Origin of the sequence: Pseudonocardia petroleophila, from assembly GCF_014235185.1 — a bacterium.
GTDB classification, from domain to species: Bacteria; Actinomycetota; Actinomycetes; order Mycobacteriales; family Pseudonocardiaceae; genus Pseudonocardia; species Pseudonocardia petroleophila.
On the sequence record NZ_CP060131.1, the window covers coordinates 5418658 to 5473624 of the forward strand.

At 69.2% G+C, this 54967-nt stretch carries 71 protein-coding genes (2 of these 71 running past the window's edge); 54 read left to right on the top strand and 17 right to left on the bottom strand.

Annotated elements, in window-relative coordinates; genetic code table 11:
• The 4 genes from H6H00_RS26620 to H6H00_RS26635 all read left to right on the top strand — a co-directional run.
• Positions 1-125, top strand: partial view of a hypothetical protein gene (locus tag H6H00_RS26620; RefSeq protein ID WP_185718392.1) — the 3' end only. Its footprint begins 202 nt before the window's first position; 125 of the gene's 327 nt are visible here — the last part of the coding sequence; its start codon lies off the left edge, out of view; the stop codon is at positions 123-125.
• 300 nt (positions 126-425) lie between these two features.
• Positions 426-620, top strand: coding sequence for a hypothetical protein (locus H6H00_RS26625; RefSeq protein WP_185718393.1), 195 nt, complete (start codon positions 426-428; stop codon positions 618-620).
• Between the two features lie 306 nt (positions 621-926).
• Positions 927-1580 (top strand): hypothetical protein, encoded by a 654-nt coding sequence (locus H6H00_RS26630; protein ID WP_185718394.1) that lies wholly within the window; start codon positions 927-929, stop codon positions 1578-1580.
• Positions 1581-1614: 34 nt separating this feature from the next.
• Complete coding sequence (locus tag H6H00_RS26635) at positions 1615-1902, top strand: hypothetical protein (RefSeq protein WP_185718395.1); 288 nt, start codon at positions 1615-1617, stop codon at positions 1900-1902.
• Here H6H00_RS26635 and H6H00_RS26640 read toward each other — a convergent pair.
• Both H6H00_RS26640 and H6H00_RS26645 read right to left on the bottom strand, forming a co-directional pair.
• Complete coding sequence (locus H6H00_RS26640; RefSeq protein ID WP_185718396.1) at positions 1889-2077, bottom strand: hypothetical protein; 189 nt, start codon at positions 2075-2077, stop codon at positions 1889-1891. The genes H6H00_RS26635 and H6H00_RS26640 overlap by 14 nt on opposite strands.
• 59 nt (positions 2078-2136) lie before the next feature.
• Positions 2137-2427, bottom strand: a complete 291-nt coding sequence (locus H6H00_RS26645; RefSeq protein WP_185718397.1) for a hypothetical protein — start codon at positions 2425-2427, stop codon at positions 2137-2139.
• A gap of 334 nt (positions 2428-2761) precedes the next feature.
• Here H6H00_RS26645 and H6H00_RS26650 point away from each other — a divergent pair, with 334 nt between their 5' ends.
• The 37 genes from H6H00_RS26650 to H6H00_RS26830 all read left to right on the top strand — a co-directional run bounded on the left by H6H00_RS26650 (position 2762) and on the right by H6H00_RS26830 (position 29763).
• A complete protein-coding gene (locus tag H6H00_RS26650; protein WP_185718398.1) occupies positions 2762-3187 on the top strand; it encodes a GvpU-like protein in 426 nt (141 codons plus the stop codon).
• A complete protein-coding gene (locus H6H00_RS26655; protein ID WP_185718399.1) occupies positions 3184-3753 on the top strand; it encodes a hypothetical protein in 570 nt (189 codons plus the stop codon). Before H6H00_RS26650 ends, H6H00_RS26655 begins: the two co-directional genes overlap by 4 nt.
• A gap of 558 nt (positions 3754-4311) precedes the next feature.
• Positions 4312-4908 (top strand): hypothetical protein, encoded by a 597-nt coding sequence (locus tag H6H00_RS26660; protein WP_185718400.1) that lies wholly within the window; start codon positions 4312-4314, stop codon positions 4906-4908.
• A 234-nt stretch (positions 4909-5142) separates the two neighbouring features.
• Positions 5143-5985, top strand: a complete 843-nt coding sequence (locus tag H6H00_RS26665; RefSeq protein ID WP_185718401.1) for an HNH endonuclease — start codon at positions 5143-5145, stop codon at positions 5983-5985.
• Positions 5982-6182, top strand: coding sequence for a hypothetical protein (locus tag H6H00_RS26670; RefSeq protein ID WP_185718402.1), 201 nt, complete (start codon positions 5982-5984; stop codon positions 6180-6182). Before H6H00_RS26665 ends, H6H00_RS26670 begins: the two co-directional genes overlap by 4 nt.
• Before the next feature lie 362 nt (positions 6183-6544).
• Positions 6545-6988, top strand: a complete 444-nt coding sequence (locus H6H00_RS26675; RefSeq protein ID WP_185718403.1) for a hypothetical protein — start codon at positions 6545-6547, stop codon at positions 6986-6988.
• Positions 6989-7186: 198 nt separating this feature from the next.
• Positions 7187-7687, top strand: coding sequence for an endonuclease VII domain-containing protein (locus tag H6H00_RS26680; RefSeq protein ID WP_185718404.1), 501 nt, complete (start codon positions 7187-7189; stop codon positions 7685-7687).
• Complete coding sequence (locus H6H00_RS26685; RefSeq protein ID WP_185718405.1) at positions 7680-7910, top strand: hypothetical protein; 231 nt, start codon at positions 7680-7682, stop codon at positions 7908-7910. Before H6H00_RS26680 ends, H6H00_RS26685 begins: the two co-directional genes overlap by 8 nt.
• Before the next feature lie 8 nt (positions 7911-7918).
• Positions 7919-8122 carry a hypothetical protein gene (locus tag H6H00_RS26690; protein ID WP_185718406.1) on the top strand — a complete coding sequence of 68 codons (204 nt, stop codon included), beginning with the start codon at positions 7919-7921 and terminating at the stop codon, positions 8120-8122.
• A gap of 206 nt (positions 8123-8328) precedes the next feature.
• Positions 8329-8493, top strand: a complete 165-nt coding sequence (locus H6H00_RS26695; RefSeq protein ID WP_185718407.1) for a hypothetical protein — start codon at positions 8329-8331, stop codon at positions 8491-8493.
• A 131-nt stretch (positions 8494-8624) separates the two neighbouring features.
• On the top strand, positions 8625-10124 hold the full coding sequence (locus tag H6H00_RS26700) for a hypothetical protein (RefSeq protein WP_185718408.1): 1500 nt from the start codon (positions 8625-8627) through the stop codon (positions 10122-10124).
• Positions 10125-10170: 46 nt separating this feature from the next.
• The gene (locus tag H6H00_RS26705; protein ID WP_185718409.1) at positions 10171-11718 is read left to right on the top strand and encodes a phage portal protein; all 1548 of its coding nucleotides are present in this window, start codon (positions 10171-10173) and stop codon (positions 11716-11718) included.
• 2 nt (positions 11719-11720) lie between these two features.
• Entirely contained in the window at positions 11721-12089 is a 369-nt protein-coding gene (locus tag H6H00_RS26710) for a hypothetical protein (protein ID WP_185718410.1), read from the top strand.
• Positions 12086-12454, top strand: coding sequence for a hypothetical protein (locus tag H6H00_RS26715; protein ID WP_185718411.1), 369 nt, complete (start codon positions 12086-12088; stop codon positions 12452-12454). The genes H6H00_RS26710 and H6H00_RS26715 overlap by 4 nt, the downstream gene beginning before the upstream one ends.
• 90 nt (positions 12455-12544) lie before the next feature.
• Positions 12545-13576, top strand: a complete 1032-nt coding sequence (locus tag H6H00_RS26720) for a hypothetical protein (protein WP_185718412.1) — start codon at positions 12545-12547, stop codon at positions 13574-13576.
• 6 nt (positions 13577-13582) lie between these two features.
• The gene (locus H6H00_RS26725; protein ID WP_185718413.1) at positions 13583-14527 is read left to right on the top strand and encodes a hypothetical protein; all 945 of its coding nucleotides are present in this window, start codon (positions 13583-13585) and stop codon (positions 14525-14527) included.
• Between the two features lie 43 nt (positions 14528-14570).
• A complete protein-coding gene (locus H6H00_RS26730; RefSeq protein ID WP_185718414.1) occupies positions 14571-15116 on the top strand; it encodes a hypothetical protein in 546 nt (181 codons plus the stop codon).
• Between the two features lie 170 nt (positions 15117-15286).
• Positions 15287-16228 (top strand): phage major capsid protein, encoded by a 942-nt coding sequence (locus H6H00_RS26735; RefSeq protein ID WP_185718415.1) that lies wholly within the window; start codon positions 15287-15289, stop codon positions 16226-16228.
• 86 nt (positions 16229-16314) lie between these two features.
• On the top strand, positions 16315-16806 hold the full coding sequence (locus H6H00_RS26740; protein WP_185718416.1) for a hypothetical protein: 492 nt from the start codon (positions 16315-16317) through the stop codon (positions 16804-16806).
• A gap of 115 nt (positions 16807-16921) precedes the next feature.
• Positions 16922-17287 carry a hypothetical protein gene (locus H6H00_RS26745; protein WP_185718417.1) on the top strand — a complete coding sequence of 122 codons (366 nt, stop codon included), beginning with the start codon at positions 16922-16924 and terminating at the stop codon, positions 17285-17287.
• Complete coding sequence (locus H6H00_RS26750; RefSeq protein ID WP_185718418.1) at positions 17284-17652, top strand: hypothetical protein; 369 nt, start codon at positions 17284-17286, stop codon at positions 17650-17652. The genes H6H00_RS26745 and H6H00_RS26750 overlap by 4 nt, the downstream gene beginning before the upstream one ends.
• Positions 17653-17692: 40 nt before the next feature.
• Positions 17693-17974, top strand: coding sequence for an HK97-gp10 family putative phage morphogenesis protein (locus tag H6H00_RS26755; RefSeq protein WP_185718419.1), 282 nt, complete (start codon positions 17693-17695; stop codon positions 17972-17974).
• Positions 17974-18417: a hypothetical protein gene (locus tag H6H00_RS26760; RefSeq protein WP_185718420.1), complete on the top strand. Its 444-nt coding sequence runs from the start codon at positions 17974-17976 to the stop codon at positions 18415-18417. Before H6H00_RS26755 ends, H6H00_RS26760 begins: the two co-directional genes overlap by 1 nt.
• The gene (locus H6H00_RS26765; RefSeq protein WP_185718421.1) at positions 18414-18638 is read left to right on the top strand and encodes a hypothetical protein; all 225 of its coding nucleotides are present in this window, start codon (positions 18414-18416) and stop codon (positions 18636-18638) included. Before H6H00_RS26760 ends, H6H00_RS26765 begins: the two co-directional genes overlap by 4 nt.
• On the top strand, positions 18635-18817 hold the full coding sequence (locus tag H6H00_RS26770; protein WP_185718422.1) for a hypothetical protein: 183 nt from the start codon (positions 18635-18637) through the stop codon (positions 18815-18817). The genes H6H00_RS26765 and H6H00_RS26770 overlap by 4 nt, the downstream gene beginning before the upstream one ends.
• Before the next feature lie 59 nt (positions 18818-18876).
• Positions 18877-19437: a phage tail tube protein gene (locus H6H00_RS26775; protein ID WP_185718423.1), complete on the top strand. Its 561-nt coding sequence runs from the start codon at positions 18877-18879 to the stop codon at positions 19435-19437.
• Positions 19438-19468: 31 nt separating this feature from the next.
• On the top strand, positions 19469-19807 hold the full coding sequence (locus H6H00_RS26780) for a hypothetical protein (protein ID WP_185718424.1): 339 nt from the start codon (positions 19469-19471) through the stop codon (positions 19805-19807).
• Positions 19804-20097, top strand: coding sequence for a hypothetical protein (locus H6H00_RS26785; RefSeq protein ID WP_185718425.1), 294 nt, complete (start codon positions 19804-19806; stop codon positions 20095-20097). Before H6H00_RS26780 ends, H6H00_RS26785 begins: the two co-directional genes overlap by 4 nt.
• Positions 20098-20100: 3 nt before the next feature.
• Complete coding sequence (locus tag H6H00_RS26790; RefSeq protein WP_185718426.1) at positions 20101-23799, top strand: hypothetical protein; 3699 nt, start codon at positions 20101-20103, stop codon at positions 23797-23799.
• Positions 23799-24689, top strand: coding sequence for a phage distal tail protein (locus tag H6H00_RS26795; protein WP_185718427.1), 891 nt, complete (start codon positions 23799-23801; stop codon positions 24687-24689). Before H6H00_RS26790 ends, H6H00_RS26795 begins: the two co-directional genes overlap by 1 nt.
• Positions 24690-24804: 115 nt before the next feature.
• Positions 24805-25587 carry a hypothetical protein gene (locus tag H6H00_RS26800; protein WP_185718428.1) on the top strand — a complete coding sequence of 261 codons (783 nt, stop codon included), beginning with the start codon at positions 24805-24807 and terminating at the stop codon, positions 25585-25587.
• An 84-nt stretch (positions 25588-25671) separates the two neighbouring features.
• Positions 25672-26283, top strand: coding sequence for a hypothetical protein (locus tag H6H00_RS26805; RefSeq protein WP_185718429.1), 612 nt, complete (start codon positions 25672-25674; stop codon positions 26281-26283).
• Entirely contained in the window at positions 26283-27350 is a 1068-nt protein-coding gene (locus H6H00_RS26810; RefSeq protein ID WP_185718430.1) for a hypothetical protein, read from the top strand. Before H6H00_RS26805 ends, H6H00_RS26810 begins: the two co-directional genes overlap by 1 nt.
• A 248-nt stretch (positions 27351-27598) precedes the next feature.
• Positions 27599-28255 (top strand): hypothetical protein, encoded by a 657-nt coding sequence (locus tag H6H00_RS26815; protein WP_185718431.1) that lies wholly within the window; start codon positions 27599-27601, stop codon positions 28253-28255.
• 53 nt (positions 28256-28308) lie between these two features.
• Positions 28309-28662, top strand: coding sequence for a hypothetical protein (locus tag H6H00_RS26820; RefSeq protein WP_185718432.1), 354 nt, complete (start codon positions 28309-28311; stop codon positions 28660-28662).
• Between the two features lie 101 nt (positions 28663-28763).
• On the top strand, positions 28764-29555 hold the full coding sequence (locus H6H00_RS26825) for a hypothetical protein (protein ID WP_185718433.1): 792 nt from the start codon (positions 28764-28766) through the stop codon (positions 29553-29555).
• Positions 29556-29577: 22 nt separating this feature from the next.
• Positions 29578-29763 carry a hypothetical protein gene (locus tag H6H00_RS26830; protein WP_185718434.1) on the top strand — a complete coding sequence of 62 codons (186 nt, stop codon included), beginning with the start codon at positions 29578-29580 and terminating at the stop codon, positions 29761-29763.
• 78 nt (positions 29764-29841) lie between these two features.
• On the opposite strand, the gene H6H00_RS26835 is transcribed toward H6H00_RS26830, so the two are convergent.
• The gene (locus H6H00_RS26835; protein ID WP_185718435.1) at positions 29842-31737 is read right to left on the bottom strand and encodes a hypothetical protein; all 1896 of its coding nucleotides are present in this window, start codon (positions 31735-31737) and stop codon (positions 29842-29844) included.
• Entirely contained in the window at positions 31734-32573 is an 840-nt protein-coding gene (locus tag H6H00_RS26840) for a DUF2637 domain-containing protein (protein ID WP_369408072.1), read from the bottom strand. The genes H6H00_RS26835 and H6H00_RS26840 overlap by 4 nt, the downstream gene beginning before the upstream one ends.
• Positions 32574-32745: 172 nt before the next feature.
• Here H6H00_RS26840 and H6H00_RS26845 point away from each other — a divergent pair, with 172 nt between their 5' ends.
• A complete protein-coding gene (locus H6H00_RS26845; RefSeq protein ID WP_185718437.1) occupies positions 32746-33225 on the top strand; it encodes a low molecular weight protein-tyrosine-phosphatase in 480 nt (159 codons plus the stop codon).
• Positions 33226-33232: 7 nt separating this feature from the next.
• On the opposite strand, the gene H6H00_RS26850 is transcribed toward H6H00_RS26845, so the two are convergent.
• The 5 genes from H6H00_RS26850 to H6H00_RS26870 all read right to left on the bottom strand — a co-directional run bounded on the left by H6H00_RS26850 (position 33233) and on the right by H6H00_RS26870 (position 39441).
• Positions 33233-34630, bottom strand: a complete 1398-nt coding sequence (locus H6H00_RS26850; RefSeq protein WP_185718438.1) for a WS/DGAT/MGAT family O-acyltransferase — start codon at positions 34628-34630, stop codon at positions 33233-33235.
• A 24-nt stretch (positions 34631-34654) separates the two neighbouring features.
• Entirely contained in the window at positions 34655-35881 is a 1227-nt protein-coding gene (locus H6H00_RS26855) for an SAM-dependent methyltransferase (protein ID WP_185722805.1), read from the bottom strand.
• The gene (locus tag H6H00_RS26860) at positions 35881-37260 is read right to left on the bottom strand and encodes an FAD-binding oxidoreductase (protein ID WP_185718439.1); all 1380 of its coding nucleotides are present in this window, start codon (positions 37258-37260) and stop codon (positions 35881-35883) included. Before H6H00_RS26860 ends, H6H00_RS26855 begins: the two co-directional genes overlap by 1 nt.
• A 132-nt stretch (positions 37261-37392) precedes the next feature.
• A complete protein-coding gene (locus tag H6H00_RS26865) occupies positions 37393-38367 on the bottom strand; it encodes an aldo/keto reductase (RefSeq protein ID WP_185718440.1) in 975 nt (324 codons plus the stop codon).
• An 18-nt stretch (positions 38368-38385) separates the two neighbouring features.
• Positions 38386-39441 (bottom strand): alpha/beta hydrolase, encoded by a 1056-nt coding sequence (locus H6H00_RS26870; protein WP_185718441.1) that lies wholly within the window; start codon positions 39439-39441, stop codon positions 38386-38388.
• A 105-nt stretch (positions 39442-39546) separates the two neighbouring features.
• Here H6H00_RS26870 and H6H00_RS26875 point away from each other — a divergent pair, with 105 nt between their 5' ends.
• On the top strand, positions 39547-40692 hold the full coding sequence (locus H6H00_RS26875) for an acyl-CoA dehydrogenase family protein (RefSeq protein WP_185718442.1): 1146 nt from the start codon (positions 39547-39549) through the stop codon (positions 40690-40692).
• Positions 40693-40699: 7 nt separating this feature from the next.
• Here H6H00_RS26875 and H6H00_RS26880 read toward each other — a convergent pair whose 3' ends face one another.
• The 6 genes from H6H00_RS26880 to H6H00_RS26905 all read right to left on the bottom strand — a co-directional run bounded on the left by H6H00_RS26880 (position 40700) and on the right by H6H00_RS26905 (position 45805).
• Positions 40700-41167: a hypothetical protein gene (locus H6H00_RS26880; protein WP_185718443.1), complete on the bottom strand. Its 468-nt coding sequence runs from the start codon at positions 41165-41167 to the stop codon at positions 40700-40702.
• Entirely contained in the window at positions 41164-42009 is an 846-nt protein-coding gene (locus H6H00_RS26885) for a PPK2 family polyphosphate kinase (protein WP_185718444.1), read from the bottom strand. Before H6H00_RS26885 ends, H6H00_RS26880 begins: the two co-directional genes overlap by 4 nt.
• Before the next feature lie 56 nt (positions 42010-42065).
• A complete protein-coding gene (locus H6H00_RS26890; RefSeq protein ID WP_185718445.1) occupies positions 42066-42728 on the bottom strand; it encodes a Uma2 family endonuclease in 663 nt (220 codons plus the stop codon).
• A 118-nt stretch (positions 42729-42846) separates the two neighbouring features.
• Positions 42847-43668: an ABC transporter ATP-binding protein gene (locus H6H00_RS26895; RefSeq protein ID WP_185718446.1), complete on the bottom strand. Its 822-nt coding sequence runs from the start codon at positions 43666-43668 to the stop codon at positions 42847-42849.
• Entirely contained in the window at positions 43665-44762 is a 1098-nt protein-coding gene (locus H6H00_RS26900; protein ID WP_185718447.1) for a FecCD family ABC transporter permease, read from the bottom strand. The genes H6H00_RS26895 and H6H00_RS26900 overlap by 4 nt, the downstream gene beginning before the upstream one ends.
• On the bottom strand, positions 44762-45805 hold the full coding sequence (locus H6H00_RS26905) for a FecCD family ABC transporter permease (protein ID WP_255425389.1): 1044 nt from the start codon (positions 45803-45805) through the stop codon (positions 44762-44764). The genes H6H00_RS26900 and H6H00_RS26905 overlap by 1 nt, the downstream gene beginning before the upstream one ends.
• A 136-nt stretch (positions 45806-45941) precedes the next feature.
• Between H6H00_RS26905 and H6H00_RS26910 the strand changes: the two genes are divergently transcribed.
• The 9 genes from H6H00_RS26910 (at position 45942) to H6H00_RS26950 (ending at position 51340) form a co-directional block, all read left to right on the top strand.
• Positions 45942-46667 (top strand): pyrimidine reductase family protein, encoded by a 726-nt coding sequence (locus tag H6H00_RS26910; RefSeq protein WP_185718449.1) that lies wholly within the window; start codon positions 45942-45944, stop codon positions 46665-46667.
• An 88-nt stretch (positions 46668-46755) separates the two neighbouring features.
• Positions 46756-47232, top strand: coding sequence for an Asp23/Gls24 family envelope stress response protein (locus H6H00_RS26915; protein ID WP_185718450.1), 477 nt, complete (start codon positions 46756-46758; stop codon positions 47230-47232).
• A 14-nt stretch (positions 47233-47246) separates the two neighbouring features.
• On the top strand, positions 47247-47603 hold the full coding sequence (locus tag H6H00_RS26920) for a hypothetical protein (protein WP_185718451.1): 357 nt from the start codon (positions 47247-47249) through the stop codon (positions 47601-47603).
• Between the two features lie 40 nt (positions 47604-47643).
• On the top strand, positions 47644-47889 hold the full coding sequence (locus tag H6H00_RS26925) for a hypothetical protein (RefSeq protein ID WP_185718452.1): 246 nt from the start codon (positions 47644-47646) through the stop codon (positions 47887-47889).
• Positions 47890-47933: 44 nt separating this feature from the next.
• Complete coding sequence (locus tag H6H00_RS26930) at positions 47934-48113, top strand: hypothetical protein (protein ID WP_185718453.1); 180 nt, start codon at positions 47934-47936, stop codon at positions 48111-48113.
• Entirely contained in the window at positions 48110-48496 is a 387-nt protein-coding gene (locus H6H00_RS26935) for an Asp23/Gls24 family envelope stress response protein (protein ID WP_185718454.1), read from the top strand. Before H6H00_RS26930 ends, H6H00_RS26935 begins: the two co-directional genes overlap by 4 nt.
• A 9-nt stretch (positions 48497-48505) precedes the next feature.
• Positions 48506-49045 (top strand): DUF6286 domain-containing protein, encoded by a 540-nt coding sequence (locus H6H00_RS26940; RefSeq protein WP_185718455.1) that lies wholly within the window; start codon positions 48506-48508, stop codon positions 49043-49045.
• Positions 49042-49698 carry an alkaline shock response membrane anchor protein AmaP gene (locus tag H6H00_RS26945; RefSeq protein ID WP_185718456.1) on the top strand — a complete coding sequence of 219 codons (657 nt, stop codon included), beginning with the start codon at positions 49042-49044 and terminating at the stop codon, positions 49696-49698. Before H6H00_RS26940 ends, H6H00_RS26945 begins: the two co-directional genes overlap by 4 nt.
• Positions 49699-49768: 70 nt before the next feature.
• Complete coding sequence (locus H6H00_RS26950) at positions 49769-51340, top strand: alpha/beta hydrolase (protein WP_185718457.1); 1572 nt, start codon at positions 49769-49771, stop codon at positions 51338-51340.
• A 4-nt stretch (positions 51341-51344) separates the two neighbouring features.
• On the opposite strand, the gene H6H00_RS26955 is transcribed toward H6H00_RS26950, so the two are convergent.
• Both H6H00_RS26955 and ligD read right to left on the bottom strand, forming a co-directional pair.
• Positions 51345-52898 carry a DUF732 domain-containing protein gene (locus H6H00_RS26955; protein ID WP_185718458.1) on the bottom strand — a complete coding sequence of 518 codons (1554 nt, stop codon included), beginning with the start codon at positions 52896-52898 and terminating at the stop codon, positions 51345-51347.
• A 202-nt stretch (positions 52899-53100) separates the two neighbouring features.
• Positions 53101-54138 (bottom strand): non-homologous end-joining DNA ligase, encoded by a 1038-nt coding sequence (ligD, locus tag H6H00_RS26960; protein WP_185718459.1) that lies wholly within the window; start codon positions 54136-54138, stop codon positions 53101-53103.
• Positions 54139-54170: 32 nt separating this feature from the next.
• On the opposite strand from ligD, the gene H6H00_RS26965 reads away from it, so the two are divergent.
• Both H6H00_RS26965 and msrB read left to right on the top strand, forming a co-directional pair.
• Positions 54171-54464 carry a hypothetical protein gene (locus H6H00_RS26965; protein WP_185718460.1) on the top strand — a complete coding sequence of 98 codons (294 nt, stop codon included), beginning with the start codon at positions 54171-54173 and terminating at the stop codon, positions 54462-54464.
• Positions 54465-54577: 113 nt separating this feature from the next.
• Positions 54578-54967 carry the 5' portion of a peptide-methionine (R)-S-oxide reductase MsrB gene (gene msrB, locus H6H00_RS26970; RefSeq protein ID WP_185718461.1) on the top strand. It continues 39 nt past the right edge of the window, so 390 of the gene's 429 nt are visible here — the first part of the coding sequence; its start codon is at positions 54578-54580; its stop codon lies beyond the right edge, outside the window.

The following is a 54967-nucleotide window of genomic DNA, read 5'->3' on the forward strand; positions in this document are numbered from 1 at the left end:
GGGCCTGGCTCGCCGAGCGCTTCATCGCCCGGGTGGCCGACGCCGTCTCCGATCGACCCGAGCTGACACCCGAGCAGCTCACCCGAATCGAAGTCATTCTTCAAACTCACGGTTTCGGCCGTTAGCGTTAGCAACGACCGGCGCTCCGGACCGCACCACCGTCTTTCCCGGACCCGGGCACCCGTTCGCCGAAACACCAATCAGAAACACCAGTCAGGCAAGCAAAGTAAAGGTCACGGTTTCGTTTCAGCATTCCGGTACCCGAGTGCCAGGCCTTGAAGATCAAGGAAAAACCCTTTATGGTGGTCATGGCACGAACCATGTTCTTAGAACACCAGGTTTCCGTTCACACAAACACCAAGAGCTGTTACCGCGCGAGGGCGGGTAGGACTTCTCCGTACCGCAGCGACTCCGGGAGGACCACGATGCCCACCTCCGACGGCGACCTGACACAGCGCCAGCAGCAGGTTCTGCAGCACGTGACTGACGGTCTCGTCGACGACATCTACTTCGAGTTCGCCCAGGCCAGGGCGCGCGAGGAGTTCCTCGACCACCTAGTCGAGCGGCTCGACCCCGCCGAGGTGGACCGGGCGATCGAGATGATCTTCCAGGCTGCCTGAGCATCTCCCCCGACTCGGCCGCACACGCCGCTCTCCTGATCCCGGAGGGCGGCGTTCTGCGTGTCCGGGTGCCTTTACCCGAGGGCCGTCGTTCCGGACACACGGGCCCGCTCAGCCGGACACCATTCTGTTATCGGCGGAATCGCCGCGCAGAGGTAACGTGGAATCGCGTCGTAGGGACGTGGGACAAACCGAATCCCGGGTGAAACCACCGGAGTAGCTACCGGCAGGACACCCGGGAAGGTCCCACCAGCTAGGACGTCCACGCGGTTTCGTCCCTTTCCCCTACGAGCATCAGGATCACCTGTGTCTGATCTGCTGGATTTTGTTGGTTTGCCCGATAAGCCGTTCAATCGTTTCTGCAAGCGCTGCAGCCGGGCGCTCCGGGTCGACGTGGGTGTGTCCGTCGACGGGATGCCGAGCGCGTGGGCGCACTGCTCCGGGTGCGGCACCGACTACTGCGCGGTCGACCCGCGACATGTCCTCAAGGGCCGCGAGTGGTCGTGGTTCGACGGCGAGACCGAGGGCGGCGGCGTCCGGGTGCCCTGCTGCAACGAGGGCCTGTGCGGGCGGCTGCTGGGCGAGTACGAGCGCTTCCTCGTCGTGTTCTCCACCGGCGTGCACGGCGCCGAGGCGGGCGAGGCCGAGAAGGTGCTGCGTGCCCGGGCGTCGGGCGACGAGCGCAACTGGGCCACCCAGCAGGCGCGCTTCCTGCTCAAGGTCTGGGCCTGGTTCCACCACGAGCGGAAGGCCCAGCGGGACGCTGCGGCAGCTACCGCAGAGGCGGAGCGGGTTGCCGCGCGGCCGTTGTTGACGGCGGAGGAGATTCTCGAGTTGGCGAAGGCCGTCGATCTCCGCAACGCGAAGGTCAAGGCCTCGGCACCGGCGGACGCCGACTTCCTGAAGTTGCTCGCCGAGCTGGACACCGGCTCAAGCGTCAGGACGTTGCGGCGAGCGTGACCTGATGGCCGGGCCCGCCTGAGCCATCGACGCCGTGCGCGACGGGCTGCTCGACGGCGCCCAGCTCGGCCGCGAGGATGCCCGGGTGCCGATGGAACAGCGGGTTCAGCTCATGATCATCGACGACAGCACCGACGACCGCGTGCTGTTCGAGGGCTACGTGCCGGTGATGCCCCGGATCGGAGAGCAGATCGACCCAGGTCTGCTGACCGACAAGAAGACCGGCCTGCCCGTCGGGTACGACGGCACCTGGACGGTGGAGGGAGTGTGGTGGCACGGCTTGGTGATTCCGAGGGCGACGATCTACGTCAAGAAGACGTAGCTCCTCGTCGCGCGGCGGTGCGCTCCCCGGCCGGGTCGAGGATGTTGCGCAGCTCGGCGAGGACGTCGTCGGGGATCTCGTCCCCGGGCTGGCCGATCATCTGCTCGACGAGCACCACCAGGTCTTCGGGGTCCACGCCGAGCGAGTCACCGATCCTCGTCAGCTCCGGGTGCATCGTCCGACCGTATGCCCCTGTCAGTTTCCGAGGAAGACTCGATCGCCGGCTCGGCCTCGCTACCCGCCGCCGCCAGGATCGCCGTCATCAGCGCCGCTACCTCCCGGGCTAGCTCGGGGCTGATCCTGCGTCGACGGCGCGGCACGCTCCAACACGTTGCCCGCACGGCCCCTCACCGCGCTAGCGATGGTCGGGTTGTCCGGGCCCATCGCCTTGAGGATCGCGACCGCGTCCTTCGCTCCACCTCGCCGGTAGACCAGCCAGATGAAGACGAAGCGCATGAGCCGGTAGAGGAGCCAGCAGCTCGCGGTGATCACGGGCGAGACGACAAGGGCAGTGGCGAGGTCCACGGATAGCTCCAGCCGGGCCTGCTGCCCCGCGCCCGGGAACAGAGCCCGTTGGAACTAGTCCGGCTCTGCCAACCACTTCACAGCCAACGAGGTAAGGCGCGCCGATACCTACACATCGGCTACCCCGCGTACAGCTTCCTGTTCCTGCAGTGCATTGTCGGTGGACACCTCGCTCGGATGCCCGGCTCGCCAGAATGAATCTCGGCCGGGGCGTCTCGACATGCCCACGGCCAGGCTACACGGGGTGACCATGGGCGCTCAACGGACACCACCGCACACACCCGGCAGTGGGCCAGGGGCTGTTTTGTCGGACTTCGTCGATACGCTTCGCCCTGTGACAGAGAGCATCGAGTCAGACACGCCGAGCACCAGCAGCAACCTGGACGACAACGGACGCTTCGCGGTGCTGCGGTCGCTCCTGGCCGTGCTGGGAGAGAGCGACACCAGCTTGTCGGTGACCTTGTTCGTCGACGGGGCGGTCGTGACCGGCCGGGCTGTCCCTCGCACCGAGTGGCTCGAAGCGGTGGCCGGAGTGCCTTCCCCCGACGACGACCCGACAGCAGATGGCATCCGCACGCTCTTGCGCGGCGCAGCAGACGTGGACAGCGAGCCGCTGAGTTCGACGACGATCAACACCGTGAACCTCATCGACGTCACGATCTTTAGTGTTGGAGGGGCGCAGATGCTGATACCGACGCTGCAGATCGCTCTGGCCCGGGTGAGCGGATGGACGCTTGGCCGCGTGGAATTCCAGCGTTGACGGCCACGACCCCCCTCTGGTTCACCGCGCTGGTCGCCTTCATCGCACCGGCCATTGCCATCGTTGGCGTCTACTTCGGGCAGCGCATGGCCCGCACGACAGCCGAGCTGCAGGTGAAGGCGCAGGAGCGCCGGGACCAACTCGCGTGGGCCCGGGAAGATCAGCACCGCTTCACCGAGGACCGCCGCGACCTCTACGCAGACTTCCTCGCCACTGCGGAAGCGCTGATCGACAACTTGGAGGACCACGGCCCTCTTTTCTCCCGTGAGCATCGAATCGTCATCTCAGGGCTTAGCAGCAGCGGCGGGAGAACCAAGATGGTGCATCCGTTCGAGTGGCATCCACTCAATGTTCTGAGCGGCAAGATCGACTTGGTCTCGCCGCGAACAATCTCGGTGCCTGCAAGTCAGCTATCGACGGCCATCTTTGCCGACGCGAACGCCATGCCGGCACACGAGAACACGGACGTGATCGATATCGATATTGCCGCACTGAACGAGATGTTGAACAACCTGAGGATCTTCATGCGGGAAGACCTCGCACCGCCGACGTCGGAGGCGCAGTAGTACTTGCCGTCACCCGTCTGAACATGCCGACAGCCCCCAGCCGGTGTCAGCTGGGGGCCGCAGAAGGGCTTGGAGCCGAGCCTGGACTCTCTCCGGGTCAGCTGGCGCGTAGCCGGTCGGTGCAGGGATCGCGGTGGCTGGGCAGCTCGATCGGCAACGGCGTCACACCGTCGTCAGCGCGCTCACCCCACTTTGTGTGGCAGCACGCCTGATGCGGGTCCCTGCGGGGCCACTCCTCGCACAGGGTCTTCGTCCAGGTCCCGGGTGCGTAGTGGGCGATAACCTTGCGCCCGTCGGGATCCCATACTCGAATGTTGCCGCCCCCGTACTCCTGGACCGTGTCCGAGTCGGGATACACGTCCGGGTCTTCCGGCTTGGCGGTAGTCCACACCGATACAGACATCCTGCTGTCCTCTGCTCAGCGCGCTGCATTTATGAGCGTGCGCACGTGGGGTCGAGCTACGCGGCGGACGTCGCGCGACGAAAGTCTAACCGAGATGTGACAGTGATCGGAAACCAGCCACATGACGAGCAAGGTTGCACTTGTAGCCTCCCGCCGTGGACATCACCGTCTTGATCAGCATCGCGTCGCTCGTCCTGACCCCCTCTGCAGCGCTGGGCGGCGTGTTCCTTGGCCAGTGGATGCAACGACGGACGACTCGCGAGCAGTTGGCAGCGCAAGATCGCCGTGACGAGTTGGCCCGGGCACATGAGGATCGCCATCGCTTCACCGAAGAGCGCCGGGCGATCTACGCGAACTTCCTCGCGGCGACGACGTCGTTCGACGACTTGGTGACGGGACAGCGCCGCATCCTCGAGCCAGCGATGGAGGCCGAGGCTGAGCACTCTCCCATCGACGCCGACTTTGCCGCGATACACAACCGGCTGGTGGTCGACCGAGGGTTTGATACCGCGGTTGATGCAGCAATGCTGGAATACAACAAGACTCTCGGCAATCTAGAACTTACCGCGGGCGACCCGGTGAGGGCCAGCGCCTACAAGCTGATGCACGCACTCATGGAGTACGCGATTCTCAGCATCCAGTCTTGGCAACCTCGGTCAGCCGCGCGGCGACACGAAGATGCAAAGACTGAGCGTGAGAAAGTCCGCAATCTCATGCGGTCCGAGCTGGGAATCGTCATGCCGTCAGAGTGACCCATTCGGCTGAACAGTCTGATCGTATTCCGATGCTAATCTCGTCATATGCAGCTGACACGGAAGCAGTACCTCGCCTTGCAGGCTCTGTTCCTCGTTTCGGTCGCGACGTTCTTGCAGAGCGTGGGCGTCGCCCTCATCTGACAGACGGCCGATCCGAAGCTATAACTGAACGCACGAAGGCCAGGAGCCTCAACCGGTGCGTCTCGCTACGAGACCCCCACGAGGTCCACCATGGCTACATCTGATGTTCCGGTTACCCGCAACGCCGAGGGCATGCGGATCTGCAACACCGAGGGCTGCGACGGCAAGCACCGTGCGCGCGGCATGTGCGTCGGCTGCTTCAACCGCAGCCACCGTGCCGCCCAGAAGGCTGCGGGCCTCTCGGCTGCCACTGGTGCCCCGCTCCGCAATCGCCCCCGGGCTGGCCGGATCTGCGTCGTCGGGGACTGCCCCCGCGCTGTCCACGCTGGCGACTGGTGTCACTCGCATTACAAGTCCCATGCGCCCCGCTCGCGCTCGTGTACCCGTCCCGGGTGCGCCAAGCCGTTCCACGCTCAGGGCCTCTGCTCCGACCACTACGAGGCCGCTCGTCGATCGGGTCACCTGGACGTCGTCCGCCCGGTCGGTCGCCCCGTTGCTGAGCGCTTCGCCGACTACCAGGCCGCACCTGATGCCGCCGGATGCCGGGTGTGGGTCGGCTCGATCGACAAGTACAGCGGCCGTGGCTCGTTCACGCTGGAGGGCAGCCAGGCAACACAGGCGCACCGCGCTGCGTGGCTGCTGCAGCACGGCGACCTGCCGGTCGACGAGCACGGCAAGAGCCTCCCGTTCGATCACATGTGCCGGGTCGGCCGGTGCACGAACCCCGGGCACCTGCAGCCAGTCACCACGAAGGAGAACAGCCGTCGGGGCATGGTCGCGAGCGGCCACCGGCCCATCACCGCGCAGGACCCGTGGTTCTGGGTCGCCCTGAACGCCTGGCGCCATGGCGCGGACAACTTCCCCGCACGGGTCGTCTCGAAGCCTTCACGTGTGAAGGTGATCCAGATCAGCGACGGGCAGGTGGCCGCGTGAGCTACGACCTAGACCTCCGTTGCCCCAACCGCACAAGACGCCTGTTCGCCAAGCTCGGCCCCGGATACGTCGAGGCGTCCTGCCAGGACTGCCGCAAGTCCATCCGGGTCGAGCAGCCCGACGTGCAGCACGTGCTGCACCGCTACTCGGTCCTCTCCGGGCGTCTTCTGGAGACCGTCATCGAGCGTGCGTCGTGATGCGCCGGTTCCTGTTGCAGACCTCGGCCGGGGTCCTCCTTGCGCTACTCATCGTGGCGTGCGGTCCCGTCGCCCACTCCCCCGCCGGATCGGCACCGACGGCTACCTCGCCCGTTCCGTCTCCTGAGCCGGCGGAAGACATGGAATCGGCAACCCGGTGAGCACCTACGACCCCGCCTCCCGCTCTCCCGAGGCGCAGTACGCCGCCCTGCGCACCTTCTGGACCGGGGTACGCACCTCGACCCACACGGCCTCCCCGCTCGTGGCGTTCCTCGCGGGCTACGGCCTAGGCCGGGCACACGGATACGAGGACGCAGTCGAGGAACTCACAACACCAGTTGTCGGAACACAAGGAGATGCACATGGCTCGTAGAACTGAGGCTCAGTTCGCCGAGCAGCGCGCAGCCGTCTACGAGCACCGCGTGCGTGGCCTGAGCTACCGGGCGATCTCCGCCGCGACGAACATCCCGCTGTCCACGGTGGTCAGCTGGTGCAAGAAGCTGACGGCTGCTCGCGTGCAGGAGTCGCAGGAGGAGCTGCTCGCCTACGAGCTGGAGCGTCTCGACCTCTGGCAGTCGCGCCTGGAGGCACAGGCCGAGGAGGGCAAGCAGGTCGCGCGGAACACCGAGGTGCTCCTCCGTCTGTCCGAGCGCCGGGCGAAGCTTCTCGGCATGGACCAGCCGGAGCGCATCGAGGCCACGGTCCACGAGATCACGCAGGAAGACCTGGCCATTGCCGAGCTGGTGCGGGACGCGCAGGCCGCTGCAGCTCTGGAGGAGCAGCGGATCCGCGACGGGGCCGCGTGATCAGTCGGTGTTCCGGGCTAGCGTCCTGGCACCGTGGCGACCGAGTGTTCCGAGCTCTTAGGCTGCACTCGACCCCACTTCGCCAAGGGCCTGTGTCAGCCCCACTACATCCAGCGGTGGCGGGGCCAGGAGCTTCGTCCGCTGGGCATGCGTCGTCCCCGGGCACTGTGCACCGCACCGTGCGGCTGCGGTCGGCACGTGGCCGCACACGGCCTCTGCTCGGCCCACCTGAAGCAGGCCATGGCCGGTAGGGAGCTGACTCCGGTCCGGGTGAACCGGGATATTCACGCCCGCGACGCCGAGGGCCGCAAGGAGTGCGCCACCTGCAGGCAGTGGTGCGAGGTCGGCGAGTACCGACTGAGCCAGAAGGCCGGTGATGGCCTGACGAGCAACTGCCGGAAGTGCAGCCGGGCGTACACGATCCAGCGCAAGTACGGCATCAGCCCTGCCCGCTACGACGAGATGCTCGCCGAGCAAGGCGAGCAATGTGCCATCTGCCGTTGCGTCCCGGTTCCGAACCGGCGAGGCATCACCCTCGTCGTCGACCACGACCACAGCTGCTGCCCGGGTGATCGGTCTTGCAATTCCTGCGTCCGGGCGCTCATATGCGTTTCGTGCAACATCGCGCTCGGGGCCGCCGGAGACGATGTTGATCGCCTCAATTCAATGATTGGCTACCTGAAGGATCACCGTGAGTGACTTGTTCGCAGTCGCAGTACCAGGTCAGGACGGATCTACAGATGTGGAGCTGTTCACCGAGGCAGGAGACGTGTTGGTCTGCGATGACGCCCAGCTCCTCTTTGCTGCCTTCCCCGAGGGTTTCGTGGTTCGGGTGCCGAACAATCTAGAGCCGGTAAGAGACTTCACGAGCTGGATCACCGACAGCTCTATTCAGTTCAAGCCCCAGCGCCACGAGGAGTGACAGCGGTGATGGAGTCCAACGGTCGGGTCCGAGCGCAGTTCGCCGGGTGGCTGCGGGCGCAGGAGCCCGAGCCTCTCCGGGTCACGCCGGTCATCCGCATCTACCTGATCCTCAACGGCTGGACGCCGCCCGATGCCTCGTGCGAGGAGCTGGTCGCGCTCCGGGAGTTCGTTGCCCGGCACCGGGAGATCGTCGAGGTGTCCAGTGCCTAGTGACGAGGCACCCGAGTGGTCCGATGCAGTGAGGTGCCAGGGCTGCTACGCCGATCTCGTTCCTGCTCACGGGATCTCTGCCTGGCGTGCCGCGTCCGGGACGCTGTTCTGCGACGGGCGCATTCCGCACGAGCCGTTGCCAGACGTCGAGGCCTACTACTGTGACTGATCACGTGGGGCCGGCAACTGCAGACGTCACCTGGTGCGTGACGTTCCTCAACGGCGACGAGCTCCTGGTGCACGAGGACGTGCAGTGGGCTCGGCTGATTGCCTCGATGGAGCCGGGTCGGCAGTGGATCCAGATCGATGACGACCTCCTCGTGAACCCCGCGCTGATCGTGCGCGTGCGGCGTCTGCGAGACATCGTCTAAGGCCGTGCACGTGCCCGTCTCAGTTTGCTGAGTGACAACATCGTTGAGCGTCTGACGCCTCCCCTGCCGTTGCGGAGGCGTCTCGGGTGTCAGCCCCTGCAGTAGAAAGTCCCGGTGGCACACGCTTCGACGTGGCCGCCAAGCTGGGCCGCTACGACGCCGATGCGCTGGTCGCGTCCGCCGACTACCGCCGGGCGGTCACTCGCGCGGACCCGATGATGTTCGCGCTCGTGTACCTGCCGCACCACATCCGCAGCGAGGACACCGGATTCACGATCAGCTTCTCGCAGTTCCACCTGGATCTGTTCGAGCAGGCGAAGCAGTGGATGAAGCCGCTGGGTGGCCCGCGCGAGTCCCGGGACTGCTACGTCGCTCCCCGTAACGCGGGTAAGTCGACGCTTGCGTTCCTGCTGCTGCCGATGTGGGCGGCGGCGCACGGCTGGGTTCGTTACCTCGCCGCGTTCGCCGACTCCGCAACGCAGGCAGAGAGCCACCTTATGTCGTTCAAGATGGAGCTGGACGAGAACAAGCTGCTCCGCAACGACTTTCCCGACCTCTGCTCCCCCGCCCGTCGGCAGTCGGGTGTGTCCCTGGCCGACTCGCAGTCTGTGGTCATGGCCCGGTCCGGGTTCATCTTCGAGGCCCGTGGCATCACGTCGTCGATCCTGGGCATGAAGCGCGGCGACGCCCGCCCGGACATGATCCTGCTCGACGACATCGAGCCCAAGGAGGGCCAGTACTCGATCGAGCAGAAGGCCAAGCGGCTTAAGGCGCTGATCGGCTCGGTCTTTCGGCTGCGCATCACGGCCCGGGTCGTCATCACGGGCACCGTGACGATGCACGGATCGATCATCCACGACCTCGTGCGGATGGTCACCGAGCCCGAGCCGCCGGAAACGTGGCCGATTCACCAGAAGATCCGGGTGCACTACTACCCCGCAATTATCACCGACCCGGAGACGGGCGAAGAGGACTCGTGGTGGCCGGAGTACATGTCCTTCGAGGACTTGTCCTACGACCGACACACCGCCGATTTCAAGATGCACATGATGAACCAGCCGGTCGGCGGCGAGGGCGCGTACTGGACCGAGGCGGACTTCCGCTACGGCGAGCCTGAAGGCGTCGTCCGCACCCTGCTGGCCATCGATCCCAGCATCAGCAATCGGCGCTCCACTCAGGACGAGACCGGTCTGGCCGTCGTCGGCTGGTCGGAGATCGAGAACAAGTGCGTGGTCAAGCATGTCGAAGGCGTGAAGCTGACCGGCACGGCGCTACGAGATCGGGTGCTGCAGCTGCTCGTGCGCTTCCCGGAGATCCGGGTGCTGCTCGTGGAGAAGAACCAGGGCGGCGAGTTGTGGCTCGACGTCTTCCACCACATGCCGGACGTCAAGGTGCTGCTGCACTCGGCCACGGAGAAGAAGGAAGTGCGGATCGCGAACGCCGCTCAGAACTTCTGGCAGCGCGGCCGGGTCTTCCACGCGAAGCCCCTTCCGGCGTTCGAGGAGCAGGCGGCGGCGTACCCCCGGGTGACGAAGGACGACCTCATCGACGCAGCGGTGGCTGGCGTCTCCTACTTCCTCGCACCGGTCAAGAAGGTCAAGTCCAGCGTCCGGGTCCAGTCATACCTGTGACCGCCGTGACGAATCACTTCTACGAAACCATCCGAGGAGTGTCTCTGTGATTGACGACCTGCTGCACGGCTGGGCAGAGCTTCAGGACGCGGCTCCCGACTATGCAGAGGCTGAGCGCTACTTCTCCGGCGAGGTCGCGGAGTTCTTCGCCTCGCCTCGAATCCGCCAGGCCGTCGCGGCGACCGGGGACCGGTACCGCTTTAACCTCGCCAAGACCCCGGTGCACGTGATGGCTGACCGGGTCGAGCTGTCCTCGGTTACCGCGCCTGACGACAACCAGTCCTCCGCCGTCATCGAGCAGGTCTGGGACGCCAACGATCTCGACGTCCACTACCCGGACCTTTTCCTCAAGGCGTTCACCTACGGCGATGCATACCTGCAGGCGTGGCCGGTCTTGGAGGCCGACGAGGAAGCGGACGGCGAGCTGTTCATCGCCGGGGTTGAGCTCACGGTGCACAACCCCAAGAACTGCCGGGTCGTCTACGACGTCGAGAACGCCCGGCGTAAGGCGTTCGCCATCAAGCGCTGGTGCACCCGGGCAGCCGGGCAGGACGTCTGGCGCGTGGACCTGTACTACGCCGACGCGATCGAGCGCTGGGCCACGAAGCCCGGGTCGTCGCCCGATCTTCGCGAGGCGTGGGTGCCGTACCTCGAAGACGAGGACGGTCCGGACGACTGGCTGATGGACAACCCGTACGGCGAGATCCCGTTCTTCCACTACCGGACCGGTCTCCCGTACGGCGCACCAGAACACAAGGCCGGCTACGGCTGCCAAGACGCGGTCAACAAGATGCTGATTACGCAGCTCACCACCACCGACTCGCACGGCTGGCCGCAGCGCTACGCGCTCACCGACGCGGGCGCGGTCGTCGACGACTCCCCCGACACTCAGGTCTGGGACAGCCCGGAGCCGGGTTCCATCGTTGACAGCGACCAGCCCCAGCGCGCGGAGCCCGGGTCGCTCATGGACTTCGTCGGCAAGAAGGCCGTCGGTCAGTTCCCGGCAGCAGACCCGTCCGTCTTCCTGGAGCCCGCCGAGCTCTACATCCGGCTGATGGCGCAGCTGACCACCACGCCGCTGCACTACTTCGACCCCTCGGGCGGCACGCCGTCGGGTGAGTCCCTCAAGGTCGCCGAGGCGCCGCTGGTGAAGAAGGTGCAGAACCGCCAGGTCATGCTCCGTGGCCCGGTCATGGAGACGTGGTCGTTCGTACTGCGGCTTGTGGGCCTCTCTCCTGCCCGCATCGACGTCCGGTGGGCGCCGGTCGCCAGCGCCTCGGGAGCGTCGGACTGGGAGGTCGTGGCGGCGAAGCAGGCGGCAGGCGTTCCGGTTGATCAGACGCTGATCGAGGCGGGCTACCCCTCGGAGACGATCCTGCAGTGGGCCGACGACGGCGATGACAGCTCGGGCATCACGACACAACTCGACTTGATCAAGGCACGAGCCGAGGCGCTTGGTGTGCTGATCCGCTCGGGCGCTGACCCCGAGTCTGCTGCGGCCCGGGTCGGTCTGGCCGGGCTGACGTTCACCGGCGCTGTCCCGGTCACGTTGCGGGTTCCCGAGGCGGACGCCGCCGGTCTGGAGGACAAGTAGCCGTGGCTGCAGGCAAGTGGACTCCCAACCCGGTGATCGATCGCGGATCGGTATGGCGCACCAACATCCGGTTCACTGACGCGGCCGGTGTCGCCATCCCCATCCAGTCCCCAGGTTGGATGGACGTGCGCACCCGTCCCGAACGCAGTGCCTCCCTCGTGGTTCGTCTCGACTCCGCTGGGGACGCAGATGGCCTCGTCAGCTTCGGCCCTGACACGAATCAGGCAACGCTGTTCCTGTCTGCAGCGTCGACGAGTGACATTGCGCCGGGTGAGTACTACTTCGACCTGTTCGTCTCGAACCAGCAGGGCGAGGCGGAGAGGCTCGTGTTCGGGATCGTCGAGGTTCGCGGCGAGGTGAGCCTGCCGTGAGCGCTCACGTGGTTGTCGAGCAGAGCACCAACTACGTCGAGGTCAGCGACAACGGCCAGAACGTGCTGGTAGTCGAGGCCGGACCGCAGGTCATTCTCGACCAGGGCCGCCTCGGACCTCCCGGTCCCGCAGGGCCTCCGGGTCCTCCGGGCGACTCCGAGGCCACGCTCGCGTTCGTCCACCCACAGGTCGTTCCAGTCCTGACCGTGCAGATCCTGCACGGCCTGGTGTTCCAGCCCGCCGGTGTCATCTGCATTGACAGCCAGGGCGACGTTGTCGAGTTCGGAACCATTACTTATCCCCAGGTCGGCGTCGTCGAGCTGACTTTCGGTGTCCCGTTCTCGGGCACTGTTCGCCTGAGTTAAGAAGGGCCAAGACCAATGCCAGTCCGTAGGTTCAACACAGACATCGATCTGCTGGGTCTGTTCTCGCTGATTCGCGCCAAGATGGACCCGGTGTCGTCGGACCCCGCCGGTCTCTCGACGGGCGACGCGGGCCGAGTGTGGTTCAACACCACGACCAGCAAGTTCATGTACTGGAATGGCACGGCGGCGATCGACGCCCTGGCCCGGGCGAACCACTCCGGCTCCCAGCTAGCCACGACGATCTCGGACCTCGCGGCCACGGTGAAGGCGTACCGCCTCGACGAGTTCGCTGCGCCCACCTCTCCGGTGAGCCTGGGTGGTCAGCGGATCACCAACCAGGCCGACCCGACCGGTGCGCAGGACAGCGCAACGAAGAACTACGTCGACACCGCGCTCGCGGGCCTCGCCTCCGGGCAGGTACTCAAGGGCGCTGTGCGCGTCGCCGCCACGACGAACGTCAACATCGCGTCCGCACCGTCTTCCGTCGACGGCGTGACGCTGGCGGCCTCCGACGTCGTCCTGCTGACCGGGCAGAGCACGGGTTCGCAGAACGGCCCCTACGTCTTCACCTCGGCGGGCGCCGCGCTGACCCGGGCCACCAACTGGGACAGCTCCCCGGAGGCGGTCCTGGGCTCGTACTGGATCGTGCGTGAGGGCACGAACGCCGACACGTTCGCGCTGCTGACCAACGACAGCGCGATCACGCTGGGCACGACTGCCCTGACGTTCGTGTTCCGTGGTCTGGCCGGGTCGACCTACACCGCCGGGAACGGACTGACGCTGACCGGCAACGACTTCAACGTCGGCGCGGGCAACGGCATCTCGGTGGCTGCGGACTCCGTGGCGGTGGACCCCGCCGTCGTCGGCCGGAAGATCACGGGCCTGATCCCGGCTTCGTCGTCGGGCATCTTCTCGATCTCGGGGGCCGTGGTGACTGTGAACCACGGCCTCAACAACGCCTGCCCGGCCGTCGTCGTGCGGTACGGCGCCACGCCGTTGCTGTCGGGATCCGAGGGCCAGCTGGTCGAGGTCGACAACCAGGCATCGGACGCCAACAACATCGTGATCATGTTGCCGTCAGCTCCGGCCACAGGCAACTACAAGATCACTATCGTCGGGTGATCGCCGGTGCCTCCCCTCGCACGTCGGTTCACGACACCTGTTGAGTTGCCTGCAGACCCTTCCGTCGCATTGCACGCTGCCACTAAGCAGTATGTCGACGGTCTCGATGCTCTTGGTGAGAAGGTATCTCGCAAAGGAGCAGCTTCTGGGTACGCATCGCTCGACTCAGTTTCCAAGGTGCCGTCTTCACAGATGCCGTTTGTGGAGAATCCTGTTCGCACCGGCACTGTGTCGGCGAGCCTGACATCTGACGCTGCCGCCACGACCGGCAATATGGTCGATCTGACCATCACCGGAAACGTAACGGTGAATCCACCCATCAACCCGACCAATCACCAGCAGATGCGCTATCACATGCTGGCGTCAGGCGCTGATCGAACGGTGACATTCGGGACCGGTTTCATTCCTCTCACCGGCGCACCTATGGCCTATGCAGTTCCCAACGGCCAGATTCTGGTCGCCGTGATCGAGTACCAGGTGCTGGGCAGCAGCGGCTACTGGGTGATCGTTAAGTCGGGCGTCACCGGAGCCCCCGACGATGGCCAGTACAGCGGCAGCCGCGCAGGGACCCAGCCTGTTGCCGCCGGATGGAACACCCGCGTCACGGTGAGTTTCAACCTCGACGCAACAACAACCGGGCTCGTTACGAAGGCAACAAGCGGAGCAGGTCACGCGTTTACTCTACTTCGAGCTGGAATCTGGTCAGTCACTTTCACGGCGTTCTGGGCAACGTCAACTACGGGGATGAAGTCTTGCCATATCGCTACGGCAAGCACGTTTGAAGCGCCGCAGACTGCTAACGCTGCAGCTACTACAGCTGCCGTAAGCATGACAGCGAGCCTCACCAGGCGATTCTCGTCTGGTGAAGTCCTGACTCCGCAGGTGTCCTCGGTCAGCGCCGACTCCATTGCTTCGGGTACCCGAATCAACATCTGCTACCTCGGCGCATAGCCGACCGAAGGTTGCTATAAAAGTTGGCTCAGAAGGGGTCGATATGCCGGAGCAGGAGAACAACATCGCAGTCGAGGAGACCGAGGAGAGCGTCGAGCCGGGCGAGGAGTCTGAGGGCTCCGAGGAAGACTTCACTCCCCCGTCCAGGGACGAGTGGACCAGGCTGGCGAACGCCGCCAAGGTCCGCAAGAAGGAGCGGGACGACGCCCGCCGCGAGCTGGCCTCGCTGAAGAAGAAGGACGTCGAGGAAGAGAAGCCCGACGAGGCAGCGAAGTGGCGAGAGACCGCAGCGCGTGCGTCCGCAGCCACCGCCCTGCAGGGTGCCGGGTTCTCCGGGTCGGCGAAGCAGGCACGTCGCCTGACCCGGTTGCTCGACCTGGCCGCCACCGAGCCGGACGACATGGGCGATTTTGACTTCGAGGACGAGATCGAGGAGTTGAAGTCCGAGTTCCCGCAGTTGTTCTCGGAGAAGAAGCCGTCCGCTGCCAGCACTCGCCGTCCGACCACCGCTGATCGTGGCGGGAATTCGGATGGGCCGTCTCGCGATATGACCACCGAGCGCATGCTCAAGATGGCCGGGTACCGGTAACCGCATCTGGTGTGACGAAGACTGACGAGGACCGCGCGTGATGCGCTGCCTCGTTCGTCCGGGTGAGAGCGTGATGCCTCCCCCGACATATGAATAGCTCGACCTCTCGTGATGAGGGTCGACGGTAGTGCATTTCCGTTAACCCTCATCATTCGAGAGGAAGTGTTCCCGTGGCACGGGAGACATTCGAGAACTGGACGCCGGTCGAGACCGGCTCTGAGGCTCTCCAGGCACTTGTTCAGACCTCCGCCGTTGAGCAGGTTGCTCGCCCCGAGGTCATGAACTCCGACACCAAGCAGGTTCCTCGCACAGGCGACTTCGCCATCGCGGCTGTTGCTAAGGGCGCTGCCTACGGTGAGACCGCTGGCACCAACGACTACGTCGAGCTGATCGCCCGTAAGGCCGGTGGAGTTGCCCGCATCGCCGAGGAGGATCTGCTCGACAGCTCGGTCGACATCCTCGCCACCAAGCGTGCTGATGCGGCTCGCGGCCTGGCGAAGTTCTTCGACAACGCCACGCTGGCGACCACCGGCGCGGCCAACGGCACGACGATTCTCTACACGTCGGTGTACAAGGCACTGCGCACGACTAACTCGGCAGCCGGCTACACCGCTGACGAGAACTACATCGCCTCGGCGGGCGCGGTTACCTACGCGAAGCTCTCCGGGCTGCTTGCCAAGTACGAGCAGTCGGAGTGGGCGGACCCGGGCAACTCGGTCGTCATCGCCTCCTACGCGTTCCTCGCGTCGCTTCGTGACGTCGTGGACTCGCAGGGTCGGCCGATCTTCTACGGCGGCTCGGGCGATGTCCCCTCGCAGCTGTTCGGCCACCCGGTCGTCTGGAGCCACGGTGCGCGCACCTCGGCCACCAACACCCAGTCGCCGTCCGGCAACCCGGTCATGGTCATCGCGAACCGCAACCTCCTGATCAAGGGAATGGCGCGGTTGTCCCCGGAGATCGTGACCCCGAACCCCGGCTTCGCCCTGCAGCGCGCTAGCAACGGCCAGGGCTTCCTGACCGACGAGGCCCTGATGAAGGCGGCCATGCGTCGCGGGTTCGCCGTCGGCCACGAGAAGGGCATGGCCCTGATGGAGATCACGGCCGGGGCCTGACTCCTCCCCGAGATGTTGGTCCGGGTGAGGCGCTGACCCCCGTCTTGCCCGGACCAGCTTCGACGATGACATTGAAGGGAAAGATCATGGCCGAGAAGAACGTGCAGTTCGTCGACGCTCCCACAGCTCGCCCGGCAACGAAGCCTGTTGCTGGGGCTGACAGCCCTCCTGCGGGCCCCACGGTGGGCCCTGCGGTTCACGCCCCTGCCTCCGTCGCACAGCTCGATACGCACGCCGAGATCGCCGCTCGTTCCGCCGACACCGAGGAGCCGGGCAACCGGTTCGTGAAGGTGTTTGTCATTTCCGGTCGCGACTTCCACGTCGACGGTCCGCTGGACGGCATGCACCGGGCGAACCAGGTGGCGACGCTGCAGGAGGCCCTGAATCGGGGCATGCACCCGCAGGGTGGCGCGCGGTTCGACGGCGACGAGGAGACCGCTGACGGGTCGGTTCGACTGACCTACTCGGTTGATGTCGTCCTGGCGTACCAGGACGAGGAGCCGGCAGGCACTTACACGCCTCGAGTAGCCGTGAACGAGATGGGCGGCTCGACGATTCAGGACGCCCAGGCGAACTAAAGACCGTGTGGCCCGGGTGCTGTCGCTCCCCCGTGCCCGGGCCACACCTCCACGGGAGAGTGCGATGACTTGCTGGGCAACGACCTCCGAGGTCGCGGACATCACGGGCGTGTCCGTGACGTCGCTGCAGCTCGCCCAGGCGTCCGGCGTCGTCACCCTCTACTGCGGTCGCACCGCCGACTCCGCCGAGCGCATGAGCAGGCGGGACCTGTACTGGCTGAAGCAGGCCACCGCGTGGCAGGCCACGTGGCAGGCCGGGCAGGTGAGCTTCGAGGAGCGCTCCTCGGTTGCGTCGCTCGATCAGGACGGAATCAAGGCGACCTTCAGCCGCGAGTGGCAGATGGTGCTCGCCCCCCTGGCCGCCCGGGCTCTCAAGAACTTGAGCTGGAAGCGCACTCGGGTCGTCAACCAGCGCCCGCGCCGGGCTTACCGAAACTTCCTGCTGGAGTCCTCTGATCCCTACGACGAGTGGTCGGCATGAGCTGGTTCATCCCCACCACGACGGTGACGCTCAAGCGCGGTGAGACCACCGACGAGTTCGGCGACGCAGTCGACGGCAACACGGTCGTTGCGTCCGGCCTCCCGTGTGCGGTTACGCAGTCACGCGGACTCGGTGATCAGCGCAGCTTCGTCCCGTCAGAGGCACGCGGCGGTGTTGTCGAGACCTTCACGCTGCGGTTCCGACCGAATGTTCATGTAGAGGAACAGGACCGCGTGCTCGACGAGCGGCAGGGCCTCGTCTACCAGGTCATCAGCGTCTACAACCCGCAGAGCGTGGTTGGAGCGGCTGATGTCCGAGTCACAGCAATCCGAGTAGGCGCTGTCTCACGGCCCGTAAACGGCTGACAGTTCCTCCCCTACCTGCCGACGTTGAGAAGGCTGGAGCATGAGCGAGTTCAAGATCTCCCCGGATGCGTCGGGCATGGCGCGCTTCCAGGTCGAGGTCAACCGCGCGGTCGGACGGCTTGTCGAGGACATTGCCGACGACGCACGCGCTCTTGCTCCGGTCGATTCCGGTGCGCTGGTCACGTCCATCCGGGCGGACCAGTCGACGGGTCAGGTCTCCGTCGGGACGGACCACTGGCAGTACGTCGAGTACGGCACCAAGAACATGCGCGCGCAGCCGTTCATGCGCCCAGCGCTGTTCCGCACCCGGGCGGTGCGCTGATGGCTCACCTGCCCAACACCGACGTCGTCACGGTGGCTTGGCTCAAGACACTGTCTTCCTTGCCGCCTCTGGCTATCGCCACCTCTCTCCCGGGAGATGTCGCTTCCTGGGCCAACACAGGCTTCGTACAGGCCATGTCCGTGGGCGGGACTCCGGGCGTCCACGTGCCGCTGCAGAGCCCGATCGTGCAGATCGACTGCTGGGCTGCAACACCCAACTCGCAGAAGGCGCCGTGGGGAAAGGCCGGTGCGTTGGCCGAGGCCGTCTACCTCGCGGCAGTCGAGTTCGATCGGCGCTTCGAGCCGGTACTCCCGGGGGACTTTGAGACCGCGCGCATCTTGTCGGTCTATCCGATCTCGGAGCCTCGCAAGATGACCGGCGATGAGGCTGGGTTCGCTCGCTACACGCTGGAGATCGCCCTCGCTTGGACGGTGGTCCGGTGAAGCGCTACGGCCTGCTCGGCAATCGCAGCCGTGACTTCCTGACGTACGGCGGCCGGGTGCTCACGCATCACAACGCTGCCGAGTTGGAGTTCCTCGTCCCCGTCGGGGCGCAGGTTTGCGAGCTCCCCCGGGACATCCCGAACGAGCAGACGCTGCCGATCGCGCAGCACCCGTCGATGGCCGCAGTCCGCTGGCCGCTGAACAGGAGTGAGTTCCGATGAGCACGCACAAGATTCGCACCACTATGCAGCCGGCCAACGAGATCACGGTCTCGGACGCGGAGCTTCTCGACCTGGAGCGCCAGGGCCTGGTTCTTAAGTCCCAGGCGACGACGGTTGAGGGCGTCCAGCGCGCCGCCCTGAAGCAGGTCGAGGCCGCACAGGTCGCCAAGAACAGCTGACCGTCCGGTCACTGACGAACACCCAAGAGCCCCGGAGGCCGCCATGAGAAGAGAGATCAATGGCTGTCTCCGCAACCAATCTGACTCAGGGGCCGGGCACGCTCTACCACGGTGCTGTCGGCGCTGTTGAGCCGCTCGACACCGCGATCGGCGACGCCCCGGACGACGCCGTCTGGACCGATGTGGGCGGTACCCGCGACGGCATCAGCCTCACCATTGCTCAGGAGTACTCCGAGCTGGAGGTCGACCAGATCGTCGACGTCCCGGGCCGTCGATTGACCAAGCGCGACATGAGCCTGGTTACCAACCTCGCCGAGCCGACGCTCGACAACCTCGCTCTCACGCTGAACGCAGGCCTCGTTACCTCTGGCTCGGGCTTTAAGTCCTACGAGCCTTCCGCCGACACCTCGGCCACGCAGCCCAACTACTGCGCCCTCCTCATGGACGGATTCGCCGCCGGTGGCCTCCGTCGCCGGGTGATTGTCCGCAAGGGGCTCTCCACGAACAACGTGGAGTTCGCCTACAAGAAGGACGAGCAGACCGTTTTCTCGGTGACCTTCTCTGCGCACTACGTCTCACCTTCGGTTAAGCCATTCAAGATCGTCGACGAGGCTGCCTGATTCAGACTGCACGGAACCCAGGGGTCAACAAATGATTGAGTTCAAGTCCGAGGATGTCAGCGCTGACGAGGTCGAGATGGCAGACCTTTTCAGCATCGACGGAGTCGTGTACCAGATTCCCGCAAAGCCCAAGGCCAATCTCGGCCTGCAGCTCCTGACCCTTCGTCGTGATCACGGCGATGAGGTCGGCGGCCTGATGCTGATCGAGAAGATGCTCGGCCGCGAGGCATACGACGCTCTGGCGAACTTCGAGGGCCTGACCAACGACATGTTGAAGCAGGTCATCGAGGAGTCGCAGCGCCTCGTCCTCGGGTCCCTTGAGGACGCGGCGGGAAATTCTGGCAGCGGCTCGCAGAAGTCGGCTGGGTGATCGACAACCTGGCGGATCTGGAGAGCGACTTCTCCGTATTCCACCGGGTTGACGACATCTACAGCTTGGACGGGCCGCGCTTTTTTCAGTGGGCTTATCGGATTACCGCTTATGAGGGGATGGTGAAGATGCGCTGGATGGCCGAGGACCAGAAGCGGAGTCAGCAGCCGGATCAGACACCAGCTCCTCAGGCACCGGCAAAGAAGAAGGAGTCGGTGAAGCAGCAGCCGTTCGGCGGGCTACTGCTCGGCAATCCGGAGCTGTTCGAGGTAACGAAGGTGAAGGGCTAAGTCGTGGCTTTCACCATCGCTACCGGTGTCCTCAAGGTCACCGCCGACACCACCAAGGCCGTATCCGCTCTCGCCGCACTCGGAGGCGCTGCCGGGCTGGCCGGAGGCGCGCTCGCCGCGCTGCCCGCTCTGGGTGCCGCTGCGGGCGGCATCGGCGGTGTCCTGGCCGGATCCTTCCGGGGCGTCGGCGAGGCGTTGAAGGGCTACACAGCCGATCAGAAGGCGGCCACGTCGGCGTCGACGAAGTCGGCTGCCCAGGAGGCGGCGAACGCACGGCAGATCCGCGACGCCAAGCGGGCGATCTCGGATGCCAACAAGAACGCCGCCCAGGTCGCGCAGGAGTCGACGGCCAAGATCAACGCGGCGGTGCAGGACCAGGTCTCGACGGCTCGGCGCGGTGCTGAGGCCATCTCCCGAGCCCAGGAGAACCAGGCAGAGGTCGCCCGCAACGGTGCCGACGCCATCGCGTCCGCGTCTGCCCGGGTGGAGGACGCCCTCCGCAGCGAGGCGCGCGCCCAGGAGAACCTGACAGATGCCCGTGAAGACGCGGCGCGCGCCCTCGATGACCTGCGGGAGAAGGTCGACGACTTCGGGCTGAGCCAAGAGGGCGCCGCGATCCGGGTCATCGAGGCCGAGCAGGAGCTGGCGGCGGTCAACGCCGACGCCACCGCCACCGCGCTGGATCGGCGCAAGGCGGCCTACGACCTCGCCGTCGCGCAGGAGCGGGTCTCGGACCTGACTCGCGAGCAGGCCGAAGCGCAGGGCGAGCTGACCGAGGCGGAAGCCAAGGGTGTCGATGGCGCCGACAACGTCCGGTCCGCCCAGGAAAAGCTCGCAGACGCCCACCGTGGCACCGAGTCGGCCCAGGCCAACCTCGCCAAGACCCAGCGTGAAGCAGCGCAGGCCAACGTCGACGCCGCCAAGAAGGTGTCCGAGGCTCAGCGCTCCGCTGCGGAGGCGAACGCCGAGGCGGCGGCCAAGGTCGCCGAGACCCGCCAGGCTGCCGCACAGGCCGAGTCGGAGGCCGCACAGGGCGTAGCGGACGCCCTGCAGAACCTCGCCGATGTCCAGGCGTCCCAGGCCGAGTCGATGGCTGCCGCCACCGGCGCCGCCTCGGCCTACGCCACGGCGATGGCGGACCTGTCCCCGCCCGCCCGGGCCTTGGTCGAGCAGCTCAACTCGATGCGCCCGCTGGTGCGCGAGCTCTCCGACACCTCGGCCGCCGCGTTCCTGCCGGGCCTGACGCAGATGCTCAAGGACTCCGAGGGCCTGTTCCCGATCTTCAACGGGTTCCTGCAGCAGAGCGGCGAGATCATGGGTCAGACGGCCCGTGACTTCGGTGCGCTGTTCAAGTCAGACGAGTTCAAGGCCAACATGCAGGCCACCCTGACGAACAGCCTGCCGCTGATCCAGGCGTTCGGCGATGGTCTGCTGTTGCTCACCGACCGCTGGAATGCACTCGGTGCGGCATCAGGGCCGGCAATCGCTGGACTGTCCTCCGGGCTCGACTCTGTCTTCGCCGGGCTCGGTGGTCTGTTCGACAACCTGACGCCCGGCATGGACGCCTTCGGGGTCATCCTCGATACGACCCTGGGCGCCGTCGGTTCTCTGCTGCCGATGCTCGGGACTCTGATCTCGGTCCTGGCGAACGCGCTCGCGCCCGCCTTCGCCATCCTCATGCCGCTGATCACCGAGATCATCGGCGGCCTCGTAACCGGGCTGACGCCGATCCTGCAGGCCCTGGGACCGATCGTCACGATCCTGGCGAACGTCATCGCCACGGTTTTGCGCGCAGCGCTGGTCGCCCTGCAGCCCATCTTCGTCGCACTCGCCGATGTGTTGGTCGAGCTGACACCGGTGATCCGGCAGATGGCAACGCAGTTCGGGGACCTTCTGGTGGCGGCGCTCAACGCGGTCGCCCCGCTGCTCCCCATCATCGTCAGCGCCCTGGGCGACATCCTCGCCGCTGTCATCCCGGTCGCGACGGTCTTCCTGAAGTTCGCGACCCAGCTGATCGAGGAGCTGGCGCCGTTCCTGCCTCAGCTCCTCAACCTGTTCGTGCAGCTCATCAACAAGGCGTTGCTTCCGCTGCTGCCGCCCCTGATGCGGCTCATCGAGATCGCTCTGCCTCCGCTGATCGACCTGCTGACGTTCCTCATGCCGATCATCGTCGCGGTCGGTCAGCACCTCGTGGACGACATCGCCTGGGTCGTGAACACGATCATCATCCCGGTCCTCAACAAGCTCGGCGATGGGCTGCGCTCTCTGGTCGACGGGTTCAACAGGACCCGCAATGACATCAACGCGGCATGGTCGTTCGTCGGAGATCGGATCCGGGCGGTCCGGGAGTCCGTCATCGACCCGGCCCTCAATGCGGTGAAGGCCGCTGCCCAGTTCGTGGCCGACAAGTTCGTAGTGGTCCGGGACGCGATCAGCGCGGCGTGGATGTTCGCTGGGGACCGGATCCGTCAGGTCGTCGACTCGATCGTCGGCCCGATCTTCGGTGGACTCCGCAGCGCTACCGACGCAGTTGGCCGGGCGTTCGAGAGCGTCTCGCAGTGGATCGCGCGGTCGTGGGCCTCGATCCAGGAGGCCGCTCGACGTCCTGTGCAGTGGGTCGTCGACGTCGTCTACAACAACGGCATTCGCCGGGTGTGGAACGGCATCGCGCAGACGTTCGGCATGGCCCAGCTCGGCGAGGTCCGCTTCGCGGGCGGAGGCGTTCTGCCCGGATACAGCCCGGGACGCGACACGATCCCGGCGATGCTCTCCCCCGGCGAGGGCGTCCTGACTCCTGAGGCCGTCCGCATGGTCGGAGCGGGCAACGTGCTGGCTCTAAACAAGGCGGCCTCCGGACGCCGTGCTGGATCGACGCCGAGCGGTGCAACAGGGCGGCAGCACTTCGCCGACGGCGGCATCGCCGGGTTCTTCGGCAACCTGCTGTCCGGACCGGTCGACGCGGTCAAGAGCCTATTCGCGGGCGTCACCGGTGATGCCGACAAGACGCCGGGCCAGGGCATGTGGCGCGACGCGCTCGTCAAGCTGCCCGGCAAGGTCATCGACGCTGTCATCGCGAAGGCCAAGACCTTTGTCACCGACATGCTCTCGTTCGGCGGTGGAGGCGACGGCGGCTCCGGCGTACAGCGCTGGGCCGGGGTCACGTCGCAGGCGCTGGGAATCATGGGCCAGAACCCGGGCCTGGTGCCAACCGTGCTGCGACGGATGAATCAGGAGTCCGGCGGCAACCCGACGGTCGTCAACCGCTGGGACAGCAACTGGATCAAGGGCACCCCGTCGGTGGGCCTGATGCAGGTGATCGGCCCGACGTACCGGGCCAACCGCCATCCCTCGTTCGACACGGGTCCTTACTCCTACGGCACCTCGGTCAACCCGCTGTCCAACATCCTCGCCTCGATGCGCTACGCCCTCGGGCGCTACGGCTCGCTGCCTTCGGCCTACAACCGCCCTGGCGGCTACGACGCGGGTGGCTGGCTCCCGACGGGCCAGTCCTCGGTGTTCAACGGCACACGGCGTCCTGAGGCCGTTCTGACCAACGAGCAGTGGAGCACCGCCCGTGCGGCGATCCAGAGCCAGGCCGCTCGCCCGACCGACCGCGAGCTGCATGTCCACGTCACGCAGGTGTCCGGGTCCCCTGCCGAGACAGGCCGGTTCGTTGCACTCGCATTGAGGAGCGTCGGCTGATGTCGATTCTGGACGAGCAGTTCAGCTACCGGGGGCTCGTGTTCGGCGAGGGCTGTGACGTCATGGTCAACAGCTGGGAGGGCCTGGAGGGCTTCGAAGCGCGGACCGCTGACTCCGAGCAGCCCCGTGGTGATGGCGGGATCCGTGGCCTCGACTACATGGCCTCGCGCCTCGTGTCCTTCGAGCTGTCCATCATCGAGAAGATTGACTTCGACGGCTCCATCTACGAGGAGCTGTGGCGCAAGGTGCGTTCGGCTTTCCAGATCTCCCGGGCGGACGACTTCGAGCTGGCCTTCAAGCGGCCGGGCATGCCGGAGCGCATGATCCGGTGCCGCCCGATCCAGCTCATGCGGTCCGAGAAGTACCTGAGTTTTAACAGGTACGGGTTCCCGCCGGTCGTTCTGCGAGCAGTGGATCCTCGGATCTACTCGACCGAGATCAAGAGCGCTAACGCAACCGTCTACACGGTCGTTAGCGGCGGAGTCGAGCTCCCCGCCGAACTGCCCACCGAGTTCGGTGCTGGTTCACAGACCGAGCTGGTGGTGCAGAACGACGGGGAGGCCAACGCATTCCCGCTGCTGCGCTTCTACGGACCCGTCTCAGGAACCGTCACCGGCGTCAAGCTGACGAATAGCACTACCGGTCAGGTCTTTGAAGTGAGCGCAACGATCAGCTCCGGACAGATCCTCACCGCCGACATGGAAGCAGCCGTCACAGGCGCGGACCAGCTTGTGGTCTCCCTCGACGGCAGCTCGCGCTACGGCGATTGGGAGTTGCCTCGGGCTCCGTTCTTCCTCGCTCCGGGCTCCAACAACCTGCGCTTCGAGGTCACCGGGACGTCGACGAATGCGATCTGCAACGTGACCTGGCGAGACACTTGGGACGGATGAGCTAATGCCAACCACTACTTACGTGAGTCCGGCGGTCTCGGTCAACGCGATCGGTTCCCGCACAACTGACGCCGGCGTAGCAACTACTGACTACACGGCCGAAGAAGTTCGCTTCATGTCAGCGACGTACGGCGAGGGGTATCTGACCCCGACGACGGCGTTCCGCGTGACCGCTCAGTCGTCCCCAGATATGACGGTGAAGGTTGGATCGGGGACCTCGAAGGCCGACTACTACGTCGTCGCCGGAGAGGCTGCTGGCCAGGGCAACTACGTCGTTCGTCTCGACGTCGCGTCCCAGAACGTGACAATCGCTGCGGCAGATGCTTCGCAGGCCCGGGTGGATGAGATCTACCTGGTCGTCCGCGACAGCGTGTACGACGCTTCAGCCCGGGCGCTCCCGCAGATTGGGTACCGACGAGGCGATGTAGGTGGAGCCAGCCCCGGTCCTGACAGCGCCTGGAAGGCGTCCGCACTGCTCGCTCGTGTTGCGGTCGCTGCTGCAACCACCTCTATCACAAGCGCGAACATCACTGACCTCCGCGCCAAGGGCGGTCCGGGCGCAGTTGGTGGCGCCGCCAATCCCGTCGACCTCATCGACGGCCCAACTGTGGCAACTGACGCGTACATTGGATCATATTTTCGTCTGGCTGCATCGGGCAATCGAACTCTAATGGCGCCGACAAACCCTACAGATGGTCAGTCAATTACCTGGGAGATCTTTGCTTCCGGTGCGGCCCGAACTGTCAGTCTCGCAGTAGGTGCTCCGGGCGCGTTCATGCTTGGCTCGGACATCACATCAATTTCGCAGACGGCATCGGGCAAGCGGGACCTTCTCCGAGCCATCTACAACGCGCCGTTGCAGCGGTGGCTTGTAGTCGCTTACGCGAAGGGGTTCTGAGTCGTGGCTTTTCCCGAAGTTCAGGCACGCAGCTCGGGCACAGCTGCGGCGTCGAACTCCCGTGGCGTGACACTTCCAGCTGGCGTGACGCCCGGTGACCTTCTGGTTTCCGCCGTTTCCGGCGACTTGGGCAACTTCGAGATGAGTTGGAGTGCGGCAAACTGGATCAAGTTGCTGGAGAGAGTCGTGGCGTACGACCCTGCGCCTTCCTTGTGCGGCGCTTCCTTCGCATTGTTCTATCGTGTGGCAACCGGGTCTGACACCTTGACAATCGACAACAGCAACTCTCCGGTGAAGTCGCAGTTCATCACGTACCGTATTGCGGGGGGCGGCGTCCCCGTCGGAACGACACGCGAGGTCAAGTCAGGACTACTCGATCCCCCGGCCCTGACTCCTGGTTCTGGGGCCAGGAACTTTCTGTGGTTGACCTTTGGCGCTACCGGCTTTCCTGAGCAGTCCGACCGCTCGTTGATTGGTGCTCCATCCGGGTTCGGAGAACTTGTAGTTGCATCGCAACTCGATGGCTTCGGACAGTCCTTGAGGTACTCACTCGCAGGAGCGGAGCGTAGTTTCGCAGCCAGCTCTCTGGACCCCGCCGCGTATGGGTACTCCAGCTCGTCACAAGCGGTTCGCTGCGATGCCGTCGCGGCGACAGTTGCCATTCCATCGATTGCTGCATCGGGGTTCTTCTTCTGATGGAGAAGTTCGAAGTAGCCCTCGCCGCCCGGGTGCCGCAGTCCTCGGGCTTCCCTCTGCTGACCGAGGTGGACCGGCTGGTCGTCGACTCGGTCAGCTACACCGAGGAACTCAATCGACCAGGGACGTCCGCCCTCACGTGCCCGTTGCGGGCGATGTCATTCGCAGTGAAGACACGCTTGAGCGATCTCGCCACGTTCCCGTCTGAGGTGTGGATCTACTACGGGTCCGAGCGGGTCTGGGCTGGCGAGATCCAGACTCTCGGCGTATCTGACCAGACGGTCAGCCTTAGCTGCGTGGGCTTGCTCGGCTACACGTTTCGCATGGGCGTGACGTCTGATCTCGTTTACACAACCGTCGACCAGTTCTCGATCGCTAAGGGCCTCGTTAATCACTGGCAGGGCCAACCGTACGGAAACTATGGAATCGACACGACTGCTATCGGCCTGTCGGGAGAGAACCGAGACCGGACGTACCTGCGCTCCGAGTTGCACAACGTGGGCACCCGGCTGTCCGAGCTTGGCGCTGTCGAGAACGGTTTCGACACCTGGGTGTCTGCATCCACCCGAGAGCTGATGCTGCAGTACCCGTTCCGTGGGCTCGATCTCTCCGGGTCGGTCTTCCTGGACGACCGCAACATCGACTCTGCGTCGATCGCGATCTCGGTAGCGCCCAGCGATCTCGTCTCCGATGGCGGCTTCACCGGCTCGTCGCAGTCTGCCTCCGGCACGGGATCGTCCCTCTACTCAGCTCGTGCTTCGACAGCGGTCCGCACGTCTTACGGCCGATCCTGGGGTTCTGCGAACTTCGACGGCGTGTCCGTTCAGGCAACGCTCGACGGGCACGGTGACGCCTACCTGGCGGCTCGGGCAGCCCAACTGTTTCAGCCGGGCGTCACCGTCGTGCCGCGCAAAGGCTGCGAGATCAACGACCTGCACCCAGGCGACGTCGTCAGCTACGCCTTCGACGCCGGGCTCGGCCTGCAGACCGGGGTGTTTCGCATCTCGAAGGTAACTGTTAGCGCCGGACAAGACGGCAAGCAGAGACTCGGCTTGGAGTTTGTATGACGGACGTACGCAGATTCGATTCCTTGGAGAAGGTAGTTCGAGACGACCGTCGGGCTCTCGATGATCTCGCCGCCACGGCATTGTCTCGGCTGGGTTCTCACACTCACGGGGACCTGTACTACACCGAAGCGGAGATGAACACGCTTCTAGCGGCGAAGGCCGCTCTCTTGCACGCTCACTCCGGGACAGACATCACCTCAGGCACGATCTCGAACTCGCGACTGCCTACAACGATCACCGGTCGAACGATGAACGGCAACTTCGACCTCAATGGAACCATGTATAGCGCCGCTGCTTCGGGTGCGATCAATGGGCAGAGCGATCACTCATCCCCCTGGTTCGGTCTAGACAACAACGGTCCGTACTACCGGCTCTACTGGTCCGGGTCCAACATCCAGTTCGTCAACTGTGACAACAACACGGTCACCAAGACGTTCGTGATCGATCACCCGATTGACAGTCAGCGGTACCTCGTTCACGCCACCACCGAATCGCCGCACAACGGCGTCGAGTACTGGGGCACTGCGACCGTTCGGAACGGCGAAGCCACGGTGAAGCTCCCCGACTACTTCGAGCCACTGACAGCGGAGACTGGTCGGGCGGTACTTCTGACGCCGATTGCTAACGATCCAGACTGCCCGTTGCCGGAGTGGGCAGTCCCCGTTGAGGGCTCTCCCAAGATTCCGATGCAGCTCATCCCCAACGTTGCATCGACCTACCCGAAGGCCGGGTCTTTCCGGGTGGTCGCTCAGGGAAGCTGCCCACCGCTGTTCGAAGTGTCGTGGCTGGTCAAGGCGGTTCGTCGTGACGTGCCGAGGTTGGATGTTGAACCCAAGAAGAGCGACTATGTATTGATGGGCAATGGGCCCTACACATTCTTGGTCAAGAAGCTCATCAACTTGTAGTGAAGCTGCGAATCGCAGGACGATGCAATGGGGGAAGAGAGTGACCAGTGGGCTTGGACGAGCTGTTCACTGCCGCGCTGGGAGCTGCGCCGCAGCTTGGCGTGGCAGGCATTCTGCTGACCATCTTGATCCTGGTGATCAGAACTGCGTCGGCTGACCGGGTCGACTTTCGAGAGACGCTCTCGGCGGCGGCTCTCCGGCACAAGGAAGAAATCGTTCGGATCAACGGCGACCACGACGCTGAACTGGAAGAGCTGCGCAAAGAGATCAAAGAACTGCGCGCACAGGTAGACGCACTGAACATCACCATCGACGTCGAACGCAAAGCTCGACGTGAGGCCGAGGACGTAGCGGCCAAGGCTCTACGGGACAGCTACCCGCGTCATCGATTGGAAGGCCAGTCATGAGCCTGCGAAAGCTCCTCAGCGGGCGAGAGGCTCCCGCTGGCACCTCGGTCCTGCCTCGCGCCGTCGCGCGCAGACAGGGGCCGTTCTGGCGCCGACCGTGGGTGCTCATCGCTCTCGCCGTTGCGGCTGCTGTCTTCCTGGCGCTGAGCGTGGTGCTCGCGGACCGGGACACGCTTGTCGCCGAGCAGCAGACCAACGCCACCCAGGAAGCTCTGGGGACAGTGTCGGATCCTCTGGCCGAGCTCTGCCGCACGGATCCAGCGATCCGGGTGCGGGTCGGTGACGCCGCCTGTGGTCTGGCACAACGGGCTGTAGACAACCCTGAGATTCCGACGCCTGGACCTGCCGGGGCTGACGGCGAGCGGGGAGCGGAGGGCCGGGGGATCGTTTCGACGTCGCTCGTCGACGGTGCGCTGATCATCAACTACAGCGACGGTTCTCGGGACAACGTCGGTCGAGTGGTCGGAACCGACGGTGTTAGCGGATCGCAGGGGCCCACCGGAGTGGGCATCACCGGGTCGACCATCGAGTCGGGACGTCTGATTCTGACCTTCTCGGATGGCACCACCCGCGACGTCGGCCAGGTTGTTGGTCCAGCTGGAGAGTCGGGCGTTGCAGGTGTCGATGGAGATCCCGGTGCTGATGGCAGCGACGGTCGAGGAGTTGCTTCTGTTGATCAAGTCGATGGGCGTCTGACCGTCGCGTACACGGACGGCGAGATCCAGGACATCGGGCCGCTTCCAGCAGGGCCGGCTGGACCCGCTGGACCTGCGGGAGCCGACGGCAACCCCGCGACCACGCTGGTTCTGCAGGGGGCGGGCCCGCTCGGCGGCGACCTCAGTTGTGCGCGCACCAACGAGGACCCGACGGCGCCGATCTACACCTGCAGTTGACGAGCCTGGAAGCATCATCGACATGAGTGGCGACGCTGCCGGTTCCGGCCCAATCCTTCAGCTCACCGACGTGGTCAGCACCGAGCTGGTCACGGCTCTGAAAGAGCACACCCAGGCGATGAAGGATTTGACGGGGAAGCTGGACATGCACGCGGATCAGATGAAGAGGCTCGCTGATGCCGCCGAGGACGGGCTGTTTCAGAAATAGAGGTTTGGGCCATATCCAGCATCCCCGCTGGTCACTGCTTCGCGGTCGCATCCGTGGACGTATGCAGCCGCGTCCCGGTCATGCCGCATCCGCCTCGGCATCCTCGATCGCAGCCAGTGCCTGCGAGACGCGGTAGCCCCAGACGCGGCGCTTCGTACCCGCGACGGCGTCGAGGATGTAGTCCCGGTCAGCCGACAGCCCAAGGGAAGACATCAGCTGCGTCAGCTCGCGGCTGTTGATGCCCAGCTCACGCTGAAGTTCGAAGCTGGCCCGGAACTCGTTGCCCGGGCGGAGCAGGTACTCGCGGAGCGCGATCAGGTTCTCCGGCAGCTCGTCGGCTTCTACGTCGGGCTGTGCGGGCTCGATCGGGTTCACCGGCCCCTCTCCCCCGCCACCCGGGTTCCAGCCGTCACCGTGGCCCTGGTCCCGTCGCAGCGCGGCTCCTCGGCGGCAGAGGGCTTCCCACTCCTCGTCGGGTACCTCGAAGGTCCGCAGCGTCGGGTAGCTGGCGACGGCCGACTCGTTGTCATCGTCGTCGGGTACGAGGATCCCGACGCCCTTGAGCCAGTCATCCTGCGCGGTGCTGTAGCCGCGAGCGCTGAAGTCGGGGCCGAGGATCATGTCGCTGTTCCAGCGATCCCGAGTGCGCAGCGCGAAGCGGGTCATGAGCACCGCCCGTAGCCCCTTGGGAAGTGAGTCGTCATCAGGGCGCTGTGTAAGCAGCAGCAGGATGATGCCGGAGGAGCGGGCGTTTTTCGCAAGGTGCGTTAGCTTGCGCGAGATCAGTTGCCCGAGCGTCGGCGGCTTGCGTTCGTCGGAGCCCGGGTCCGGCGTGGTGTTGCCGGTGAAGTTCTGCAGCTCGTCGATGAGCACCAGCATCAGCGGCATGGGGTCGTCAGCATCGCGTGAGCGGCCCTCGGTGAGCTTGCTTCCTGTACGCCGGGCGTTGCGAGCATCCATCTCCGCGATGACCCGATCGAGCATCGCGTTGACGCGAGCAGCGGCGTTGTCGTCGTAGCCGCGCACGTAAGCAGCAGCAGTCTGTTCAGCAGCAGCCCAGGCGTCATCGCCCTTGCCGTTGGCGATGAGCAGCACTGCACCCGGGTCGAGCACGAAGGGAGCAGCAGCGCTTCGACCTGCGAAGGTCTTGCCCGCGTTGGGAGCAGCACCGATGAGCATGTTGGAGCCGACCAGCCGGAGCTTGATCTCTCGGCCGCGAGCATCGAGCCCGAAGGGAGCACCCCGCCAGGCGTTCCAGCTCTGCTCCCCGAGCAACGGGTGGTGGCCCGAGCCAGCAGCGAAGGGGTCACCCTTGGTTGCCCAGATCGAGAGCCGACCAGCGTGCCCGCCGTCGCTTCGAACGCGCGCAAGCACCAGGCCGTTCTCGTCGAGCGCGAGCGCAGAAGCGAGCCGCTCCTTCGAGGCAATGGCGGCAGCAGCGGTGATGCCGGGCGGGAGGTCGATGGTGACCGTGGAGCCCTTGCCGTCCGCGTGGGGACGCTCGACCATCGTGACCGTCTGATCCTTCTTGATCAGCCCCGAGGCTAGGAACGCGGCGTTGAGCTGTTCGATGCCAGCCCAGAGCAGGTCACCGTGCGAGCGAGGAGCGACCTTGCCGGGTGCTTGTCGTCCCGCGAGCACGAGCATCGACCAGATCGCGAGCACCACGGAGAACTGCACCCACGGCGGTGTCAGCACCCAGATCAACACGAGGCCGGCTACGAGGACTACGAGGCCGATCAACGTCCCCTTGATCCGAGCGTGCTGATGAGCTCGGATCGCGTCAGCTTCCTTGTAGTAGACGTCTGCGCGAGCGGCTGAGTCTTCGCGCTTCTTGCAGAGCATCCAGTCCCGGTAGCCCCGCAGGACGCGAGCCGTCCCGCGCCCACTCGCGCTCACCGGGTACACCGCGACAGGTGCGACCTTGCGGGCCAGCAGCACCGCCTTATCGGGCGGCTTGATCATGAGCGTCACAGCACCTTGACCCCGTTCGTCTTCGGGGGCTCCAGAGCCTCGATGAGCTTGCCTGCTTTGGGGTGTCCGACCCCGCAGAGTTCGATGACCTTGCGCTTGCTCGGCACCTCGCCGCCGTGGTCCGCCATCCAGGCCCTCAGCTGGTCGAGCTTGGCCCCATCTCCGGGTGCACGGCTCTCCGCCTCCGGTTCGTCATCCGGTTCGACAGCGGGCTCCTCAGGGGCCGACTCGTCTTCGCCTTCCTTCACCGGCGGGGAGGGGATGTCTTCGTTCGGCTGAGGGTCAGGTCCCCAGATCCAAGCGCCTTCATCCTCGCGATTCAGCAGCACCGCGAGGTGAGTTACCGCGCCGAACATGGCCGGGGGCACTGCCGAGACCAGGACGATCACCCACCATGGAGGGACGATTCCGTATGCGGCCATGCCGTGCTGACCGGCGTTGCCAAGAATTGACAGGATGATGCAGAACCAGCTCAGTCTCCGGGCGAGACGGGAAGCGGCCGGAGAGGCTCGCTGTGTCAACCAAACTCGAATCGCTACGGCACCAGCTGCGTCGACGGTGATTGGCAAAAGCCAGGCAAGCGGAACGCCTAGGAACGTGTCCGAGATTCCGCATGCGATTGCGAGGTCTCGAAGGGTAGTAAAGGTGAGGATTGCAGCTGCACCAGCCACAACAGCAAGCCCTGCCCAGGTAACTACTCCAGGGCTTGCGCCCTTCTTCCGGGTAGCGATAGTGGCCTCCGGGTTTGATCTGATGTCTGTCAGGTCGCAGGTTACGTTTAAGTCTTCGACCGATCCATCAGTGGACGCAGAAACCGTTCCGGCATTCGGGTCGATTCACGAACGCGATACGACAGGCTGTTTCAAGACATTGTTACGTCCGCCAGGCTCGCCGACATGATCTTGGAGTAGCGTTCGCGGAGCAGCGCGCCCGTCGTTGTCGCTCACTGTGACCGGCCTCCCGGTGTCGGAGATGCGGTCACGGAGAGCAACTGAGTACGGTCGAGGGATGGCTGGACTCGATGGGTGCCTGCATGTTGTATTCGTCTGTACCGGCAACATCTGCCGCTCCCCCCTCGCCGAGAAGGTCGTCGCCGCGGAGCTGGAGCGGGCCGGCCTCGCCGACGGCGTGACCGTCTCCAGCGCGGGCACCGGCGGCTGGCACGTCGGCTCCCCCGCCGACGACCGGGCCGCCGCCCTGCTCCGCGCCGAGGGCTACCCCGACGAGCACGCGGCCCGCCAGGTCGACGCCGAGCAGCTGGGTGCCGACCTGCTCGTCGCACTGGACCGGTCGCACCTGCGGGCCCTGCAGCGGATGGTCCCCGAGCCCGACCGCGTCCGCCTGCTGCGCTCGTTCGACCCCGACGCCCCCGAGGGCGCGGAGGTCCCCGACCCCTACTACGGCGAGGCCGACGGGTTCGCCGAGGTGCTGGCCATGATCCGCGCCGCGACCCCCGGCATCCTCGACTGGGTGCGCGAGAACCGCTGAGGCGGCCTCAGGGGACGGTCGCCACCAGCTCGGCCAGCGCGTCGCGCAGCGCACCGGCCAGCACGGCGACGTCGGGCATCGCGTCGCGGTCGGCGGTGAGCCCGTAGTGCATGGCGCCGTCGTAGGAGGTCACCCCGATCGCGACGGCCTGCCCGCCGGCCAGCGGCACCACCGGGAACATGTCGATCATCCGCGCGCCGAGCGCGTAGAGCGGGCGGGGCGGGCCGGGCACGTTGGTGATCAGCACGTTGTACAGCTGGCTGGAGTACTGGCTGGTCAGCCGCGCGGCCAGGCTGTGCACGACCGGCGGCGCGAGCCCGACGAGCCCGATCAGCCGGGCCGCCCCGACCGCCCGTCCGCCGCGCTTGTGCGCCTCCATCGCCCCGCGCACCGCCGACAGCCGGGCCACCGGGTCCTCCTCGGCCACCGGAAGGTCGACGAAGTACGCGGAGATGCTGTTGCCCGCCGAGCCCGTGCCCGCCGTCCCGGACCGGGCCCGGACCGAGACGGGCACCAGCGCGCGGACGGTCGTGCCGTGCGTCAGCGGCTCGCCGCGGCTGATCATCCAGCTGCGCAGCGCCCCGGCGACGACGGCCAGCACCACGTCGTTGACGGTGCCGCCGTGCGCCCTGCGGACGGCGCGGTGGTCGGCGAGCGGGGTGCGCGCGGTCCCGTAGCGGCGCTGCGAGCCGGTGACGGCGTTGAGCGGGTGCACCGGACGGGTGCGGGCGGCGGTGCGGCCGGTGTCGAGCGCGGCCTCGACCGTGCGCCCGATCGCGGTCGCCGCGTAGCGGACGTCCCCGAGGATCCGGCCGGTCACGTCGAGGGCCAGCTGCGGGCGGCGCAGCGTGTCGATCACCGCCGACGCCGCCAGCTCCAGCCCCCACGGCTCGCGCGCGGGCCGCCAGTCGTCGTCGGGGGTCGCGCGGGGTTCGGGGGTGAGGTCGAGCAGCACCGCCCCGATGTCGACGGACGCGAGCCCGTCGACCATCGCGTGGTGGGTCTTGGTGACCACCGCGAGCCGCCCGTCGGCCAGGCCCTCCACCAGGTAGATCTCCCACAGCGGGCGGGAGCGGTCGAGCTGCCGCGACAGCAGCCGCCCGACCAGCTCGTGCAGGACCTCCTCGGTGCCCGGCGCGGCGAGCGCGGAGCGCCGCACGTGGTAGGCCAGGTCGAACTCGGGGTCGTCCACCCACACCGGCAGCCCGAGCCGGCCCGGCACCTCGCGCACCTTCTGCCGGTAGCGCGGCACCAGCCCGAGCCGCTGTCCGATCAGCGCGACGAGCGCGTCGACGTCGAACCCCTCACGGGGCTCGAACGTCATCACCCCGCCGACGTGCATCGCCGCCGTGTCGTGCTCGGCGTACAGGAACGAGGCGTCGAGCGGCGAGAGGCGGTCGGGCACGGTGGAGTCCTACCACTCCGGCCGTCACCACCCCCGCAGCGGGAAGCCGGAACGGCCGTCGCCGTGCACCCGCTCACCGAGCACCTGGTGCAGCTGGATGTTGTCGCGCTCGAACCCGAGCCGGCATGCGGCCATGTAGAGCCGCCACACCTTCGCCTTGCCGACGCCGACCTCCGCCACCGCCTCGTCCCAGTGCGCCTCGAGGTTGTCGCCCCACCCGTGCAGGGTCCGCGCGTAGTGCTCGCGGAAGTTCTCCTCGTGGCGGATCTCGAACCCGGCGTCGTTCATCGTCGAGATCACGTGGCCGACGGTGTGCAGCTCGCCGTCGGGGAAGATGTAGCGGCCGATGAACGGGTCGAGCCGGCGCGCGGGCGTGCGCGACTCGGTGATGCAGTGGTTGAGCAGGCGCCCGCCGGGCCGCAGCCGCGCGTGCAGCGAGGCGAAGTAGCGCGGCAGCTGCGCGCGTCCGATGTGCTCGGTCAGCCCGATCGAGCTGATCGCGTCGAACTCGGTCTCCGGGGCGTCGCGGTAGTCGACGTGGCGCACCTCGGCGAGCCCGTCGAGGCCGCGGCGGGTGATCTCGGCCTGCGCCCAGGCCGCCTGGTTGGCCGAGAGCGTCACCCCCAGCGCCTTGACGCCGTGCTCCGCGGCCGCGTGCATGACCATGCCGCCCCAGCCGCAGCCGACGTCGAGCAGGCGCATGCCCGGCTCCAGCGCCAGCTTCTGCGACACCAGCTCGTGCTTCTCGGCCTGCGCCTCCTCCAGCGTGGCCGTGGCCGTCGGGTACACCGCGCAGGTGTAGGCCATCGACGGCCCGAGGACCCACTCGTAGAAGGCGTTGGACACGTCGTAGTGGTGGGAGATGACCTTGCGGTCGCGCGCCTTCGAGTGCAGCCGGCCCGGCGGGACGAACTCGAACTCCGGCGGCGGCATCCGGTGCTTGAGCCACACCGGCACGAGCTGGCGCGCCAACCTGATCCGCTGCGCGCGCGGGATGTCGTGCAGGATCACGTCCGGCATCGCGGCGAGGATCCCGTAGAGCTCGCCCTCGACCTCGATCTCCCCCGTGACGTACCCCCGCGCGAGCCCGAGCGTGCCCGGCGCCGTCACCAGCCGGGCCATCGCCCGCGGTGAGGTGATCCGGATCGCCGCCTCGGCGCTGTCGGGCCCCGCCTTGCTGCCGTCGTAGCCGATGATCCGCACCGGAACGTCGGCACCGAGGACACTCGAGATGATCTCTGCGACCTGCATCATGGCCTCCCCGTGACCTTGGTGTAGAGGTCGGGCAGCCTGCCGTCCGGGTCGTAGCGATCCTTGAGCGTCCGGTAGGCGGGCCCGTTGTAGTGCTGCCAGAACTCAGGCTCGTCGTAGTGCACCGTGGAGTACAGCGACTTGTGGCCCCCGAGCTCGGCGACAAGGTCCTCCACGCGTCTGTTGTGGCCCTCCGGGTCCCCCGGGACCTCGGGCACGGTCGACCAGAACCCCACGTTGACGTAGAGCTCGTGGGGCTTCATCGGGTACAGCGGCCAGGTGCGCTCGCCGCGCAGCGTCAGCGGGCACAGCCAGACCGGCTCGATGCCGACGTCGCGCTGGAACGCGTCGAGGAACTCCGGGAGCCGCTCCACCGGGATCTCGACGTCCTGGATCACCGGCTCCTCCTGCGGCTGCCGCAGCAGGCTGCGGATCCGCGAGGAGAACCTCGTGCGGCGGTCGAGCGCCACGATCCGGCGGTACACGTCGGACCGCCGGTAGCGGCCCGGCCACACGCGGCGGACCAGCGGGTGCTGGGCGCCGAGTGCCGCGGAGCACCAGAACCAGTCGGTGTCCCAGCGCCACAGGTAGTCGTGGATGGTCAGGTGGTCGGTCCTGCGCTCGCGCACGGACCTGTAGAACACCTGCTGTCCGGTGTAGTCGCTGACGCCGGGGCCGGGGTCGTCGGTCAGGTGCGCCAGCGTCAGGTACTGCTCGTCGCGGGTGAACACGACGCCGTCGACGAAGTCGGCGTCGGACGCGCACGCCTCGCGGATCGCCTCGACCAGGTCCCCCGTCGCGACGCGCCGGTGCTCCAGCCGCACGTACGGCGTGACCGGCAGCAGGTCGATCTCCAGCCGCAGGGCGTACCCGAGCGTGGCGTAGGAGTTCGCGAACCCGGCGAACAGGTCGGCGTGCTCGCCGTCGGGCCGGGCGGTGACCAGCTCCCCGTTCGGCAGCAGCACGTCCATCTCGCGCACCGACTCGTGCGGCAGGCCGTGCCGGAACGACGTCGACTCGATCCCCAGGCCCGTGACGGCCCCGCCGAGGGTGATGGTCTTGAGCTGCGGCACGACGAGCGGCATCAGGCCGTGCGCGAGCGTGACGTCGACGAGGTGCTCGTAGGTGGTCATGCCCTGCACCTGCGCGGTGCGCGCGACCGGGTCGACCTCGATCACGCCGGTGAACGCCGACGTGTCGAGCCTGCGGTCGTCGGCGCCGCCGGTGCCGAACCGGAACAGGTTGGAGGTGCGCTTGCCCAGCCGCACCCGCTCCCCCGGCGGCACGGCCCGGTACTGCCGCACGAGCTCGGCGACGGCGGCGTCGTGCACGGCGCGGGGGACGGTGGGCGGGGAGGTGACGTGCAGCCCGGCGCTCATGTCGAGGGACGCTAGTACTCCGGTGCCGCACTGCCCACCCCGTTGGACAGGGCTGATTCGTCACATCGGAGTGACGGCAGGGTCATCGGGCCACGCGGCCGCTCCCCTGTGGACGCCGGGGGCGGGTCCGGGTCAGCGGCGGGCGCGCACCAGGCCCGGGAGGGCGGACAGGCCGGTCGTCGGGTGGAACGCCTCGGCCGCGGCGGTGAGGGCCCCGTGCTCGGACCCCGTCAGCACGATGTCGGCGGCCGCGGCGTTGCGCTCCACCTGGGCGACGCTCGACGCCCCCGGGATCGCGACGACGTTCGGGAAGTGCACCAGCCAGGCCAGTGCGATCTGGGCGGGCGTGGCGTCGTGGGCCGAGGCGACGTCGCGCAGCAGGTCGAGCAGCGGGGCGGCGGCGGCCATGTTCTCCGGCAGGAACATCGCGTTGGTCGCCCGCACACCCCCGCTCGGGCGGTGGTCGGCCCCGTAGCGCCCGGACAGCAGGCCCTGGGCCAGCGGGCTGTAGGCCATCACGATGTGCCCGGTGCGCTGCGCCCACGGCAGCATCTCGGCCATCGGGTCGCGCGAGACCAGGCTGAACTGCACCTGGTTGGACAGGATCCGCTGCCCTCCCCTGGCGCCCTCCGCCCGCTGCCAGCGCTTGAGGGAGTAGTTGGAGACCCCCACCTCGTCGATCACGCCGACGTCGCGCAGCGCCTGCATCCCGCGCATCGTCGTGGCGTCGCCGACGACCGGGTTGGGCTGGTGCACCTGGTAGAGGTCGATCTGGCGGACGCCGAGCCGCTGCGCGCTCGCCACGCCCCGCTGCTGCACGATCGCGGCCGTCGGCATCACCGGGAAGACCTTCGACGCCACGACGACGTCGTCGGTGCCGCCGGAGTCCTTCAGCGCCTTCCCGAGGATCCGCTCGCTGCGCCCGAAGCCGTAGACCTCGGCGGTGTCGAACACCGTGATCCCCAGCTCCCGGGCCCGCGCGACGATCCGCGCGGCCTCCCCGTCGGCGTAGTCGGTGCCGTAGCCCCACTCACGGGACCCGAACTGCCACGTGCCCAGGCCGATGACGGAGTAGGGCTTGGCGGTGGCGATGTCGAGATGGCGCATGCCCCCGTTGTACCCGGATCAGGTGTGCTCGGTCAGGAACTCGTCGAGGAACACCCAGGTCGACGTGCGGGCGCGACGACCGGTCAGCACCCCGAGGTGACCGCCCGGAGCGCTCTCGAACCGGACGTCCGGTGAGCCGGTGAGCAGCTCCGCCACGCGCTCGACCGCGGCCAGCGGCGCGATCACGTCGTTCCGCCCCCCGACGACCAGCACGGGCACGTCGATCTCCTTGAGCGCGATGGTGCGCCCGGCGAGGTCGAGGGTGCCGTCGGCGAGGTCGTTGCTGCGCAGCAGCAGGTGGTAGATCTGCCCGAACACGCGGCCGGGGTAGCCGTGCATGTGGGTCATCATGTGGTCGACGGCCTCGATCTGGGCCAGGCAGTCGCGGTCGTCGAGCCGCGAGAGGACCGTCAGCGGCTTGGTGACGAGCCGGTCGACCGCCGTCAGCTGGAACGCCCAGCTCACCAGCGGCGCCGGGAAGCTGCCGATGGCCTGGTAGACCGCCGAGAGCCCGAGCCCGCCGGTGACGGCCGCGAGCGGGCGCAGCGGGGCCACCAGCGGCACCGCGGCGATGTCGATCGGGCTGCCGATCACCGACAGCGTGTGGATGGGCAGCGTCACGTCGGCCGCGGTGGCGAGCAGGCAGAAGATCCCGCCCAGCGACCACCCCAGCAGGTCGACGCCGTCGGCGCCGGTGTCCGCGCAGGTGTCGCGGACCGCGCGCGGCACCACGTCGTCGACCCAGTGCTCCATGCCCAGCGCGCGGTCGGCGAAGCGGATCGGGCCGTAGTCGACGAGGAACACGGTGCGCCCGGTGGCCAGCAGGTGCTGCACGAGCGAGCAGCCGCGGCGCAGGTCGTAGGCGAAGTCGGGGGCCCCCAGCGGCGGCACCAGCAGCACCGGCGGGGCGTCGAGCACCGGCACGCCGGCCAGCGGGCGGTAGCGGTACAGCGTGGCCGCCGGCGAGCCGGTGATGGCGTCGCGCGGCATGCGCCGCAGGTCGGCGACACCCCCGCGCACCGCCTTGTCGACGGCGTTGACCGCTGCGGCGGGGATCCGGTCGACCAGGCTCACCCCGACGACCCTAGTCGTCCGCGTCCCCGGCCGCGGCCCGCGCGGGCCGTCGTCGGCACCGGCGAGCCGTTCCCGGTTACCGGCCGGTATGTGAGACTGGCGGCCATGCAGCGCGACCTCTTCGACGCCGACCACGACGCGTTCCGCGACACCGTGCGGACCTTCCTCGCCAAGGAGGTGCTCCCCCACCACGACCAGTGGGAGGCCGACGGCCACGTCGACCGCGCGGTGTGGAAGGCCGCGGGCGCCTCCGGCCTGCTGGGCACCGACGTGCCCGAGGAGTTCGGCGGCGGCGGCGTCGAGGACTTCCGCTACAACTGCATCGTCACCGAGGAGATCTCCCGCGCCGGCACCTCGGGCCTGGGCTTCCCGCTGCAGAACGACGTGATCGCGCCCTACCTGCTCCGCCTCGCCACCGACGAGCAGAAGAAGCGCTGGCTCCCCGGCTTCTGCTCGGGCGAGATCATCACCGCGATCGCGATGACGGAGCCGGGCACCGGCAGCGACCTGCAGGGCATCGCGACCACCGCGAAGAAGCAGGACGACGGCAGCTGGCTGCTCAACGGCGCCAAGACGTTCATCACCAACGGCATCCTGTCCGACCTGGTGATCGTCGTGGCGAAGACCGACCCCGAGGCCGGGGCCCGCGGGTTCAGCCTGCTCGTCGTCGAGCGCGGGATGGAGGGCTTCGAGCGCGGCCGCAACCTCCAGAAGGTCGGCATGAAGGCCCAGGACACCGCGGAGCTGTCCTTCACCGACGTGCGCGTGCCCGCCGAGAACCTGCTCGGCGAGGAGGGGCAGGGGTTCATCTACCTCATGCAGAACCTCGCGCAGGAGCGCCTGTCGATCGCCGTCGGCTCGATCGCGGGCGCCGCGCAGGCCCTGGAGCTCACGCTCGACTACGTCAAGGAGCGCAAGGCGTTCGGCAAGCCCGTCGCGGCGTTCCAGAACACCCGCTTCGAGCTGGCCGAGATGGACACCGAGGTCACGGTGACCCAGGTGTTCGTCGACCGGTGCATCCGGCAGCACGTCGAGGGCGAGCTGTCGATCTCCGACGCCGCGAAGGCCAAGTGGTGGGCCTCCGACGTGCTCAAGCGCGTGGTCGACCGCTGCGTGCAGCTGCACGGCGGCTACGGCTACATGCTCGAGTACCCGATCGCGAAGGCGTTCGTCGACTCGCGCGTGCAGTCGATCTACGGCGGCACGAACGAGATCATGAAGGAGATCATCGGCCGGTCCCTGATCGGCTAGGCGCGCCTCAGCGGCCGGCGCAGACGCGCTCGATCTCGGTGACGGCGGCCAGGATCCGCTGCGCGTCGAGCTGCACGGCGTCCCGGGCGGCGTTGCCGTCCGGGCCCAGCTGCTCCCGCCCCTGGGCGTCGAGGTCGTCGATGGCGGCGACGAGCTCGGCCTGGGCGGCGACGATCTCCGGGTCGGTGACGCCCCCGGTGGTGGCCACCTGACGCGCGCCGAGCAGCAGCACCGCGACCCCGGCCGGCAGCACCGGCATCCGGGTCATCGCGTCGGCGGCCTGGCGCACCACCGACTGGGAGTCGGTGTAGTCCTCGCAGACGACGTCCTCGGGCGTCGCGGCGACGGCGCCCGAGGGACCCGGCGCGGCGCTCGCGGGAGCGGGCGCCTCGGGGGCGGGGGCGGCGGTGCTGCAGCCGGCGAGCACGCTCAGGGCGGCGAGGGTCGTGACGAGGGCGATGGCGGGGCGCTTCATGCCACCACGCTCGCACGGATCCGGGCGCGCTCGGTCTCCACGTCGACCGTGGCGGGCGGGAAGCGGGGGTCGATTTCGGTGAGGGTCTCCGCGAGGATCGACGCGATCGCCCAGTTCCGGTACCACTTGCGGTCCGACGGCACGACGTACCACGGCGCGGTCCCGGAGTCGGTCTCGCGCACGGCGTCGGTGTAGGCCTGCTGGTAGGCGGGCCACTTCGCGCGTGAGTCGAGGTCGGCGGTGTTGTACTTCCACACCTTCGCCGGGTCGTCGAGCCGGGCGAGGAGCCGCTCCGCCTGCTCCTCCGGCGAGATGTGCAGCATGCACTTGACGATCGCGACGCCCTGCGCGGCGAGCTCGGACTCGAACGCGGTGATCTCGGCGTAGCGACCGCGCCAGACGTCCTCGGGGACCAGCGAGTCGACCCGGGCGATGAGGACGTCCTCGTAGTGCGACCGGTCGAACACCCCGATCTGCCCCGGCGCGGGCACCTTCGGGCGCACCCGCCAGAGGAAGTGGTGGGCCCGTTCCTCGGCGGTGGGCTTCTTGAACGAGGAGATCGTCAGGCCCTGCGGGTTGACCAGCCCGGCGACGTGCCGGATCACCCCGCCCTTGCCGGAGGTGTCCATGCCCTGCAGCACGAGCAGCACGGACCGGGTGCCCCCGCCGACGGCCTCGGCGTAGAGCGCCTCCTGCCGGCCGTCGAGCACGGTGGCCAGGTCGGCCATCGCCTCGGCGGCCGCCGACTTGTCCTTCGGGCCGACCGGCCTGCCCCGCGGGTCGATCTCCGCGAGGTCGAGCTCGGCGGGCGCCCGGAACGTCGAGCGCGCGGTGCTGACCATGATCCCCACCCTAGAGGCAGCTCCCGGCGCGGGCGCCGACGGTGGCGGCGGGCGGGTCAGGCGCGCAGGAGGTGGTCGCCGTCGGTGCCCTCGTCGGGCCCCGTGTCGTCGGGCCCCGCGCCGTCGGACCCCGCGCCGTCGGCCGCCGGCTCGGGGACCCCGTCGTCCGCGGCCGGCCGGTCCCCGCCGGGGGCGGCCAGGCCGGAGAGGTCCAGTTCGAGCCGGAACGGCTCCTCCAGGACGAAGGTCTCCCCCGCGGCCGCGTGGGCGTACTCGTGGAAGCGCCCGCCGATCAGCATGGTGGCGACGGCGAAGGGCTCGTCGTGGTCGACGAGCACGGCGTAGGGGATGCGGCTGCCCGCGTAGAGCTGCGGCTTGAACCAGCGGTCGGCGACCCCGTTCCCGGAGCCGACGACGTCGATCACCACGAGGGCGGCCGACCCGTCACGGACGTCGGACCCGTCCTCGGAGCGGGCGGCGACCACCAGGTCGGGCACCAGGATCCGGCCGGGGCACAGCCGCAGCGCGACGGGCCCGGTGACCTCCAGCCCCTCCGGCAGCGCCTTCTCCACCGCCGCCCGGACGGCCGCGACGGCGGCGGCGTGCCGGTCGTCGGTGGTCGGCGCGACCAGCAGGCTCCCGTCGACCAGCTCGATCCGCCGGTCGCGGGGCAGCGCGAGGTAGGCCTCCTCGGTCCACGGCCCGTCCTGGTCGAGCATCGTGGGGATCCCCCTCCTCCGGACGATCGGCGCACGTCGCGGCGCCGCGCCATCGTGGCACAGGCCGCCGGATCGCGCGTCGGACCCGGTCACGACGCGCGACCGGCGGGCCGCGGTGTCAGCCGACCGGTCGGGCCCCGACCGGCACCACCAGCGGCGTCCCGGCCACCGGATCGGCGATCACGCGGGCGTCGAGGCCGAACACCTCGCGCAGGAGGTCCTCGGTGATCACCTCGTGGGGGGTGCCCGCGGCGACGATCCGCCCGCCGCGCATCGCCACGAGCCGGTCGGCGTAGCGGGCGGCGAGGTTGAGGTCGTGCAGGACCATGACGACGGTGCGCCCCGCCTCGGAGTGCAGCCGCCGCACCAGCTCCAGCACGTCGACCTGGTGGGCGAGGTCGAGGAACGTGGTGGGCTCGTCGAGCAGCAGCAGGTCGGTGCCCTGGGCCAGCGCCATCGAGATCCAGGCGCGCTGGCGCTGCCCTCCGGAGAGCTCGTCGACGGGGCGCTCGGCGAGGTCGAGGATCCCGGTCCACTCCAGGGCCTGGTGCACCGCGTCCTCGTCGTCGGAGGACCACTGCCGGTACCAGGCCTGGTGCGGGTGCCTGCCGCGGGCGACGAGGTCGGCGACCGTCAGCCCCTCGGGCGCGGTCGGGGCCTGCGGCAGCACCCCGAGGATCGTCGCGACCTCCCGGGTGGCCATCCGGTCGATCCGCTCGCCGTCCAGCAGGACCCGGCCCGAGCTGGGCCTGAGCAGCCGGCCCAGCGCGCGCAGCAGCGTCGACTTCCCGCAGCCGTTGGGCCCGATGACGGCGGTGACCGTGCCGGCGACGACGTCGAGGTCCAGCCCGTCGACGACGACCCGGTCGCCGTAGCCGAGCCGGACCTCCTCCGCGCGCAGTCGCACGGGCGCGTCGACGGACGTCAGCAGTTCGGTCATGTGCGGGCCTCCCGGCCGTGTCGGGCGAGCAGGTAGAGCAGGTAGGGGGCGCCGACGACGGCGGTGACGATCCCGACCGGCAGGGGCGAGGGCAGCGCGGTGCGGGCGATGACGTCGGACAGGACCGTGAGCGCGGCGCCCACCAGCATCGACGCGGCGATCGGCGGCCGGGCGGCCCCGACCAGGCGCTGCGCGATCTGCGGGGCGACCAGCGCGACGAACGCGATCGGCCCCGCCGACGCGGTGGCCACGGCGGCCAGCCCGACGGCGACGACGAGCAGCCACGTGCGCGCGCGGTCGACGCGCAGGCCCAGGCCGCGGGCGGTGTCGTCGCCGAACTGGAGCGCGCCGAGCGCGTGGGCGAGGACCAGCGCGGCGGGCACCAGCACCACCAGCGCGAGCCCGACGGGGACCACGTGCTCCCAGCCCCGGGCGTTGAGGCTGCCGGTCAGCCAGACGGTGGCGCGCGCGGCCTCGTAGATCTCGGCGACGACCAGCAGCCACTGCACGAGCGCGAGCAGCATCGCGTTGATCCCGATGCCGACGAGGACGAGCCGGAAGCCCTGGATCCCCCGCCGCCAGGACAGCCCGTAGATGACGGCCGCGGTCAGCAGCCCGCCGATCAGCGCCGCGATCGGCAGTCCGGCCGCGGCGAGGGCGCCGCCGACGACGCCGAACCCGCCGCCGAGCACGATGACGAACACCGCGGTGGCGCTGGCGCCCATCGTGATGCCGATGATGTCGGGGCTGGCCAGGGGGTTGCGGGCGACGGCCTGGGTGATCGCGCCCGACACGGCCAGCGCGCCGCCGACCAGCGCGCCGGTGAGCGACTGGGGCAGGCGCAGGTCCAGCACGATGAACCGCTGCCCGCGGTCGCCGCCGCCGAGGAGCACGGCCACGACCTCGCCGATGCTGATCGGGAAGTCGCCCCGGCCGATGTTGACGACCAGGGCCAGCAGCAGCACGAGTGCGGTGACGGCGAGGACCAGCACGGTGCGCGGGCGCCAGACCACGGAGAACCGGCCGCGGCGAAGGGCGGGGCGGCCGGGGACCTTCGCGGGGGGCCCGGCCGGGCCCTTCGTCACGACCGCCATCAGATGTTCACCATCTTGCGGCGGCGCACGAGGTGGATGAAGAACGGCGCACCGACCAGGGCCAGCACGATCCCGACCTGCAGCTCGCCGGGGCGCACCAGCACGCGGCCGAGCACGTCGCCGACGAGCAGCAGCACCGCCCCGGACAGCGCGGAGGCCGGCAGCAGCCAGCGGTAGTCGGGCCCGGTGAAGGTGCGCACGATGTGCGGCACCACCAGCCCGACGAACGCGATCGGCCCGCACGCCGCGGTGGCCCCGCCCGCGAGCAGGGTGATCGCGACGATCCCGAGCACCCGGGTGCGCCGCACGGAGTGGCCCAGCGAGCGCGCGACGTCGTCGCCGAGGGACAGCGCGTTCAGGGCCGGTGCCGAGGCCAGCGCCATCAGGGCCCCCGCGCCGAGGAACCAGACGACGTTCGTCAGCACCTCGCCGTCGCGGCCGGCCAAGGAGCCGACGGCCCAGAACCGGTACGCGTCGAGCGTGGCGACGTCGACGAGGATCACCGCGGACGTCAGCGCGCCCAGCAGGGCGCTGATCGCCGACCCGGCCAGCGCGAGCGTCACCGGCGTGGCCCCACCGCGCCCGACCGACCCCAGCACGAACACCGCCACGCTCGCCGCGGCGGCGCCGGCGAAGGCGAACCAGACGTAGCCGAGCGGGTCGGTGACGCCGAACAGGTAGATCCCGATGACGACCAGGAACGCGGCACCGGCGTTGACGCCGAGCAGCCCGGGATCGGCCAGCGGGTTGCGGGTGTGGCCCTGGATGAGCGCCCCGGACAGCCCGAGCGCCGCACCGGCGACGAGGCCGAGGACCGTGCGCGGGATGCGCAGCGAGCGCACCACGATGTGGTCCTCCAGGCTGAGGTCGGGGCGGACCAGCGCGTCCCAGACGACGCCCGGCGGGATCGGCTTCGCCCCGACGGCCACGCTGAGCAGCGCCCCCGCGACGAGCGCCGCCAGCAGCAGCACCAGCCCGACGATCCGGCGCCCGCGCAGGGACCGGCGCGGCGCACGGGGCGGCCCGGTGGTCGGGCCGGGCACGGGGGTGACCGTGCTCAATGGGGTCTCCTCGGGGGCCGAATCCTGTGCTGTGCTCACCATAGGTGAGCCTCGCCTTGTGACCTACCCCGTCGGGTCACCGAATGTGCCGGCGCCCGTCCCGTGCTGGGATCCGGGCATGGACCGCATCTGGCCACTCCCCGCCGTCGACGACCCCGCGCTCGTCGACCACTACGCCTATCCCGACGTCGACGCCCCCTACGTCCGCGTCAACTTCGTCTCCAGCCTGGACGGGGCCGTCTCCGTCGACGGGCTCTCCGGCGGCCTGGGCACCGACGCCGACAAGCGCGTGTTCGGCGTGCTCCGGCAGCTGGCGCAGGTGGTGCTCGTCGGGGCCGGGACCGCCCGCGCCGAGGGCTACCGCGGTGCGCGCAGGCCGACGATCGGCACCGACACCCCGCCGCCGGTCGCCGTCGTCACCGGGTCAGCCGATCTCGACCCGGAGGCCGGGCTGTTCACCGACACGCAGGTCCCGACGATCGTCCTCACCACGGCCGGGGCCCCCCGCGCGCACCGCGACCGGCTCGCCGCCGCCGGGGCCGACGTCGCCGTCCTCGACGACCTCTCCCCCGCCGCCCTGCTCGCCGAGCTGGGCCGGCGCCGCCTGAACCGGGTCCTGTGCGAGGGCGGGCCGTCGCTGCACGGGGCGCTGGTGGACCACGACGCCGTCGACGAGCTGTGCCTCACCCTCTCGCCGCTGCTCGCCGCGGGCGACGCCGGCCGCATCGCCGTCGGGGGGACGGGGGGCGCGCCCCGCCCGATGGCGCTGGTCGGGGCCCTGCACGAGGAGGGGGCGCTCCTGCTCCGCTACCGCCGGTCCGGCGATGTTCAGGACCGTGACTAGTCCGATCGGGTGAGTTAGTGGGAGGTTGCACCGGGTACCTGCGTCCTAAGTCCGTACGCAACGGACGTGAACGACCTGAGGAGCGCTAATGACCACCCCCACGCCCACCCCCAGCCCCACCACCGGCGCCAGCCCCGCCCGCCTCGCCGACGACACCACGCAGGGCAAGACCACCATCGCCGCGTCGGTCGTGCAGAAGATCGCCGGCATCGCCGCGCGTGAGATCTCCGGCGTGCACTCGATGGGTGGCGGCGTGTCCCGCGCCTTCGGCGCCCTGCGCGAGCGCATCCCCGGCGGCGGCACCGGCGCCTCGAACATCGCGGGCGTCCAGGTCGAGGTCGGCGAGAAGCAGGCCGCGGTCGACCTCGACATCGTCGTCGAGTATGGCGCGTCCATCGTGGACCTCGCCCGCGCGGTGCGCCGCAACGTCATCACCGCCGTCGAGCGCATGACGGGCCTCGAGGTCATCGAGGTCAACATCGCCGTCAACGACATCCACCTGCCGTCCGAGGACGACGGTGCCTCCGAGGACGTCGTCGTCGCGCAGCCGTCGCGGGTCGAGTGACGGAGTCCGACACCATGGCTGGACCCACCGGAGCCCCGGTCGGCGGTGCCCGGACCGCCGACACCGACGCGCTCGCGGAGCTCGTCGCCGCCGCGGTGACCGCGCACCCCGCGGTCGCCCGGCTCGACGGCGGCTTGTTCGGGTCCGTCGCGACCTACCTGCCCGGCCGCCGCCTCGTCGGCGTGCGGATCGGGCAGGGCACGGAGCCGGTCGAGCTCGGCGTGGTGCTGCACCTGAGCGCCCGCATCCCGGACGTCGCCCGCGAGCTGCGGCGCGAGGTCTCGGCCCTGTGCGGCGGCACCGCCGTGAACATCACGGTGGCGGACCTGGCGGTCCCCGCGGCCGTGGTCGGCCCGCCGGCCACGGCCTGACCGGCCCGGCGCGATGACGGCGGACGATCCGTCCGGACGGATGACGCCGGAGCAGCGCGCGGAGTACCGCGCGTTCGTCCGCGACCACCATCCCGACCGCGGCGGCGACCCGGAGTTCTTCGTGGCCGGGCTCGCCCGGCTCCGGGCCGGCCGGGCGGCGCCGCCCCCGGACGACCGCCGGTACGACGCCCCGATCGAGATCGTCAGCCCGCTGCCACTGCCCGTCCGGGTGGTGGTGGCCCTCATCCGCACCGTGCGCCGCAACCGCGAACGCCGCGTCGACTAGTCGACCGCCGTCCGGCCGCACCGCCCCTCACCACAGGAGAACCCATGAACGCCACCCACACCGGCCTGCTGGCCGGTCTCATCCTCGGCGCCACCGGCGCGATCGGCGGCTTCGGCGCGTTCCTCGTCGCCCTCGTCATCGGCATCGTCGGACTCGTCGTCGGCCGCGTGCTCGACGGCGAGCTCGACCTGAACGCGGTGCTGGGCCGGGGTCGGGACCGGTGAGCGGGTCCGACGCCGCCGCCTCCCCCGAGGAGCGCGGCCGGCTCGACATCCACCCGACGGTGCTGCGCAAGATCGTCGAGCACGCCGCCGACGGCACCCCCGGCACGCTGCGCCACGAGCGTCGCCTCGCCGGGGTCGGCGTCGGGCAGGCCGGCTCCACCGCGAAGATCAGCGACGGCCCCGACGGCGCCGTCGACGTCGCGCTGGAGCTGACGCTCCAGTACCCCGCGCCCGTCCGCCGGACGGTCGACGCGGTCCGCGGCCGGGTGGGCGACGAGCTCACCCGCATCACCGGCCGCCGCATCCGCAACCTCGCCGTCACCGTGTCCGGCCTCCGTGGACCCGACGACGGCTCCACCGGCTCCGGCTCCCGAGTCCAGTAGGAGATGACCATGCGTGTCCTGCTCAGGGTCCTCGCCCCGCTGCTCGGCCTCGCGCTGGCCGCGGTCGGCGTCCTGACCGTCATCGAGGTCGTCGCCGCGTGGGTGCGGACCCCCGCCACCACCGGCCTGCTCGTCCCGTGGCCCGACTGGCGGGCCTCCCTGGAGGCGCTGACCTGGGCGGACGCGCCGGTTCCCGCCATCGCGATCGGCGTCGCGGTCCTCGGCCTGATCCTGCTGCTGATCGGCCTGCTCGCTCGTCGCCACGACATCGCGCTGACCTCCCCCGCCCCCGAGGTCGCCGTCACGACCTCCCCGCGGGTGCTCGCCCGGCTCGTCGGGCGCCGGGTCCGCGCCGCCGACGGGGTGGCCGCCGCGTCGGTCACCGCGACCGCCCGCAAGGTCTCCGTCGGCGCCCAGGCCTGGACCGACGCTGGGTCCGAACTCCGCAGCAGCGTCTCCTCCACCGTCGACACCCTGCTCGACGAGCTGCCGCTGGCCCGCCGCCCGCGCGTCGCCGTCACCGTGCAGGAGAGGAAGGGCCCCCGATGACCGTCTCGATGGAGAAGCCGGCCGATCCGCCGCCCGCCCCGCACTCGGGTGCGCTCAAGCGCCGCTCGAGGTCGGCCGTCGCGCGGTCCGCCGGTGGCGACCGCTCGGTGCTGGTGCTGCTCGGCCTCGTCGTGCTCGCCGCCGGCGTGCTGGTCGCCCTGCTGGGCTACGGCGTGTTCGGGGCCGACCGCGCCGGGCGGCCGCTGCTCGACCCGGTCGTCGTCGACGTCCTGCGGGCCCAGCCGCTGATCGCGCGGATCGTCGCGATCGCCGTCGGGCTCCTGCTGCTGGTGCTCGGCCTGACCTGGGCCGCCCGCTCGCTGCGCCCGGAGCGCAAGCCGGACCTGGTCATCGACCGCGGCCCGACGACGGCCATCACCGTCAGCTCCTCCGCGGCGGCCGACGCGCTCGCCGCGCAGGCCGCCGACCTGCCCGGCGTCGGCCGGGCCAAGGCCCGCATGGTCGGCACCGAGGACGCCCCGGCGCTGCGCGTGTGGGTGTGGCTCTCCGACGACGCCGACGTCCGCGACGTGCTGGAGAGGCTGCACGGCCAGGTCCTGACCTCGGCCCGCTCCTCGCTCGGGATCGCCGCCCTCCCGGTGGCCGTCCGCCTGGAGCTCGACCAGGCCACCAGCGGCCCGCGGGTCTCCTGACACCGCCGCACGCCTCCACCGCGACACCTTCACCGCTGCCACACCGGCCCTGCGACACGCTGCCCCGGTCATGATCGGGAACCCACGCCGCGTCGTCGCAGGGCTGTTGTGCCTGTCCGCCCTGCTGGCCGGGTGCGCGGTCGGCCCGTCGGAGCGGCCCCCGGTGGCGGTGCGCGGGCCGGACGGGCTCCCCGCCGCACCCGTGGCGCCCCCCGGGCCGTCGGTCCCCGCCGTGCCGCCGCTGCAGGCCCAGGACACCTCGATCCCGTTCGCCGACTGCACCGCGGGTGCGTTCGCCGCGTACGGGGTCGCCGTGCCCGCCGACCGCACGCTGCGCGTCGAGTGCGGGGAGTTGCCCGTCCCGGCCGACCCGGACCGCCCCGAGCAGGGCAGCGTGCTGCTCGGCGTCGTGCGGGTCGGTTCCGCGGGCGCCCCGCTCGACGGGCCGCCGCTGCTCGCCGTCGGCGACAGCGCCACCGACCCGACCGCGGGCCACGCCCTCGCCGTCGCCGCGCGCGTCGCACCCGCCGTCCTCGGCACCTACACGGTGATCGGGCTGGACCGGCGCGGGGCGGGGGCCGACCGCATCGACTGCGCCGACCCCGCCGCGCGTGCGGCACTCGTCGACGCCGACCCCGCCGCCACCTCGGAGACCGACCTCGCCGGGCTGCTGGAGCGGGCGCGGTCGGTGGTGCAGGACTGCAACCTCGCCGTGCCCTCCGCACTGGCCGGGTTCCGCAGCTCCGCGACCGCCGCCGACGTCGAGCAGCTGCGGGTCCGGCTCGGCGTGGCCCGGCTCTCCGCGGTCGGCACGGGTGACGGCGCGGGCGCGCTCGACACCTGGGCCCGCACCGCGCCGGGCGGGGTCGGCCGCCTCGTCCTCGACGGTCCGCCCGACACCACCGTCACCGAACCGGACCGCAGCACCGCCCGCGCGGCCTCCGCCGACGCCGCGTTCGACGCGTTCGCGCTGGCCTGCACCGGCGGTGGCACCTGCCCGCTCGGAGCCGATCCGCGGGCCGCCGTCACCGCGCTCGCCGACGCCCTGCGCACCCGTCCGCTGGCCGCGACCGACGGGCGTCGGCTCACCGCGGGCGCCGCGCTGCTCACCGTGCTCACGGTGCTCCCCCGGCCCGACGACTGGCCCGCACTGGCCGGGGCGCTCGCCGCGGCCGCCGCGGGCGACCCCACCGGCCTGCTCGGCCTGCTGGACCCGGTGACCGGCCCGGCCGGGGGCTTCGACGGGATGCTCGCCACGGCCTGCAACGACGACCCGGCGCGGCTGTCCCCGCCGGAGGTGAGCGCGCTCGCCACGACCCTGCGCACCGACCACCCGCTCGTCGGCGGCACGCTCGCCATCGGGCTGCTGGCCTGCGCGCCGTGGCCGGCCGGGACGGCGCGGTCCGCCCCCGACCCCGCAGGGACCCTGCCGCCGGTGCTGGTGGTGGGCACCGCGGCCGACCCGCGGCACCCGGCCGAGGGCGCCCGGCGGGTCGCCGAGCAGTACCCGACCGGCGCGTTCCTCAGCTGGCAGGGGGCCGGCACCGGCGCCTACCCGCGGACGCCGTGCGTCCGGGCCGCGGTCGACACCCTGCTCGTGGACGGCCTGCCCCCCGCGTCGGGCACGCTCTGCCCGCCGTGACCGGTCAGCCGGTGCAGTAGTTCTCCTTGGCGATCTCCACCAGGTCGGCGGCCTGCGCGCGGGTCACCGTCGGCAGCGACGCCGGCAGGGCGCGGGCGATCCGGGCCTCGTCGACGCCGTCGCCGAGCTCCTGGCAGACGAGCTCGGCGGCCTCGACCTCCGCAGCGCCGCCCCGGCTGGTGGGCACCCCGGCCTCGCGCAGCGCGCTGAGGAACGTGCTGCCGCGGTCGGAGAGCGGGTCGCCCTGGCTCAGCGCGGCCGTGTCGTCCTCGTCGGTCGCCGAGCCGTCGGTCGCGGTCGGCAGCTGCGGCACGACGGGGGCGGTCTCGACCACGGCCGTCGGCTGCGGGGCGGCGTCGCCGTTGTTGAGCAGGACGACACCGGTCAGGCCGAGCGCCCCGATGACGGCCCCGGCGGCCAGCAGCGGGCCGCGGCGGCGGAACAGGCCGCGGCGCTTCCCGGCGGCCCGGCGGGCGGCGCGGCCCCCGGTCGCGGAGACCGCGTCCTCCCCGGCCCCGGGGAGGATGTCGACCCCGCTGTCGACGACCTCGTCGTCGGCGGGACGGGCGTGGCGGCGGCCGCCGGCCGCGACGAGCGCGGTGGGCTGCTCGCCCGTGGACCCCGCGTCGACGGGCGCGGTGCCGACCAGCTCGGTCACCGGCTCGTCGGAGCGCGCGGAGGCGTCGTACGCAGCATCGTCGTACGCGGCATCGTCGTACGCAGCGTCGTCGTACGCAGCGTCGTCGTACTCGGCGTCGTAGCCCTGCTCGTCGTAGTGCGCGTCGTCGTACGCGGCGTCGTAGCCCGTGTCGTACGCCGCGTCGTCGTATCCGGCGTCGTAGGCGGGGTCGTAGCCCGCGTCGTCGTAGGCGCCGTCGTGACGCGGCCCGTCGTGACGCGGCCCGTCGTGGCGCGGTCCGTCGTGGCGCGGTCCGTCGTGGCGCGGTCCGTCGTGGGCGGGACCGTCGAACGCGGGCACGTCGAAGACCGTGGTCTCGGCGGCCGCGGCGCGGCGGCGGGCGGCCCGGCCGCCCTCGGGGGCGTCGTGCTCCGGGCGCGGGGCCGGGCCAGGGCGGGGCGAGGGGACCCGGCGCAGCACGTCGGTCTCCGACACCGCGTTCGACCCGGGCGCCGCGGCGAAGCCGGCAGGCGGGGGGAAGGCCGGGCCCGACGGGTCGGCGTGGCGCGGGCCGTCGCCGGACCCGTGCCGGGGGCCCGCGGGGTCGGGACGACCGTGCAGCCCGGGGAACGGCGGGCGGCCGTCGGGCTGCGGGGCGAACGGCAGTGCCTCGGCCGCGGCGGCGGCCCGGACGGCGGCGTCGGCCTGCACGGCGGCCTGGGCGGCGGCGTCCGCGGCGGCGGCGGCGCGGGCGGCCAGCTCGATGGCGGCCTTCGCGTCGGCGGCGGCGGCCGCGGCGGCGGCCTCGGCGGCCCGGGCGTTGGCCTCGGCAGCCCGGCGGCGCAGTGCGGCGTCCGGCGGGGAGAACTCGCCGGGCGTGAGGAGGTCGTGCCCCGGGCCGAACTCCCCGGCTCCTCGACCGCCACCGATCTCCGTCATCGGAGTACTCGACATCGTGCACCCCCCGTTCGATCCGGCCCCAGCGGCCTGTCGTCACTGGGTTCAACGACCGTGTGTTGCGGAGGTATCGCGAATGCGTCCATCCGGGTGTACGCCGCTCGGCGTGTCGTCACCGATCGCAGTAGGCGTGAGTGCTCAAGGGTGAGCTGGTGCGCATGTGGGGTGGGGGGCACGCCCGAGGTTACGACGGCGCAACATCCTCCGCCGGGGCCTTCGCCCGACTGGGTTGCACCCGCGTCGGCTCGCCCGGCATCTTGGGGTACTCCGGGGGGTACGGGAGCTCGCCCAGGCCACGATCCCGCTGGTCAGCGGCGTACCAGTCGAGTGCGGTCTCGATCCCCCCGACGGCCGCGTCCATGTCCTCGTGGGGGTCGCCGCGCTCGGCGAGCAGGCCCGGCACGGTGCGCACGTCGAAGTCCTCCGGCTCGACGTCGGGCAGCTGCTCCCACGTCACCGGCATCGACACCGTGGCCCGGGGCCGCCCGCGGACCGACCACGCCGACGCGACGGTGCGGTCGCGCGCGGCCTGGTTGTAGTCGAGGAACACCCGCTCGCCGCGCTCCTCCTTCCACCACGCCACGGTGGCCTGCTCGGGCAGCCGGTCGCACACCCGGCGCGCGATCGCGATGACGGCGTGCCGCACGTCGACGAAGTCCCACTCCGGGCGGATCCGCGCGAACACGTGCACGCCGCGCCCGCCGGAGGTCTTGGGCCAGCCCACGAGGCCGGCCTCGTCGAGCACCTCGTGCAGCGCGGCGGCGACGGCGCGGGCGTCGGCGAAGTCGGTGCCGGGCTGGGGATCGAGGTCGATGCGCAGCTCGTCGGGCCGGTCGGGGTCGGCGCGGCGGACCGGCCACGGGTGGAAGTCGAAGGTGCCCATGTTGGCCGCCCACAGCAGCACCGCGGCCTCGGTGGGGCACAGCGACTCCGCGGTGCGGCCGCTGGGGAACGTGACCCGGGCCGTCTCCGCGTAGTCGGGCGCACCCTTGGGCAGGCGCTTGCCGTAGAACGGCTCGCCGTCGACGCCGTCGGGGTACCGCTTGAGGTTGGTGGGCCGCTCGAACAGCACGCGCAGCAGCGGCTCGGCCACGGCGAGGTAGTAGTGCACCACCTCGCGCTTGGTGATCCCCGGCTCGGGGAAGTACACCTTGTCGCCGCTGGTCAGGCGCACCTCGCGGCCGCCGACGGACAGGAGCTCGACCGGTGCCTTGGACGCCACGGATCGGCACGCTACTCCGCTACCCTGACCGCGTGCCCGAACTCCACGGGCCCGGCGGTGCCCGTTTCGACAACGAGCTCCTCGGGCTCGACCCCACCGATCCCGAGGCCCAGGCCTTCGCAGAGCATCTCGACCGGATGGAGCACCAGCGCCCCGCGTTCACGGTGGAGGGCTACCTCGACGGCGTCAGCGCGTTCGCCGACTCCGCCAACCGGGCCGAGGGCGGCCGCCGGTGGAGCGCCGTGGCCGTCGTCGTCCTGCTCCTCGCCGTCGCGGCGTTCCTGGTCTGGGAGGCCTTCGTGTTCGTGGTGATGACGTGGCTGTGATGACGTGGCTGTGATGACGTGGGCGTGATGACGTGGGCGTGATGACGTGGGCGTGACGACGTGGGCGTGACGACGTGGGCGTGAGGTCGTGGTTCCGACGTAGCCTGGGACGCATGGATCCCGCCACCCCCGACACCGAGCCCGAGGCCACGGTCGTGAAGTCCGACGCCGAGTGGCGCGCGCAGCTCACGCCCGCCGAGTACCAGGTCCTGCGCCAGGCCGGCACCGAGCGCCCGTTCGTCGGCGAGTACACCGACACGAAGACCGAGGGCGTCTACTCCTGCCGCGCGTGCGACGCCGAGCTGTTCCGCAGCGACACCAAGTTCGAGTCGCACTGCGGCTGGCCGTCGTTCTACACCCCCCTCGCGGGCGAGGCCGTCATCGAGCGCACCGACTACTCGATGGGCATGAAGCGCGTCGAGGTGGTCTGCGCCGCCTGCAAGAGCCACCTCGGGCACGTGTTCGAGGGCGAGGGCTACGGCACCCCCACCGACCTGCGCTAC

Coding starts and splice junctions, on each gene's coding strand:
- H6H00_RS26760 (WP_185718420.1), top strand. CDS start 17,974: ATGGCTCACCTGCCCAACACCGACGTCGTCACGGTGGCTTGGCTCAAG.
- H6H00_RS26770 (WP_185718422.1), top strand. CDS start 18,635: ATGAGCACGCACAAGATTCGCACCACTATGCAGCCGGCCAACGAGATC.
- H6H00_RS26885 (WP_185718444.1), bottom strand. CDS start 42,009: ATGGTCAGCACCGCGCGCTCGACGTTCCGGGCGCCCGCCGAGCTCGAC.
- H6H00_RS26845 (WP_185718437.1), top strand. CDS start 32,746: ATGGCTGGACTCGATGGGTGCCTGCATGTTGTATTCGTCTGTACCGGC.
- H6H00_RS26915 (WP_185718450.1), top strand. CDS start 46,756: ATGACCACCCCCACGCCCACCCCCAGCCCCACCACCGGCGCCAGCCCC.
- H6H00_RS26865 (WP_185718440.1), bottom strand. CDS start 38,367: ATGCGCCATCTCGACATCGCCACCGCCAAGCCCTACTCCGTCATCGGC.
- H6H00_RS26800 (WP_185718428.1), top strand. CDS start 24,805: ATGTCAGCGACGTACGGCGAGGGGTATCTGACCCCGACGACGGCGTTC.
- H6H00_RS26895 (WP_185718446.1), bottom strand. CDS start 43,668: ATGACCGAACTGCTGACGTCCGTCGACGCGCCCGTGCGACTGCGCGCG.
- H6H00_RS26945 (WP_185718456.1), top strand. CDS start 49,042: ATGACCGTCTCGATGGAGAAGCCGGCCGATCCGCCGCCCGCCCCGCAC.
- H6H00_RS26775 (WP_185718423.1), top strand. CDS start 18,877: ATGGCTGTCTCCGCAACCAATCTGACTCAGGGGCCGGGCACGCTCTAC.
- H6H00_RS26780 (WP_185718424.1), top strand. CDS start 19,469: ATGATTGAGTTCAAGTCCGAGGATGTCAGCGCTGACGAGGTCGAGATG.
- H6H00_RS26940 (WP_185718455.1), top strand. CDS start 48,506: ATGCGTGTCCTGCTCAGGGTCCTCGCCCCGCTGCTCGGCCTCGCGCTG.
- H6H00_RS26810 (WP_185718430.1), top strand. CDS start 26,283: ATGGAGAAGTTCGAAGTAGCCCTCGCCGCCCGGGTGCCGCAGTCCTCG.
- H6H00_RS26900 (WP_185718447.1), bottom strand. CDS start 44,762: ATGGCGGTCGTGACGAAGGGCCCGGCCGGGCCCCCCGCGAAGGTCCCC.
- H6H00_RS26740 (WP_185718416.1), top strand. CDS start 16,315: ATGGCCGAGAAGAACGTGCAGTTCGTCGACGCTCCCACAGCTCGCCCG.
- H6H00_RS26690 (WP_185718406.1), top strand. CDS start 7,919: ATGGAGTCCAACGGTCGGGTCCGAGCGCAGTTCGCCGGGTGGCTGCGG.
- H6H00_RS26675 (WP_185718403.1), top strand. CDS start 6,545: ATGGCTCGTAGAACTGAGGCTCAGTTCGCCGAGCAGCGCGCAGCCGTC.
- H6H00_RS26730 (WP_185718414.1), top strand. CDS start 14,571: ATGCCGGAGCAGGAGAACAACATCGCAGTCGAGGAGACCGAGGAGAGC.
- H6H00_RS26750 (WP_185718418.1), top strand. CDS start 17,284: ATGAGCTGGTTCATCCCCACCACGACGGTGACGCTCAAGCGCGGTGAG.
- H6H00_RS26910 (WP_185718449.1), top strand. CDS start 45,942: ATGGACCGCATCTGGCCACTCCCCGCCGTCGACGACCCCGCGCTCGTC.
- H6H00_RS26855 (WP_185722805.1), bottom strand. CDS start 35,881: ATGCAGGTCGCAGAGATCATCTCGAGTGTCCTCGGTGCCGACGTTCCG.
- H6H00_RS26860 (WP_185718439.1), bottom strand. CDS start 37,260: ATGAGCGCCGGGCTGCACGTCACCTCCCCGCCCACCGTCCCCCGCGCC.
- H6H00_RS26665 (WP_185718401.1), top strand. CDS start 5,143: ATGGCTACATCTGATGTTCCGGTTACCCGCAACGCCGAGGGCATGCGG.
- H6H00_RS26795 (WP_185718427.1), top strand. CDS start 23,799: ATGTCGATTCTGGACGAGCAGTTCAGCTACCGGGGGCTCGTGTTCGGC.
- H6H00_RS26955 (WP_185718458.1), bottom strand. CDS start 52,898: ATGACGGAGATCGGTGGCGGTCGAGGAGCCGGGGAGTTCGGCCCGGGG.
- H6H00_RS26920 (WP_185718451.1), top strand. CDS start 47,247: ATGGCTGGACCCACCGGAGCCCCGGTCGGCGGTGCCCGGACCGCCGAC.
- H6H00_RS26815 (WP_185718431.1), top strand. CDS start 27,599: ATGAACGGCAACTTCGACCTCAATGGAACCATGTATAGCGCCGCTGCT.
- H6H00_RS26950 (WP_185718457.1), top strand. CDS start 49,769: ATGATCGGGAACCCACGCCGCGTCGTCGCAGGGCTGTTGTGCCTGTCC.
- H6H00_RS26925 (WP_185718452.1), top strand. CDS start 47,644: ATGACGCCGGAGCAGCGCGCGGAGTACCGCGCGTTCGTCCGCGACCAC.
- H6H00_RS26930 (WP_185718453.1), top strand. CDS start 47,934: ATGAACGCCACCCACACCGGCCTGCTGGCCGGTCTCATCCTCGGCGCC.
- H6H00_RS26890 (WP_185718445.1), bottom strand. CDS start 42,728: ATGCTCGACCAGGACGGGCCGTGGACCGAGGAGGCCTACCTCGCGCTG.
- H6H00_RS26755 (WP_185718419.1), top strand. CDS start 17,693: ATGAGCGAGTTCAAGATCTCCCCGGATGCGTCGGGCATGGCGCGCTTC.
- H6H00_RS26880 (WP_185718443.1), bottom strand. CDS start 41,167: ATGAAGCGCCCCGCCATCGCCCTCGTCACGACCCTCGCCGCCCTGAGC.
- H6H00_RS26875 (WP_185718442.1), top strand. CDS start 39,547: ATGCAGCGCGACCTCTTCGACGCCGACCACGACGCGTTCCGCGACACC.
- H6H00_RS26830 (WP_185718434.1), top strand. CDS start 29,578: ATGAGTGGCGACGCTGCCGGTTCCGGCCCAATCCTTCAGCTCACCGAC.
- H6H00_RS26625 (WP_185718393.1), top strand. CDS start 426: ATGCCCACCTCCGACGGCGACCTGACACAGCGCCAGCAGCAGGTTCTG.
- H6H00_RS26640 (WP_185718396.1), bottom strand. CDS start 2,077: ATGCACCCGGAGCTGACGAGGATCGGTGACTCGCTCGGCGTGGACCCC.